The 55,209-nt window shown below is 72.5% G+C and carries 45 protein-coding genes, 1 tRNA gene and 1 other RNA gene; 18 read left to right on the forward strand and 29 right to left on the reverse strand.

The window, feature by feature from the left end; genetic code table 11:
- Positions 1–35: 35 nt before the first annotated feature.
- The 4 genes from H9641_RS16460 to H9641_RS16475 form a co-directional block, all read right to left on the reverse strand.
- Positions 36–875: an ABC transporter permease gene (locus H9641_RS16460; RefSeq protein ID WP_191805520.1), complete on the reverse strand. Its 840-nt coding sequence runs from the start codon at positions 873–875 to the stop codon at positions 36–38.
- On the reverse strand, positions 872–1,672 hold the full coding sequence (locus tag H9641_RS16465; RefSeq protein WP_191805521.1) for an ABC transporter ATP-binding protein: 801 nt from the start codon (positions 1,670–1,672) through the stop codon (positions 872–874). Before H9641_RS16465 ends, H9641_RS16460 begins: the two co-directional genes overlap by 4 nt.
- A gap of 81 nt (positions 1,673–1,753) precedes the next feature.
- The gene (locus tag H9641_RS16470) at positions 1,754–2,602 is read right to left on the reverse strand and encodes a DUF4097 family beta strand repeat-containing protein (protein WP_191805522.1); all 849 of its coding nucleotides are present in this window, start codon (positions 2,600–2,602) and stop codon (positions 1,754–1,756) included.
- 74 nt (positions 2,603–2,676) lie between these two features.
- A complete protein-coding gene (locus H9641_RS16475; RefSeq protein WP_191805523.1) occupies positions 2,677–3,189 on the reverse strand; it encodes a histidine kinase in 513 nt (170 codons plus the stop codon).
- A 313-nt stretch (positions 3,190–3,502) separates the two neighbouring features.
- Here H9641_RS16475 and H9641_RS16480 point away from each other — a divergent pair, with 313 nt between their 5' ends.
- Complete coding sequence (locus H9641_RS16480) at positions 3,503–5,893, forward strand: ATP-binding cassette domain-containing protein (RefSeq protein WP_191805524.1); 2,391 nt, start codon at positions 3,503–3,505, stop codon at positions 5,891–5,893.
- Between the two features lie 158 nt (positions 5,894–6,051).
- Here H9641_RS16480 and H9641_RS16485 read toward each other — a convergent pair whose 3' ends face one another.
- A complete protein-coding gene (locus tag H9641_RS16485) occupies positions 6,052–8,418 on the reverse strand; it encodes an arylsulfatase (protein WP_191805525.1) in 2,367 nt (788 codons plus the stop codon).
- Between the two features lie 206 nt (positions 8,419–8,624).
- On the opposite strand from H9641_RS16485, the gene H9641_RS16490 reads away from it, so the two are divergent.
- On the forward strand, positions 8,625–10,874 hold the full coding sequence (locus H9641_RS16490; RefSeq protein ID WP_318244650.1) for a helix-turn-helix transcriptional regulator: 2,250 nt from the start codon (positions 8,625–8,627) through the stop codon (positions 10,872–10,874).
- Between the two features lie 4 nt (positions 10,875–10,878).
- On the opposite strand, the gene H9641_RS16495 is transcribed toward H9641_RS16490, so the two are convergent.
- Positions 10,879–11,199: a carboxymuconolactone decarboxylase family protein gene (locus tag H9641_RS16495; RefSeq protein ID WP_191805527.1), complete on the reverse strand. Its 321-nt coding sequence runs from the start codon at positions 11,197–11,199 to the stop codon at positions 10,879–10,881.
- Positions 11,200–11,436: 237 nt separating this feature from the next.
- Here H9641_RS16495 and H9641_RS16500 point away from each other — a divergent pair, with 237 nt between their 5' ends.
- From H9641_RS16500 to H9641_RS16520, 5 genes are read left to right on the forward strand one after another with little or no spacing between them, the layout of a single operon-like run.
- Complete coding sequence (locus H9641_RS16500) at positions 11,437–11,886, forward strand: DUF6325 family protein (RefSeq protein WP_191805528.1); 450 nt, start codon at positions 11,437–11,439, stop codon at positions 11,884–11,886.
- A 25-nt stretch (positions 11,887–11,911) separates the two neighbouring features.
- Positions 11,912–12,208 carry an SHOCT domain-containing protein gene (locus H9641_RS16505; protein WP_191805529.1) on the forward strand — a complete coding sequence of 99 codons (297 nt, stop codon included), beginning with the start codon at positions 11,912–11,914 and terminating at the stop codon, positions 12,206–12,208.
- A 27-nt stretch (positions 12,209–12,235) separates the two neighbouring features.
- Entirely contained in the window at positions 12,236–12,619 is a 384-nt protein-coding gene (locus H9641_RS16510) for an SHOCT domain-containing protein (RefSeq protein WP_191805530.1), read from the forward strand.
- A 24-nt stretch (positions 12,620–12,643) separates the two neighbouring features.
- Positions 12,644–13,417: a hypothetical protein gene (locus H9641_RS16515; RefSeq protein WP_225220613.1), complete on the forward strand. Its 774-nt coding sequence runs from the start codon at positions 12,644–12,646 to the stop codon at positions 13,415–13,417.
- A gap of 4 nt (positions 13,418–13,421) precedes the next feature.
- Positions 13,422–14,246, forward strand: a complete 825-nt coding sequence (locus H9641_RS16520; protein WP_191805532.1) for a bestrophin-like domain — start codon at positions 13,422–13,424, stop codon at positions 14,244–14,246.
- Between the two features lie 78 nt (positions 14,247–14,324).
- On the opposite strand, the gene H9641_RS16525 is transcribed toward H9641_RS16520, so the two are convergent.
- Together H9641_RS16525 and H9641_RS16530 are read right to left on the reverse strand one after the other, a co-directional pair.
- Entirely contained in the window at positions 14,325–17,567 is a 3,243-nt protein-coding gene (locus H9641_RS16525) for a bifunctional [glutamine synthetase] adenylyltransferase/[glutamine synthetase]-adenylyl-L-tyrosine phosphorylase (protein WP_191805533.1), read from the reverse strand.
- 40 nt (positions 17,568–17,607) lie between these two features.
- Entirely contained in the window at positions 17,608–18,945 is a 1,338-nt protein-coding gene (locus H9641_RS16530) for a glutamine synthetase family protein (RefSeq protein WP_191805534.1), read from the reverse strand.
- Between the two features lie 138 nt (positions 18,946–19,083).
- Here H9641_RS16530 and H9641_RS16535 point away from each other — a divergent pair, with 138 nt between their 5' ends.
- Positions 19,084–20,817 (forward strand): NAD+ synthase, encoded by a 1,734-nt coding sequence (locus H9641_RS16535; protein WP_191805535.1) that lies wholly within the window; start codon positions 19,084–19,086, stop codon positions 20,815–20,817.
- Positions 20,818–20,912: 95 nt separating this feature from the next.
- Complete coding sequence (gene panB / locus H9641_RS16540; protein WP_191805536.1) at positions 20,913–21,755, forward strand: 3-methyl-2-oxobutanoate hydroxymethyltransferase; 843 nt, start codon at positions 20,913–20,915, stop codon at positions 21,753–21,755.
- A gap of 159 nt (positions 21,756–21,914) precedes the next feature.
- On the opposite strand, the gene H9641_RS16550 is transcribed toward panB, so the two are convergent.
- Entirely contained in the window at positions 21,915–22,646 is a 732-nt protein-coding gene (locus H9641_RS16550) for an N-acetylmuramoyl-L-alanine amidase (protein ID WP_191805538.1), read from the reverse strand.
- The gene (locus H9641_RS16555) at positions 22,643–22,864 is read right to left on the reverse strand and encodes an SPOR domain-containing protein (protein ID WP_191805539.1); all 222 of its coding nucleotides are present in this window, start codon (positions 22,862–22,864) and stop codon (positions 22,643–22,645) included. Before H9641_RS16555 ends, H9641_RS16550 begins: the two co-directional genes overlap by 4 nt.
- A 76-nt stretch (positions 22,865–22,940) precedes the next feature.
- On the opposite strand from H9641_RS16555, the gene map reads away from it, so the two are divergent.
- The gene (gene map, locus H9641_RS16560; RefSeq protein ID WP_191805540.1) at positions 22,941–23,822 is read left to right on the forward strand and encodes a type I methionyl aminopeptidase; all 882 of its coding nucleotides are present in this window, start codon (positions 22,941–22,943) and stop codon (positions 23,820–23,822) included.
- Entirely contained in the window at positions 23,819–24,598 is a 780-nt protein-coding gene (ppgK, locus tag H9641_RS16565; RefSeq protein WP_191805541.1) for a polyphosphate--glucose phosphotransferase, read from the forward strand. Before map ends, ppgK begins: the two co-directional genes overlap by 4 nt.
- A 109-nt stretch (positions 24,599–24,707) precedes the next feature.
- Here the strand turns inward: ppgK and H9641_RS16570 are convergent, their stop codons facing one another.
- A complete protein-coding gene (locus H9641_RS16570; protein WP_056651097.1) occupies positions 24,708–25,082 on the reverse strand; it encodes an STAS domain-containing protein in 375 nt (124 codons plus the stop codon).
- 272 nt (positions 25,083–25,354) lie between these two features.
- On the opposite strand from H9641_RS16570, the gene H9641_RS16575 reads away from it, so the two are divergent.
- Both H9641_RS16575 and H9641_RS16580 read left to right on the forward strand, forming a co-directional pair.
- Positions 25,355–25,624, forward strand: coding sequence for a DUF7218 family protein (locus H9641_RS16575; protein WP_191805542.1), 270 nt, complete (start codon positions 25,355–25,357; stop codon positions 25,622–25,624).
- Between the two features lie 44 nt (positions 25,625–25,668).
- Positions 25,669–26,226 (forward strand): DUF6328 family protein, encoded by a 558-nt coding sequence (locus H9641_RS16580; protein WP_318244651.1) that lies wholly within the window; start codon positions 25,669–25,671, stop codon positions 26,224–26,226.
- A 4-nt stretch (positions 26,227–26,230) separates the two neighbouring features.
- Here H9641_RS16580 and H9641_RS16585 read toward each other — a convergent pair whose 3' ends face one another.
- From H9641_RS16585 to H9641_RS16595, 3 genes are all read right to left on the reverse strand, one after another.
- Positions 26,231–26,692 carry a DUF1579 family protein gene (locus tag H9641_RS16585; protein ID WP_191805543.1) on the reverse strand — a complete coding sequence of 154 codons (462 nt, stop codon included), beginning with the start codon at positions 26,690–26,692 and terminating at the stop codon, positions 26,231–26,233.
- A 65-nt stretch (positions 26,693–26,757) separates the two neighbouring features.
- Positions 26,758–27,143, reverse strand: an RNA gene (gene rnpB, locus H9641_RS16590) — RNase P RNA component class A.
- A 14-nt stretch (positions 27,144–27,157) separates the two neighbouring features.
- Positions 27,158–27,544 carry a tautomerase family protein gene (locus H9641_RS16595; RefSeq protein WP_056651087.1) on the reverse strand — a complete coding sequence of 129 codons (387 nt, stop codon included), beginning with the start codon at positions 27,542–27,544 and terminating at the stop codon, positions 27,158–27,160.
- Positions 27,545–27,644: 100 nt separating this feature from the next.
- Between H9641_RS16595 and H9641_RS16600 the strand changes: the two genes are divergently transcribed.
- Positions 27,645–28,418 (forward strand): YaaA family protein, encoded by a 774-nt coding sequence (locus tag H9641_RS16600; protein ID WP_191805544.1) that lies wholly within the window; start codon positions 27,645–27,647, stop codon positions 28,416–28,418.
- Between the two features lie 304 nt (positions 28,419–28,722).
- Here the strand turns inward: H9641_RS16600 and H9641_RS16605 are convergent, their stop codons facing one another.
- From H9641_RS16605 to H9641_RS16625, 5 genes are all read right to left on the reverse strand, one after another.
- Positions 28,723–29,973 carry a bifunctional RNase H/acid phosphatase gene (locus H9641_RS16605; RefSeq protein WP_191805545.1) on the reverse strand — a complete coding sequence of 417 codons (1,251 nt, stop codon included), beginning with the start codon at positions 29,971–29,973 and terminating at the stop codon, positions 28,723–28,725.
- 216 nt (positions 29,974–30,189) lie between these two features.
- Positions 30,190–30,867 carry a hypothetical protein gene (locus H9641_RS16610; protein WP_191805546.1) on the reverse strand — a complete coding sequence of 226 codons (678 nt, stop codon included), beginning with the start codon at positions 30,865–30,867 and terminating at the stop codon, positions 30,190–30,192.
- 185 nt (positions 30,868–31,052) lie between these two features.
- Entirely contained in the window at positions 31,053–31,625 is a 573-nt protein-coding gene (locus H9641_RS16615; protein WP_191805547.1) for a DUF6318 family protein, read from the reverse strand.
- A gap of 709 nt (positions 31,626–32,334) precedes the next feature.
- On the reverse strand, positions 32,335–33,069 hold the full coding sequence (locus H9641_RS16620; RefSeq protein ID WP_191805548.1) for a zinc ribbon domain-containing protein: 735 nt from the start codon (positions 33,067–33,069) through the stop codon (positions 32,335–32,337).
- Between the two features lie 38 nt (positions 33,070–33,107).
- The gene (locus H9641_RS16625) at positions 33,108–33,983 is read right to left on the reverse strand and encodes a Nif3-like dinuclear metal center hexameric protein (RefSeq protein ID WP_318244652.1); all 876 of its coding nucleotides are present in this window, start codon (positions 33,981–33,983) and stop codon (positions 33,108–33,110) included.
- 286 nt (positions 33,984–34,269) lie between these two features.
- Here H9641_RS16625 and H9641_RS16630 point away from each other — a divergent pair, with 286 nt between their 5' ends.
- From H9641_RS16630 to H9641_RS16640, 3 genes are all read left to right on the forward strand, one after another.
- Positions 34,270–35,538 carry a ScyD/ScyE family protein gene (locus H9641_RS16630; protein WP_191805549.1) on the forward strand — a complete coding sequence of 423 codons (1,269 nt, stop codon included), beginning with the start codon at positions 34,270–34,272 and terminating at the stop codon, positions 35,536–35,538.
- A gap of 144 nt (positions 35,539–35,682) precedes the next feature.
- A complete protein-coding gene (locus H9641_RS16635) occupies positions 35,683–36,537 on the forward strand; it encodes an AraC family transcriptional regulator (protein WP_191805550.1) in 855 nt (284 codons plus the stop codon).
- Positions 36,538–36,541: 4 nt separating this feature from the next.
- Positions 36,542–36,973, forward strand: a complete 432-nt coding sequence (locus tag H9641_RS16640; RefSeq protein WP_191805551.1) for a VOC family protein — start codon at positions 36,542–36,544, stop codon at positions 36,971–36,973.
- Positions 36,974–37,017: 44 nt separating this feature from the next.
- On the opposite strand, the gene H9641_RS16645 is transcribed toward H9641_RS16640, so the two are convergent.
- From H9641_RS16645 to H9641_RS16690, 10 genes are all read right to left on the reverse strand, one after another.
- Positions 37,018–38,748, reverse strand: coding sequence for a bifunctional 3'-5' exonuclease/DNA polymerase (locus H9641_RS16645; RefSeq protein WP_191805552.1), 1,731 nt, complete (start codon positions 38,746–38,748; stop codon positions 37,018–37,020).
- A gap of 82 nt (positions 38,749–38,830) precedes the next feature.
- Positions 38,831–40,993: a hypothetical protein gene (locus H9641_RS16650; RefSeq protein WP_191805553.1), complete on the reverse strand. Its 2,163-nt coding sequence runs from the start codon at positions 40,991–40,993 to the stop codon at positions 38,831–38,833.
- On the reverse strand, positions 40,990–42,222 hold the full coding sequence (locus H9641_RS16655) for a VWA domain-containing protein (RefSeq protein ID WP_318244653.1): 1,233 nt from the start codon (positions 42,220–42,222) through the stop codon (positions 40,990–40,992). The genes H9641_RS16650 and H9641_RS16655 overlap by 4 nt, the downstream gene beginning before the upstream one ends.
- Entirely contained in the window at positions 42,219–44,891 is a 2,673-nt protein-coding gene (locus tag H9641_RS16660; RefSeq protein WP_191805554.1) for a DUF5682 family protein, read from the reverse strand. Before H9641_RS16660 ends, H9641_RS16655 begins: the two co-directional genes overlap by 4 nt.
- Entirely contained in the window at positions 44,882–46,033 is a 1,152-nt protein-coding gene (locus H9641_RS16665) for an ATP-binding protein (protein WP_191805555.1), read from the reverse strand. The genes H9641_RS16660 and H9641_RS16665 overlap by 10 nt, the downstream gene beginning before the upstream one ends.
- The gene (locus tag H9641_RS20810; protein WP_318244654.1) at positions 46,027–49,914 is read right to left on the reverse strand and encodes a DUF4132 domain-containing protein; all 3,888 of its coding nucleotides are present in this window, start codon (positions 49,912–49,914) and stop codon (positions 46,027–46,029) included. The genes H9641_RS16665 and H9641_RS20810 overlap by 7 nt, the downstream gene beginning before the upstream one ends.
- Before the next feature lie 146 nt (positions 49,915–50,060).
- Complete coding sequence (locus H9641_RS16675) at positions 50,061–50,609, reverse strand: putative immunity protein (protein WP_191805557.1); 549 nt, start codon at positions 50,607–50,609, stop codon at positions 50,061–50,063.
- An 80-nt stretch (positions 50,610–50,689) separates the two neighbouring features.
- A tRNA-Val gene (locus tag H9641_RS16680) sits at positions 50,690–50,766 on the reverse strand.
- A gap of 241 nt (positions 50,767–51,007) precedes the next feature.
- Positions 51,008–51,490 carry a peroxiredoxin gene (locus H9641_RS16685; RefSeq protein WP_318244655.1) on the reverse strand — a complete coding sequence of 161 codons (483 nt, stop codon included), beginning with the start codon at positions 51,488–51,490 and terminating at the stop codon, positions 51,008–51,010.
- The gene (locus H9641_RS16690; RefSeq protein WP_056651057.1) at positions 51,474–51,887 is read right to left on the reverse strand and encodes a DUF3052 domain-containing protein; all 414 of its coding nucleotides are present in this window, start codon (positions 51,885–51,887) and stop codon (positions 51,474–51,476) included. The genes H9641_RS16685 and H9641_RS16690 overlap by 17 nt, the downstream gene beginning before the upstream one ends.
- 507 nt (positions 51,888–52,394) lie before the next feature.
- Between H9641_RS16690 and aceE the strand changes: the two genes are divergently transcribed.
- On the forward strand, positions 52,395–55,142 hold the full coding sequence (aceE, locus tag H9641_RS16695) for a pyruvate dehydrogenase (acetyl-transferring), homodimeric type (protein WP_191805558.1): 2,748 nt from the start codon (positions 52,395–52,397) through the stop codon (positions 55,140–55,142).
- Positions 55,143–55,209 lie beyond the last annotated feature (67 nt).

Below are 55,209 nucleotides of genomic sequence, written 5' to 3' on the forward strand. Positions count from 1 at the left end.
CCCCCCCCCCCCGGGCCGTCGGAGGAGAGCGCCGCTCAGAGGCGACGCTCCCGACGGAACAGCGAGCGGGCCCACACGTAGCCGGCGACGCCGATCACGACGCACCACGCCACGGCCTGCACCGCGGTGGAGCCCTCGAGGCCCGCACCGCCCGCGAGCAGGCCGCGCACGGTGTCGATGATGGGCGTGAACGGCTGGTGCTCGGCGAACCAGCGCACGGCGGTCGGCATGGTCTCGACGGGCACGAACCCGCTGCCGAGGAACGGCAGGAGCAGCAGGATCATGGGGGTGTTGCTCGCGGTCTCGACGCTGCGCGCGTTGAGCCCCATGGCGACGCACAGCCAGTTGAGGGCGATCCCGAGCAGGACGAACAGGCCCAGCAGCGCGAGCCAGTCGAGCGCGTCGGCCTCGGGGCGGTAGCCCATCGCGACCGCGGCACCCAGCACGAGCACGAGCGCGATCAGGGCCTGGACGACGAACCCGAGCACGTGGCCGGACAGCACCGACCCGGGCGAGATCGCCATGGTCTTGAACCGGGCCATGATGCCGCTCGCAGCATCCATGGCGGCGCTCACGGCGACCGACGTCGCTCCTCCGACCACGGTGATGACGAGGAGCGTGGGCGTGATGTAGTCCAGGTAGGCGGCGCGTCCGTCGGCACCGGGCGTGACCCCGGGGGCGACGCCCGCGCCGAACGCCCCGCCGAACACGTACACGAACAGCAGGAGCATGACCAGGGGGCCGGCGACGATGAACATCGTCAGTCCCGGGTAGCGCACCGCGCGCAGCAGGCTGCGGCGCAGCATCGTCAGGACGTCGGCGAGCGGTCGAGGTCGCGCGACGGTGGTGGGGGCGGTGGTGGCGATGGCGGTCATCGGACGTTCTCCTTGTCCTGTGTCGTTCCGGTCTCTTCGTCGGTGGTCGGTTCGGTCAGCGCCAGGAACACCTCGTCGAGCGAGCCGGCGTCGTGCACGGCCTTGAGCTCGGCGGGCGTGCCCTCGGCGACGACGCGCCCGTCGTGCAGGACGGCGACCGAGTCGGCGAGCCGGTCGGCCTCCTCGAGGTACTGCGTGGTCAGCAGGATCGTGGTGCCGCCTGCGACGAGGGCCCGCACCTCGTCCCACAGGGTGATGCGGCTGCGCGGGTCGAGGCCCGTGGTCGGTTCGTCGAGGAACACGACCGACGGCGTCCCGACGAGCGTCATCGCGAGGTCGAGCTTGCGCTTCATGCCGCCCGAGTAGGTGGCCACGGGCTTGCCCGCGGCCTCGGCGAGTCCGAACTGCTCGAGCAGGTCGGCCGTCCGGCGGCGGCCGGCCGCCCGGCCCAGGTGGTTCAGGTCGGCCATGAGACGCAGGTTCTCGGTGCCGGTGAGGAGCTCGTCGACCGCGGTGATCTGACCGGTCACGCCGATCGAGGCGCGCACCGCGTCGGGCTCGCGAGCCACGTCGTGACCCGCGACCCGCACCGTGCCGGCATCCGCCGCCAGGAGGGTCGACAGGACGCCGACCGTGGTGGTCTTGCCGGACCCGTTCGGGCCGAGGAGCGCGGTCACGGTCCCGGCAGGGACCACGAGGTCGACCCCGTCGAGCACGAGCTGCTTGCCGGACTTCGACGCGTAGGACTTGCGCAGGCCGGCGACCTCGATCGCGGGCCCGCGGGCTGTGGTGGTCATGGGCTTCTCCTTCGATGGTGGTGGACGTGCGGGTGGAGCGACGATCAGATGGGGCACGGAGTGCGGAAGGCTGGGAGACGTTCAGGCGTGCGGCCGGCGGACGACGACGTCGCCGTAGCTCGTGCCGGCACGGACCTCGACGGTCAGGTCGCTCTCGTCGGGCCCGGCCGCGTCCTGCAGGAGGTTGCGGACGGCGCCGTGCTGCGACGTCGCGTCGAGCCATGCGGCGGTCCCCTCGGGGACCCCGACCTCGATCGAGCCGTACGAGCTCTCGAGCTGGACGCGACCGCTCGCTGCCTGCTCGACACGGATGTTCCCGTGCGCGCACCTCGCGACGGTGTCGCCGAGCGAGCGGTCGATCGCGATCTCCCCGTGGGCGCCGTTCACCTGCAGGCTCCCGGTGGTCTGCCCGATCTCGGTCGTGCCGTTCGGGACCTTGACGACCGCGTCGCCGTCGAGCGCGCGGGCGCGCAGTCCTCCCGCCGAGACCACGGCGTCGACGGCGCCGGAGACCCTGCCCACGGTGAGCGAGCCCGCCGAGACCTTGATGTCGAGGCGTTCGACGTCGTCGAGCCGGGCGTTGCCGCCGTTGAGGTTCAGGTCGACCACACCCAGCCTGCCCTCGGCGTACAGCGAGCCCGCCTTGCCGCGGAGGTTCGACCCGGCAGGGAGCTCGATGGTGACCTTGGCGCCGCCCGACGCGAACGGCAGGACGTACTGCTTCCACGAGCTGGGGTAGACGATCCTGATCGTGTCGCCGTCACGCTCGACGCGAGTCTCCTCGGCGGCTCGCACCGAACCGGACTTGGTCGGGTCGGCCGGCAGCACGGTCACGACGACGTCGTCGCGCTCGCCGGCGACCACGTACAGGTTGCCGAACGGGACGTCGATGACGACCGGGACGGGGGTGGGGGCAGCGAAAGTGGGCATGACGGATCCTCCAGAGGGCTGTTCTTGTCCGCCCCGTGGTGGCGGGGCGCCGGGATGTGGTGTCGGGTGGTGTGTCAGCGCACCCAGCCGGTCACACGACCGGAGGTGCTCGTGGCCCGGACGGGCGGGCGGGACGTGGCGGCAGGTGCGAGCGCCGAGGCGACCGCACGCACGAGCCACGTGTTGACGGACGTGCCCTCACGAGCGGCCGCTTCCTCGACCTGCGCCTTGAGCTGGTCGGGGAGTCGGAGGGTCGTGCGGGACGTGCTCACGTCGTCGGCGTCGAAGACCGCCGCGCGGGCGGGCTCCGCAGGTGGGGCGGCCGCTTCCTCGAAGCGCGCGCTCGGGGCCGGGGTCACGACGAACTCGGGGTCACGACCGCGCAGCCGCACGTCGACCGCGCCCGGGGCGAGCTCGGCCGTGATCTCGTCGGCCGCGGTCGAGAGCGCCTCGAGCAGGACGAGACGGACGGCTGCGTCGAGCGGGGCCGTCAGACGACCAGCCATCTCTCGTGCCTCGTCCCCGCCTGCGGCGGCCGCGGTGGCGAGCTGGTGCTGCAACTCGTCGACATATCTCGTCAGTTCCATGACGTCACTATGACACCATCAGTGGTGTCACGGCAAGAGATATGGCGTCACTTCTTTGACGGAGTGGTGTCATCGAGACGTCACGGTAACGTTTCTGCAGGTCAGGGCGCTGACACCTCCTACCCTGCCTGCCCAGCCCACCGAGCAGGAATCGAGAAGCCCGACGTGGGTGGCCCCGGCTAGCGTGTCTCACGGACCAGTCCGCGCGTCACCTCAGACCCTGCGTGCGGAGCAGGTCCGGCCGTCCGACGATGGACGGACCACGTCCGGCGCCACCGGCAGGGATCGCGACCTGCCCACCAGGAGGAGACAGATGAGCACCGCCACGAGCGCGGGCACTGCCGTGCCCGCACCCCACGTCGCCGACACCCACGACATGATCCGCGTGCAGGGCGCCCGGGAGAACAACCTCAAGGACATCAGCGTCGAGATCCCCAAGCGTCGGCTCACGGTCTTCACCGGGGTCTCCGGCTCGGGCAAGAGCTCGCTCGTCTTCAGCACCATCGCGGCCGAGTCCCAGCGCATGATCAACGAGACGTACAGCGCGTTCCTCCAGGGCTTCATGCCCTCGCTCGCGCGCCCTGACGTCGACCTGCTGGACGGGCTGACGACCGCGATCATCGTCGACCAGGAGCGCATGGGGGCCAACCCTCGGTCCACGGTGGGCACCGTGACCGACGCCAACGCGATGCTGCGCATCCTCTTCAGCCGGCTCGGGCAGCCGCACATCGGCTCGCCGCAGGCCTATTCGTTCAACGTCCCGTCGGTCTCGGGCAGCGGTGCCATCACGATCGAACGCGGCGGCAAGACGCAGGCGGAGAAGGCCTCGTTCCACCAGCTCGGCGGCATGTGCCCCCGCTGCGAGGGCAAGGGCAGCGTGACCGACTTCGACCTCACCGCCCTGTACGACGACAGCAAGTCGCTCAGCGAGGGCGCGCTGACGATCCCGGGCTACTCGATGGACGGCTGGTACGGGCGCATCTACCGGGGCAGCGGGTTCTTCGACGCCGACAAGCCGATCAGCAGGTTCACCAAGCGCGAGCTGCACGACCTCCTCTACAAGGAGCCGACCAAGATCAAGGTCGAGGGCATCAACCTCACGTACGAGGGCCTGATCCCCAAGATCCAGAAGTCCTTCCTGTCCAAGGACGTCGACGCGATGCAGCCGCACATCCGGGCGTTCGTCGAGAAGGCCGTGACGTTCCAGACCTGCCCCGAGTGCGACGGGACGCGGCTGAGCCCCGAGGCACGCTCGTCGAAGATCCGCGGCAAGAGCATCGCGGACGTCTGCACGATGCAGATCAGCGACCTCGCCGAGTGGGTCCGCGGTCTCGACGAGCCCTCGATGACGCCCCTCCTCAAGGGGCTCCAGCACCTGCTCGACTCGTTCGCCGAGATCGGCCTGGGGTACCTCTCGCTCGACCGCCCCTCGGGGACGCTGTCGGGTGGCGAGGCGCAGCGCACCAAGATGATCCGCCACCTGGGGTCCTCGCTCACCGACGTCACGTACGTGTTCGACGAGCCGACCATCGGGCTGCACCCGCACGACATCCAGCGCATGAACACGCTGCTGCTCCAGCTGCGGGACAAGGGCAACACGGTCCTCGTCGTGGAGCACAAGCCCGAGGCGATCACGATCGCGGACCACGTCGTCGACATCGGCCCGGGGGCCGGGCGGCACGGGGGCACCATCTGCTTCGAGGGCACGGTCGACGGGCTGCGCGCGAGCGACACCACGACGGGCCGCCACCTCGACGACCGCGCGAAGGTCAAGGCTGGCGTGCGTGCGCACCGGGGCGCGCTCGAGGTCCGGGGCGCGACCGAGCACAACCTGCAGGGGGTGGACGTCGACGTCCCGCTCGGGGTCCTGTGCGTCGTGACGGGCGTCGCCGGATCGGGCAAGAGCTCGCTGATCCACGGCTCGGTCGCGGGCCGTGAGGGGGTCGTCGTGATCGACCAGAGCGCGATCCGCGGCTCGCGACGGAGCAACCCGGCGACCTACACGGGCCTGCTCGAGCCGATCCGCAAGGCGTTCGCCAAGGCCAACGGGGTCAAGCCCGCCCTCTTCAGCGCCAACTCCGAGGGGGCGTGCCCCGTGTGCAACGGCGCAGGCGTCATCTACACCGACCTCGGTGTCATGGCCACGGTCGAGACCCCCTGCGAGGAGTGCGGCGGCAAGCGGTTCCAGGCCTCGGTGCTCGAGTACACGCTGGGCGGGAAGAACATCGCCGAGGTCCTCGCGATGTCCGTCACCGAGGCCGAGGAGTTCTTCGCCACGGGCGAGTCACGCATCCCGGCCGCCCACTCGATCCTCACGCGGCTCGTCGACGTCGGGCTGGGGTACCTGAGCCTCGGCCAGCCCCTCACGACGCTCTCGGGCGGTGAGCGCCAGCGGATCAAGCTCGCGACGCAGATGGGGGCCAAGGGCGACGTCTACGTGCTCGACGAGCCGACGACGGGCCTGCACCTGGCCGACGTCGAGCAGCTCCTCGGCCTGCTCGACCGGCTCGTCGAGTCGGGCCGGTCGGTCGTCGTGATCGAGCACCACCAGGCGGTCAAGGCGCACGCCGACTGGATCATCGACCTCGGCCCGGGCGCCGGGCACGACGGCGGCCGGGTCGTCTTCGAGGGCACGCCGGCCGACCTGGTGGCCGACCGCTCGACACTCACGGGCCAGCACCTCGCGGCGTACGTCGCCTCCTGACGGGAGCACTGCCCGGTACGGGACGTGCCCGTGCCCGACGGCGCCGCTCACCCGCGCGGTGAGCGGCGCCGTCGGGCACGGGCCGGCAGGGCAACGCGGCGCGCACCGCGGCACAGCGCCGCGGGCGACGCGGCCTCACCACTCCCCCGGTGCGCCCCTCACTGCCTTGCCATGGCGATGCGCAGGCGCTCGTCGGGGTCGATGAAGTGGTCGTGGTCGTCGGTCCCCAGGTCGATCTGCACCCAGTGGATCTTGCCCGTGAAGCGGCTCGACCGCGGCGAGTAGTCCGGGCTGACCGGTGTCCCCGACTCGTACCCGACGTCCGTCGTCTCGTCGGCGGAGAAGACCATGGCCTGGGTCGCGCCGACCCGGCCGGTGCCCACGGGGGTGCCGTCGTGGAAGAGCGTCACGTCGCCTCCCTTGGCGAGCCCTCCGCCGTCGTACGCGAACTCCATGCGGACCTGGTGCGTGCCCTCCGGGACCGTGGCCTGCGCCTCGGTCGCGAACTCCTGGATGCCCAGGACGTTGTAGACGAACTTCAGCCTGCCCTCCTTGGCGTACAGGCTCCAGCCGCCGAACCTCCCGCCCTGCGCGATGATCACACCGTCCGCACCGGAGGCCGGGACCTCGATCTCCGCGGTCACGGAGAACGACTTGTTCTTGATGTTCACGACACTGTTCTCCGAGAGCCGCCCCATCCCGGCGAACAGCAGCTGGCTGTTCCCGTGGACGAGGGTCGGGCGCCCGGCGGTCTCGGGGTTCAACCGGTCCGCGGTCCGGTCGTCGAGCGGGAGCACGTCGTACTTGACCGCCTCGATGAGCCACAGGCGCTGGAGGGAGTGCAGCCGTTCGGGCTGCTCGGCGGACAGGTCGTGCGCCTGGCTGTAGTCGGTGCTGCCGTCGTAGAGCTCCCAGACGTCGTCGTCGAACGCGACGGCTGACCCGCCGACCATGTCCCACGGCGTGCGGTGCTTGGTGACCGCGCTCCACCCCTTGTGGTAGATCCCCCGGTTGCCGAACATCTCGAAGTACTGGAGGTCGTGGCGCTCGGGCGCGTCTGCGTCGTCGAACGCGTAGAGCATGCTCGTGCCCTCCATGGGTGACTGGAGCACGCCGTTGACCTGGGTGGGCTCGGGCAGGCCCGCGGCCTCGAGGATCGTGGGGGCCACGTCGATGCAGTGCGTGAACTGCGAGCGCAGCCCGCCGGTGTCCGTGATGCGCCGGGGCCAGTGCACGACGGTCCCGTTGCGCGTCCCTCCCCAGTGCGAGGCGACCTGCTTGGTCCACTGGAAGGGGGTGTCCATGGCCCAGGCCCAACCCACGGCGTAGTGGTTGTACGACGACGGCGAGCCGAGCTCGGCCAGCTTGGACGCCATGAACTCGGGTGTCTCGAGCGCCGCCATGCCGTTGAAGTTGGCCATCTCGTTGAACGCGCCGTTGATCGTGCCCTCGGCCGAGGCGCCGTTGTCCCCGATCACGTAGTAGATGAGGGTGTCGTCGAGCACCCCCAGGTCCTCGATCGCGTCGACGACCCGGCCCACGTGGTGGTCGGCGTGCTCGAGGAAGCCCGCGTACACCTCCATCTCCCGCTCGAGCACGGGCCTGAGGTCGTCCGGCATGTCGTCCCACGCCGGGATCTCGGCGTGGCGCGGCGTGAGCTCGGCCTCGGGCGGGATCACACCGAGCTCCTTCTGACGCGCGAACGTGCGCTCGCGCTGGACGTCCCAGCCGTCCGCGAACCGGCCCGCGTACCGGTCGGCCCACTCCTGCGGGACGTGGTGCGGGGCGTGCGTCGCGCCCGGAGCGAAGTAGGCGAAGAAGGGCTTGTCCGGCATGAGCGCCTTCTGCGTCCGGATCCAGCTGATCGCCCGGTCGGCGAGGTCCTCGGTCAGGTGGTACCCCTCCTCGGCGGTCCTCGGGGGTTCGACGGGCGTCGTGCCCTCGTAGAGCGCCGGCTCCCACTGGTTGTTCTCGCCGCCGATGAAGCCGTAGAACGTCTCGAACCCTCCGCCGACGGACGGCCAGGCATCGAACGGCCCCATGGGCGAGGACTGCCAGACCGGGACCTCGTGGCACTTGCCGAACTGCGCCGTCGAGTAGCCGTTGAGCTTGAGCGTCATCGCGAGCGGCGCCTTGGTGTTGGGCTTGAGCGAGCTGTTCCCGGGCGCCGACGTCGCGGTCTCGGTGATGCTGCCCATGCCGACCGAGTGGTGGTTTCTCCCGCTGAGCATCGCGGCCCGGGTGGGGGCGCACAACGCCGTGGTGTGGAAGCGGTTGAACGTCAGCCCGCCGGCCGCCAGCCGCTCCGCGGTCGGAGTGTGGCACGGCCCCCCGAACGCGCTCGACGCACCGAAGCCCACGTCGTCGAGCAGGACGATCAGCACGTTCGGTGCGCCCTCGGGCGGGCGCAGCGGCTCGATCGGCGGGTAGGACGTGTCGGGGTCCTTGGCGTCGTACGTCGTCAGCCCGGGCCGAGGGCGGTCCGGGATGGGCAGCATGGTGCGGGCGTGCTGGTCGGGACGCATGAGAGCTCCGCTCGGTCGGGCACGAGGACATGGATACCTTTCACGGTAGGGACGGGTGCTCGTGCGCGCATCACCCAGTCCACGTGATCACCGGCGCCACGGGTGCTGTCCGCCCGCGCCCACGGGTCGGTTCCGTCGGAGATCCAGTCCGGAGGACACGCAACGGAAGACCAGCGCGGCGCGGGCCTGCGCCCTATGGTGTGAAGGTGAACGGCGAGCCGGGGACGGCACGGGGGACCGAGCAGATCGACGGACTGCTCCTCGAGGCCAAGTTCGCCGTGCCGAAGCGGCACGCCCCGGTCGTGAGCCGGGCCCACCTGATCGACGCGACCCGTGCGAGCGGTCGGCGCGTCGTGGGGGTCACGGCGCCGCCCGGCTACGGGAAGTCGACCCTGCTGGTCGAGTGGGCCGAGCGTGACCCCCGTCCCGTCGCGTGGATCACGCTCGACCGGCTCGACGACGACCCGGCGAGGCTGCTCGTCGTGCTCGCCTCGGCCTTCGCACGCCTGGGCGAGGGGCGCCCCGACCTCGTGGCGGACATGGTCGGACCTGACACGTCGCTCCTCGGGCGGGCAGCGCCCCGGCTGGCGTCGGCCCTGCGCTCGAGCCCCGAGCCGTTCGTCCTCGCGCTCGACGACCTGCACGAGGTGCGGTCGACGGCCTGCCACGACGTGCTGGGCGTGGTGCTCGAGGGCATCCCCGAGGGATCCCAGCTGGTCGCGGCGAGCAGGGACGAGCAACCCCACCTCGCGCGCCTGCGCGCGGCGGGCGAGTCGGTCGAGATCGTCGCGGAGGACCTCGCGCTCGACGTCTCGGGTACCGAGCAGGTCTTCGCCGCCTCGCAGGTCACGCTCACGCGGGACGTCGCGACGAGCGTGACCGAGCGGACCGAGGGCTGGCCCGTCGGCGTGTACCTCGCCTCGCTCGTGGCCGCGGACGACGGCTCGGGCCCCGAGACCGTGACCGGCACCGACCGTTACGTCGCGGACTACCTCCAGCGTGAGTCGTTCCGTCGGCTGTCCGCCGAGACCCGGCTGTTCCTGCGGCGCACCGCGGTGCTCGACGAGCTCGGCGCACCGTTGTGCGACGCACTGCTCGGGGTCCGCTCCTCGACCCGGATCCTGCGGGCGATCGAGACCTCGCACCTCTTCCTCGTCCCTGTCGACCGGCACCGGCAGTGGTTCCGCTACCACGCACTGTTCCGCGAGTTCCTCCTCGACGAGCTCCTCGTGACCGAGCCCGAGCTCGCCGACGCCCTTCGGACGCGGGCCGCCGACTGGTACGAGGAGAACGGCTCGCCCGAACGCGCGATCGAGATGCTGCTCGCGACCCCCGACGTCGAGCGGACCTCCCGGCTCGTCGCGCGCGTCGTGATGCCCCACGTCCAGGCAGGCCGGGTCACCACGATCGACCGCTGGCTGGCAGCGCTCGGGGACGAGGCCATCACGAAGTACCCGCCGCTCGCGGTGCTCGCGGGCCTGGTCGCGGTGCACGAGGGGCACGCGGCCACGGCCGAGCGGTGGGGAGCCGTGGTCGACGCGGCCTCGTTCGACGGCGAACCGGTCGACGGGACCGCCTCGTTCGCGTCGGCGCGCGCCATGTTCCGGGCGCTGCGCTGCCCCGACGGACCCCAGCAGATGCTCGACGACGTCGGCACCGCCCTGGACTGCGAGCCCGCGTGGAGCCCGTGGCGGGACACGGCGCTCGCCCTGAGCGGTGACGCCCTGCGTCTCGTCAGGGACGAGGACGCGGCGACCGACCAGCTCGAGCAGGCCGCTGCGGCGGCCGAGGAGCTCGACCACGCGAGCACGCTCGTGCTCGCCGAGGCCCAGCTCGCGCAGCTCGACATGGATCACGACCGGTGGGCGCGCGCGGGCGACCGGGTCCTCCGGCTCCTCGACGTGATCGATGCACGCCGGATGCACGACTACCCGACGAGCGCCCTCGGGTTCGCGCTGGCCGCGCGGTACCGCCACCATGCGGGCGACCTCGCGGGAACGCGCGCGCTGCTCACCCGGGCGATGCGTGCACGGACCTTCAGCACGTACGCGTTCCCGACGCTCGCGGTCCGCACCCGGCTCCAGCTCGCCCGGACGAGCTGGGCCACCGCTGACGCCTCGACCGTCAACCACCTCCTGCGGGAGATCGACGACGTGCTGCTACGTCGCCCGGCGCTCGGCGCGCTCGCGGACGAGGCGGTCGAGCTGCGCCGTGCGTTCGACGCAGCCTCGCGCGCAACGGCCCTGCCGACGTCGGGCACCCCCCTGACCCCCGCCGAGCTGCGCCTCCTGCCCTACCTGCAGACCCACCTGACGATCCGCGAGATCGGGGAGCGGCTCTTCGTGTCCCGGAACACGGCCAGCTCGGAGATCGGGTCCATCTACCGCAAGCTCGGGGTCTCGAGCCGGAGCGACGCCGTGCGCACCGCGATCGACCGAGGGCTGCTGGGCGCCTGAGCGCTCACCCGGGCTCCCGGGCGTCAAAGGGGTCGAACCCGAGGGCGAGGGCGAGCTTGGGGGCTGCGGCGACGACGCTCGGCAGGCCGACGATCGGGATGGTCGCCGACAGGACGTCGACGATCTCGGCCGTGGTCGCCCCGGCGTTGACGGCGTCGTCGACCTCGCTGCCCCAGGTCGGCTCGGCCCCTCCGACCGCGACGAGCGCCGCCAGGCGGACGAGGGCGAGGGTCTTGGGATCGAGGACCACCTCTTCGACCTCCAGGTCCTCCTCGAGCCGTGCGTCGTTGGCGGCGAAGCGCCGTAGTCGGTCGGTGTAGTCCACGTCGTCCCCTTCGGTCCGGTCACCGGGTCCTGTCCACCCATTGCCGCACGCGGGCCGACGGGCGCGCATCACCACGATCACATGATTCGCGCCGGCACCGGGTGCGTCCCACGACCCGAACTTCATGCGGTCTGCATGACGACGCGCGCCCACCGTCGGCGCACTCTGGTCCCAGACAGGGCGAAGCGCGCGGCTGTGGGCCGGTGCCCGCCCCCCGGAGGAAAGGACGACCGACCCATGACACAGGAGCCGACCGACCTGCAGGAGTCGGGACCCATCGACTACCTGATCGTCGAGTTCCCGTCGGAGGCAATGACGGGCGAGGCGTTCCCCCTGCTGGTCGACCTGGTCGACCGAGGGATCGTCAGGGTGCTCGACCTGCTCGTGCTCCGCAAGGAGGACGACGGGACCGTGACAGGGCTCGAGCTCGACGAGCTCGCCGACGGCACGACCGGGCTCGAGATCTTCGCGGGGGCCGTGTCCGGCCTCCTGGGGCACGAGGACCTGGTCGAGGCGGCGCAGGCCGTCGAGCCGGGCAGGACGGCAGCGGTGCTCGTCTACGAGAACGTCTGGGCCGCCCCCTTCGCGACGGCCCTGCGCCGAGGCGGCGCACAGCTCGTCGCGGGAGGCCGCATCCCCGTGCAGGCCGTGCTCGCCGCGCTCGAGGCCGACGAGACCACCGACTGACCCGGACCGACCGAGGAGGCTCACCATGCCAGGACTCATCCGAGGAGTCGCACGCACCGCCGTCGTGGCCGGGACGGCGACCGCCGTATCCAACCGTGTCTCGCGGCGTCAGGCGGGACGCTGGGCCGCCCAGGAGGCCCCGCCACCGCAGCAGCAAGCGCCCCAACCGACGTACGCACCCGCGCCGCCGGCCCCCGCACCGGCACCGGTCGACATGGACGCCCGGATCGCCCGGCTCACCCAGCTCGCCGCGCTGCGCGACCAGGGCGTCCTGAGCCCCGCAGAGTTCGAGGCCCAGAAGTCTCAGATCCTTGCCGGTTGACCGGCACCCGTACGAGGAGGACGTCAGATGGACAGCTTCATGGACTGGTTCTGGTTGATGATCTGGTGGTTCTTCTTCTTCATGTACCTCATGATCCTGTTCCGGATCCTGGCAGACCTCTTCCGCGACCACGAGCTCAGCGGCTGGTGGAAGGCGTTGTGGATCATCGCGCTCGTGCTGGTCCCGTTCCTCACCGCGCTGGTCTACGTGATCGCGAGGGGCCGTGGCATGGCCGAACGGCAGATGCAGGACGTCTCCCAGGCCAAGGCCCAGACCGACGCGTACATCCGCGACGTCGCCGGTGCGGACGCCTCGGCGGCGTCCCAGATCAGCCAGGCCAAGACCCTGCTCGACTCGGGGGCGATCACCGAGGACGAGTTCGCCACGCTCAAGGCCAAGGCGCTCGCCTGAGGTCCCAGGGAACGCGGGACCGACGTGGCCGACCACGGGAGCCCCGGGCCCCGTGGTCCGGCCGCGCCCGGGGCCGCGACTCCCCCGGCCGGGCCCGTGCCGGGAGCCTCTGGCATCCCGACCGCTCCGGGCGGCACCGTTGCTGCGGTCCACCGGCACCTCGAGCTGGTGGCCGCGATCCTGCTCGGGGTCGCCACCGTCATGACGGCCTGGTCGGCGTTCCAGAGCGCACGGTGGGGCGGTGAGATGGCCACGTCGTACAGCGCGGCGGGAGCTGCACGGACCGAGAGCAACCGTGCCTCGACGCTCGCCGGGCAGCAGACCATCATCGACGTCCAGCTGTTCACCGACTGGTTGAGCGCGCTCGACGCGGAGCAGGGACGCGTCGGGCCGTCGTCGGGCTACGTCCCCGACCCGGCGACCTACTCGGGCTTCCTCTACGCGCGGTTCCGCGAGGAGTTCCGGCCCGCCGTGGACGCCTGGGTCGCCCAGGACCCCTCGGAGAACCCCGACGCCCCGCCCAGCCCGTTCGCGATGGACGAGTACGTCCTGGCCGCGACCCAGGAGTCGCAGCGGCTCGAGGAGAAGGCCGACGCGGCCGTCACCCTGGCTCACCGGGCCAACGCCGTCAAGGACGACTACGTGCTCGCCACGGTGCTGTGCGCGTCGGTGCTGTTCTTCGGGGGGATCGGCGCCAAGCTCTCCTCGCCGCGTCTGCGCCTCACGCTGGTCGGGATCGGCGGGGTCGTCCTGCTCGCGACCCTCGGCGTCCTGATCTCCTACCCGGTCCAGGTGTAGCCCCATGAACATCGTGCTCGCAGCACTCGTCACGATCGGGGCGACCGCGGTCACGATCACGGCCATGCTCCTCGTGCGCGCCCGGGCGCCCGAGGGCAGCCGCTTCCACGACGGAGACCGCGCGTCGGGCGTGTTCGGTGTCCTCGCGACGGGCTTCTCGGTGCTGCTGGGCTTCATCATCTTCCTCGCCTTCGAGTCCTACGACGAGGCGCGGAGCGGGGCCGAGGACGAGGCGCAGATCGTCGCCCAGCAGCTCCAGACCGCGCAGTTCCTGCCGCAGGACGTGGCGTTCACGTTGTCCGGCCAGCTCGTCTGCTACGCCCGCTCGGTCTCGACGACCGAGTGGGAGGCCCTGGCCGACGGCCGGCTCGGCGAGGCCGTCAACCCGTGGGGGGTCGAGATGTTCCGCACGATCAAGGGCGTGGAACCGGTGTCCGACACCGAGCAGTCGGCCTACGACCGGTGGATGGACCAGACGGCCGACCGCGAGCAGGCGCGCCAGGCCCGGGTCCACGGCGCCGAGGGACTGATCCCCCTGCCGCTCTGGCTCGTGCTGTTCGTCATCTCGGCGACCATCTTCGTCTTCATGCTCTTCTTCGCCGACTCGGCCGAGGGCGCCGTCACGCAGTCGGTCCTCATGGGCAGCGTCACGCTCGTCATCTCGCTCATGCTCTGCCTGCTCGTCTTCTTCGACCATCCGCACGGGCACCAGGTCGGCAAGCTGCAACCGGTCGCGATGCAGCGCACGTTGGTCCTCATCGACACCCAGCTCGGTGCGGCGGGCCTCTCCGTGACACCACCGTGCGACGAGGACGGCCGCGCGACGTGACCCACCCCGGGACGCGCGGCGCCGCACGGTGCCCCGTGCTCGGGCCCGGACCGCGGGCCCCGGCGAGCGAGAGAGAGCTCAGTCCTCGCCGTAGAACACGCGCTCCATGACGGCGCGGGCGCGCCGGGCCGTGCGCAGGTACCGCTCCTCGAGCTCGGCCCCCGACTCCTCACCGATCACCCGGGCCAGTCCGGCGAGCGCACGGACCTCGTGCGGCAGGACGTCGGCCGTGGGTCCCCCGGTGCGCCCGGACCAGAGCACGAGCGCGCTGCGCAACCGCGACGCGAGGTGCCAGGCCTCGCCCAGGGTCGCTGCGTCGTCGGGCGTGACGATGCCCGCGTGCGAGGCCGCCTCGAGCGCGTCGATCGTGGACGTCGTCCGCAGGCCGACCACCTCGTGCGCGTGCTGGAGCTGGAGGAGCTGGACGGTCCACTCGACGTCGGAGACCCCGCCACGTCCCAGCTTGAGGTGGCGTGAAGGGTCGACACCGCGGGGCAGCCGCTCGGCCTCGACGCGGGCCTTGATGCGCCGGACCTCGCGCTCGGTCGCGGGCTCGACCCCGCCCGCCGGGTAGCGCATCGGGTCGACGAGCGCGACGAAGCGCTCGCCGAGACCCGGGTCTCCTGCGACGGGCCGCGCGCGCAGCAGGGCCTGGCTCTCCCACGCGGACGACCACCGGTCGTAGTACTCGGCGTACGACTCGAACGAGCGCACGAGCGGGCCGTTGCGTCCCTCGGGCCGCAGGTCGGCGTCGACCGGCAGGCCCGGCTCGGGGCCCATGTCCCCGAGCAGCGAACGCAGGCGCGTCGCGACCAGGAGCGCGAACGCCTGGGCGTCGCGGTCCGCCGCGCCTTCGACGGGCTCGTGGACGAAGAGCACGTCGGCGTCCGAGCCGTAGCCCATCTCCCGGCCACCGAGGCGCCCCATGGCGACGACCTGCAGCCGCGCCGGGTCGTCGGCCGGGCGCGCGATCCCGAGCTCCTGGCGCGCCACGAACTGCGCGACCCGCAGCCCGCCCACGAGCACCAGGTCCGCGGCGTCGGAGATCGCGCGCGCCGCGTCGACCGCGTCCACGACGCCCAGGATCTCCGCGGCCCCCGTCCGGGCGAGCTCGCGACGCCGCACCGCCCGCAGCGCCTTGGCCGCGGGCCCCGCGACGTCGGCTCGCGTGAGGATCGCGTCGGCCTCGACCGCGAGCCGAGCCGCTCCGCGCGGGGCCAGCTCGGCGTCGTCCGCGAGCCAGGCCACGGACTCGGGCGAGCGCGACAGCGCGTCGGCCATGTAGCGCGAGCTCGACAGGAGCGTCGCGAGCCGGTGCGCGGCCGAGCCCGAGTCGCGCAGCAGCTTGAGGTACCAGTGGGTCGAGCCCAGCTCCTCGGACAGCGTGCGGAAGTTCAGGAGACCCGCGTCCGGGTCCGCGCCCTCGGCGAACCAGCCGAGCATCACGGGCAGGAGCTGGCGCTGGATCGCGGCACGCCGGCTCACGCCCTCGGTCAGCGCGACGACGTGGCGCATCGCGCCCGCGGGGTCGCGGTAGCCGATCGCCTGGAAGCGGGCCTTGGCCGCCTCCGGCGCGAGGCTCGCCTCCTCGGTCGAGAGCTGCGCGGTCGCCGGGAGCAGCGGCCGGTAGAACAGTTCCTCGTGCAGCGCGCGCACCTCGCGGCGCGTCGCGCGCCACCGTTCCATGAGCCCCTCGGCGCCCTCGGAGCGCATGCCCACCGACCGTGCCAGACGGCGCAGGTCGTCCTCCCCGGTGGGGATGAGGTGGGTGCGGCGCAGGCGGAAAAGCTGGATGCGGTGCTCGAGCGATCGCAGGAACCGGTAGCAGGCGGCCAGGCGCGCGGCGTGCTCGCGACCGACGTAGCCACCCGCTGCCAGCGCGGCGAGCGCCGTGAGGGTGCTGGGGCTGCGGATCGAGTCGTCGGCCCGGCCGTGCACAAGCTGCAGGAGCTGGACCGTGAACTCGACGTCCCGCAGTCCCCCCTTGCCGAGCTTGAGCTGGCGGTCCGCCTCTGCGGCGGGCACGTGGTCCTCGACCCGGCGGCGCATGGCCTGGGAGTCCTCGACGAAGTTCTCCCGTGCCACGGCCGTCCACACGAACGGGTTGATCGCGTCGTGGTAGGCCGCCGCGAGCTCGGCGTCCCCCGCGACCAGCCGCGCCTTGAGCAGCGCCTGGAACTCCCACGTCTTGGCCCAGCGCTCGTAGTACGCGAGGTGGCTCGCGAGGCTCCGGACGAGCGGCCCGTTCTTGCCCTCGGGGCGCAGCGCGGCGTCGACGGGCCACAGCGGCGGTTCCGACGACGTGCCCGAACAGACCCGGGCGAGCCCCGTCGCGAGGCGCGCCCCGACGCTCGTGGCGTAGGACTCGTCGTACCCGTCGGCGGGCTCGGCGACGTAGATCACGTCGACGTCGGACACGTAGTTGAGCTCGCGCCCACCGCACTTGCCCATGCCCATCACAGCGAGCCGGACGCCCGCGCCGTGGTCGTCGAGCTCGGAGCGGGCGACCGCGAGCGCGGCCTCGAGCGCGGCGGCAGCCAGGTCCGCGAGCGCCGCGGCCACGGCCGGCATCGCGGCCAGAGGGTCCGGCGCCGTGAGGTCGGTCGCGGCGATCCGCAGGATGCGCGCCCGGTAGGCCCGGCGCATCGCGTCGGTGGCCACGGCCGCAGGGAGCGCCGCGACGGGCTGCCCTGCGTCGGGGTCCGCGTCCACGGCACGCAGCAGCTCGGCGCGCACGGTCTGCGCGGGAACCCCGGTCCCGGGGGCGGGGTCGGCCACGACGTGCAGCAGCTCGGGGTGGGAGACCAGGTCGTCGCCGAGCGCGACCGAGGCGCCGAGCACGGCCAGGAGCCGGTCACGACCGGTCGGGGCGGGGCCGTGCGACGCCGCGTCTTCCGCGGTGTCGTCCGAGCCTGGGCGTGAGTCGGTCGCCGCGGCGCCCGCACCCGCAGCCTTGCCGGCAGTGTCGGCTGTGTCGGCCGGCAGCTCGCCGGCGTCCCCTGCGTCAGCGACCGCCGCCACCCCCGAGAGCACGTCCCTGAACACGGCGCACGACGCCTCGTCCCCGGCCACCGCGCTCGACAGTCGCGCGAGCTGGAGCAGAGCGAGGTCCGGGTCGGCCGTCGCCCCGACGGCGGCGAGCAGCTCCTCGGGCAACGGTCCGAGGACCCCCACGAGGTCCTTGTCGTCGAGCAGCGACACCGAACGGGTGACGTCGGCGAACCCGAGCCTGCGCAGCCGGGAGGTCGGGGTGGTCCGCCGCGACCCTCCGGGCGCGCCGAGGCTGCTGAGGTGAGCGCCGCCGTCGGGCCCCGGGGTCATCGCGACCACCACGGCCCGACGGGCTCGCACGAGAACGGGCTCACAGGACCTGCAGGAACCGCTTCAGCTCGAACGGCGTGACCTGCGAGCGGTACGCGTCCCACTCCTGGCGCTTGTTGCGCAGCACGAAGTCGAACACGTGCTCGCCCAGGGTCTCGGCGACGAGCTCGGACGTCTCCATGATCTGGATCGCGGCGTCGAGCGACTGCGGCAGCGGCTTGATCCCGAGCGCACGACGCTCGGAGTCGGTGAGCTCCCACACGTCGTCCTCGGTCTCCTCGGGGAGCTCGTAGCCCTCCTCGATGCCCTTGAGGCCCGCCGCGAGGATGACCGCGTACGCGAGGTACGGGTTGGTCGCGGAGTCCAGGGCGCGGTACTCGATGCGGCTCGAGTTGCCCTTGCCCGGCTTGTACATGGGCACGCGCACGAGAGCCGAGCGGTTGTTGTGACCCCAGCAGACGTAGCTCGGGGCCTCGGCCCCGCCCCACAGGCGCTTGTAGGAGTTCACGTACTGGTTCGTGATCGCGGTGATCTCCGCGGCGTGGACCAGCAGGCCCGCGATGAACGAGCGGGCCGTCTTGGACAGCTCGAACTGCGCACCGGGCTCGTGGAACGCGTTGCGGTCGCCCTCGAACAGCGACAGGTGCGTGTGCATGCCCGAGCCCGGCTGGTCGGCCATGGGCTTGGGCATGAACGACGCGAAGACCCCCTGCTCGAGCGCGACCTCCTTGACGACCGTGCGGAACGTCATGAGGTTGTCGGCCGTGGTCAGGGCGTCGGCGTAGCGCAGGTCGATCTCGTTCTGGCCGGGACCGGCCTCGTGGTGGGAGAACTCCACCGAGATGCCCATCGACTCGAGCATCGTGATCGCCGCGCGACGGAAGTCGTGCGTCGATCCGCGGGCCAGGTGGTCGAAGTACCCGCCCTGGTCGACCGGGACGAGCGGCGACGAGGCGTCCGCCGGGTGGTTGAAGAGGTAGAACTCGACCTCGGGGTGCGTGTAGAACGTGAAGCCCTTGTCGCTCGCCTTGGCCAGCGCGCGCTTGAGCACGTTGCGCGAGTCCGCGAGGGAGGGCTCGCCGTCGGGGGTGAGGATGTCGCAGAACATCCTGGCCGTCCCGTGACGGTCGCCGCGCCACGGCAGCACCTGGAACGTCGTCGGGTCGGGGCGCGCGATCATGTCCGCCTCGTACACGCGCGTGAGGCCCTCGATCGAGCTGCCGTCGAAGCCGATGCCCTCCGAGAAGGCCGACTCGAGCTCCGCGGGCGCGATCGCGACCGACTTGAGCATCCCCAGCACGTCGGTGAACCAGAGACGGATGAAGCGGATGTCGCGCTCCTCGACCGTGCGGAGCACGAACTCCTGCTGCCTGTCCATGGCTACATCCTGCCTGATGAGTGTGTCGAGCGGGTTACGGCGCGTCCGGACGGTGCGACGTGTCGCCAGCGTGCCACGGCCGCGCGCCGAACGGTACCGATGGGCACCTGACCGGCGGATTCGCATAGGCTGACGAGCATGGCAGAACTGCGCATCGCCCTCGCACAGATCGACACGTGCGTCGGCGCGATCGACCAGAACACGGCGAAGATCCTCGAGTGGACCCGGCGCGCGGCGGGTGAGGGCGCCCAGCTCGTCGCGTTCCCCGAGATGACGCTCACGGGCTACCCGATCGAGGACCTGGCGCTGCGGGCGTCCTTCCGTCGCGCCGCGTGGGCCGCAGCAGCCGACGTCGCCGCGCAGCTCGAGCGCGAGGGCCTGGGCCACGTCACGGTCGTCCTGGGCACCGTGGGGACCGCTGAGACGCCGGACTCGGCAGAGCGCGCGGCCTCCGGGGCTCCCGCCGACCTGCCGACCAACCGCGCGGTCGTCATCCAGCACGGCGAGGTCCTCGCCGCCTACGACAAGCACCACCTGCCGAACTACGGCGTGTTCGACGAGTTCCGCATCTTCGCGCCCGGCACCGAGCCGCTCGTCGTCGAGATCGAGGGCCGCGCGGTCGGCATCGTCATCTGCGAGGACATCTGGCAGGACGGCGGGCCGATCACCACGCTGGGCGGGCTGGACGAGGCCGGGCACGGGATCGACCTGCTGCTCGTGCTCAACGGCTCTCCCTACGAGGAGGGCAAGGGGCACGTCCGCACCGACCTCGCCGCGCGCCGCGCAGCCGAGGTCGACGCCCCCGTCGCGTACGTCAACATGGTCGGCGGGCAGGACGACCTGGTGTTCGACGGCGGGTCGTTCGTCGTGGGCCCCGACGGCTCGGTCCTCACGTCCTCACCGCAGTTCGTCGAGGACCTGCTGGTCTGGGACCTGCCCGCGCGGACGTCCTCCGCCGACCTGACGGGCACCGCGCCGGCGACCGTCTACCCCACGGGCCGCATCGCTCCCCCGCTGCACCCCGACGAGGAGGTGTACCGGGCCTGCGTCACGGGCCTGGCCGGGTACGTCCGCAAGAACGGCTTCCGGTCGATCGTCCTGGGCCTGTCCGGCGGGATCGACTCGGCGCTCTCCGCGACCCTCGCGGCCGACGCGATCGGCGGGCAGAACGTCGTGGGCGTCTCGATGCCCTCCTCGTACTCGTCCGAGCACAGCAAGGACGACGCCGCCGACCTCGCCAAGCGCCTCGGCGCCGACTACCGGGTGCAGCCCATCGCGCCCATGGTCGAGGCGTTCCAGGGCGAGCTCGCGCTCGAGGGCGTCGCCGAGGAGAACCTCCAGGCGCGCGTGCGCGGCGTGGTCCTCATGGCGATCTCGAACCGCGAGGGCCACCTCGTCATCGCGCCGGGCAACAAGTCCGAGCTCGCGGTCGGGTACGCGACCATCTACGACGCGGGCAGCATCGGCGGCTACGCACCGCTCAAGGACGTCGACAAGTCGCGCGTGTGGGCGCTCGCCCGCTGGCGCAACGACGCCGCGCTCGACGCGGGCGAGATCCCCCCGATCCCCGAGTCCTCGATCACCAAGCCGCCGTCGGCCGAGCTACGGCCCGGCCAGACCGACCAGGACTCCCTGCCGCCCTACGACCTGCTCGACGAGGTCCTCGACGCGTACATCGAGCACGCCGAGGGACGCGCCGAGCTGCTCGCGCGCGGGTTCGACCCCGAGGTCGTGGACAAGGTCGTGACCCTCGTGGACCGCGCCGAGTGGAAGCGCCGCCAGTACCCGCTCGGCCCCAAGGTCACGTCGCTGGCCTTCGGCCGCGACCGCCGCCTGCCCGTCACGTCCCGCTGGCGCGAGCCCGTCGAGTAGCACGGCCGCCACACGAGCCCCAGCCGCCAGTCACCTATCCCGAACGACCGGCCCACCGACCACCGGCGGGCCGTACGACCTGGAGAGACGAGAGCATGTCCGCACACACCCAGCCCGGCCAGACCCCGGCCACGCCCGCCAAGCGCTTCCGCGTCCACCACCTCGCGGAGGCCAAGGCACGGCACGAGAAGCTCACGATGCTCACCGCGTACGACGCGGTGACGGCCCGCATCTTCGACGAGGCCGGCATCGACATGCTCCTCGTCGGCGACTCGATCGGGAACACCATGCACGGGCACCGGACCACGCTGCCCGTCACGGTCGACGACATGATCCCCGCCGCACGTGGCGTCGCGCGCGCCGCGCAGCGCGCGCTCGTGATCGTCGACCTGCCGTTCGGCTCGTACGAGGCCGGGGCCGAGCAGGCCCTCGGGACCGGCGTGCGGATCATGAAGGAGACCGGGGCCCACGCGGTCAAGCTCGAGGGAGGGCGCCGCTCGGCGGCGCAGATCCGTGCGCTGACCGACGCGGGCATCCCCGTCGTCGCGCACCTTGGCTTCACGCCCCAGTCGGAGAACATCCTGGGCGGGCCGCGCGTGCAGGGACGCGGGGACGACGCCGCCGAGCGCCTGTGCGAGGACGCCGTCGCGGTGACCGACGCGGGCGCGGTCGCCGTGGTCCTCGAGATGGTCCCGGTCGAGGTCGCGGCGCGCGTCACGGAGATCGTGCGCATCCCGACCATCGGCATCGGCGCAGGACCCGAGTGCGACGGCCAGGTCCTCGTCTGGACGGACCTCGCCGGCATGACGGAGTGGTCGCCGCGCTTCGCCAAGCGGTTCGCGGAGATCGGCGCGGCCCTGGGCCGGGCCGCGCAGGACTACGCGGAAGAGGTCAAGGGCGGCACGTTCCCGGACGCGGCGCACAGCTTCGAGAAGTAGGGCCCTGCCCGACGGCGTCGCTCCCCCGGGTGCAGCGGTGCACCCGGGGTGCGTGGCGTCGTCGGGCGTCGCTGTGCCTGAGAGCCGGCTACCCCGCCCAGGCGACCACGCCCACGGCGATCGCGTCCGCGTAGCGCTGGCGCCCCTCCTCGGAGGACATCAGCGCAGCCTCGTCGAGGTTGCGCATCTCGCCCAGCTCGAGAAGCACCGCGGGGCGCTCGGCGAAATTGACGCGTTCTCGGCGCGCAGCCCCTCGTCGATCTCGACGGCCGGCGGCGGGTCCGCCACGATGACGAAGAACCCCCGCGCGGCCTTGTCGTCGCTGCCGTTGGCGTGGACCGAGACGAGCACGTCCGCGCCCGCGTCCTGGGCGGACCGCCCCCTGACGTCGACGCACGGTCCGACGCCCTGGTCGTCGGACCGGGTCAGCACGACCTGTGCGCCGAGCGCCTCGAGCGCGGCGCCCGCCCGGGACGCGACGTCCCAGGTGAACGCGTGCTCCGGGTAGCCCGCGTCGGTGGACGTGCCGACCGTGTTGCACGCCTTGGAGCCCCCGCGACCGTCCGGCACGGGGGCACCGACCTGGTCCGGGTGCTGGGCGTTCGCGCCGTTGTGGCCCGGGTCGAGCGCGACCGTCAGCCCGGTCAGCGGGAGCGACGCAGGGTCCGGTGGGGACGACCTGCCGGAGCCGGCGACGCCTGCGAGGCCGGGCACGTCGTCGGCGTCGGACGCACCCGAGGTGCGCTCCGTCGTCGGGCTCGGGGAGGGCGCCGGACGCCCGTCGTCGCCGCTGCCGAACGCGAGCCAGGACACCAGCCCCACCGCGAGGCCCGCGAGGAGCACGGCCAGTGCGACCGTCCACCGCCGCCCCGGACCGGACGGATCCGTCACTTCTCGCGCTCGCGCTCCCGTTCCTCCTCGTCCCAGGCCTCGGAGCGGGCCCGGGCCAGCTCGAGCGCCTGGGCCGCGGCCTCACGCGTCGGGTACGGGCCCATGCGCGAGGACCACGCCGACTGCGGGCCCTTCGAGACCTCCCCCGTGCGCGTGTCGAAGTAGTACTGGTCCTCGGAGACCGGGTCGCCGTCGTCGGAGAATCGTTCCTTCGTCATAGGACGATCCTGCCTCACCCGCGCGCACGGCGTCGGCCGTACGCACCGGGCCACGGGCACTCCGTAGACTGGCCGCATGCCCGATTCCTCCGTCCTGACCGCCCCACGCGGACCGTTGGTCCCGGGGTCGGTCTCTCCCCTGCGCGTCGTGCCACGCTCGATCGCGCGGCCCGAGTACGTGGGGCAGCCCGGCCCGCAGCCCTTCACGGGCGACGACGTCGTGGCCCCCGAGACGCTCGACCGGATCCGGGTCGCGAGCCGCATCGCGGCCCAGGCGCTCGCCGAGGTCGGGATGCACGTCGCCCCCGGAGTGAGCACCGACGAGCTCGACCGGATCGGGCACGAGTTCCTCCTGGATCACGGCGCCTACCCGTCGACGCTCGGCTACCGCGGCTTCCCCAAGTCGCTGTGCACGTCGCTCAACGAGGTCGTGTGCCACGGGATCCCCGACTCGACCGTCATGGTCGAGGGCGACATCGTCAACGTCGACATCACGGCGTTCATCGGCGGGGTCCACGGCGACAACAACGCCACGTTCGCGGTCGGGGAGATCAGCGAGGAGGCCGCGCTGCTCGTGCAGCGCACGCGCGAGTCGCTCGACCGGGCCATCAAGGCCGTGCGCCCCGGGCGCGAGGTCAACGTCCTGGGCCGCGTGATCGAGAAGTACGCGCACCGGTTCGGCTACGGCGTGGTGCGCGAGTACACGGGCCACGGCGTGGGCGAGTCGTTCCACTCGGGGCTCGTGATCCCCCACTACGACGCGGCCCCCGACCACGACACCGTGATGGAGCCGGGCATGGTCTTCACGATCGAGCCCATGCTGACGCTCGGCAGCCCCGAGTGGCGCACGTGGGACGACGGGTGGACCGTAGTCACCGCGGACAGGTCGCTGACCGCCCAGTTCGAGCACACCCTGGTCGTCACCGAAGACGGAGCGGAGATCCTGACCCTGCCATGAGCAAGCACTCACACCACCACCACGGGCTGGCCTTCGGGATCGACGTCGGCGGCAGCGGCATCAAGGGCGCACCCGTCGACCTCGCGACGGGCGAGTTCGCCCAGGAACGCCACCGCATCCCGACGCCGCAGCCCTCCACGCCCGAGGCCGTCGCCAAGGTCATCGCCGAGCTGGTCGACGAGTACGACCTGCCGCACGACGTCCCGATCGGCGTGGCCTTCCCCGGCCCCATCCACCACGGCGTGATCGGGTTCATCGCGAACCTCGACAAGTCCTGGAAGGGCGTCGACCTGCCCGCTCTCCTCAAGAAGGAGACCGGGCGCCACGTCGTCGCGGTCAACGACGCCGACGCCGCGGGGATCGGCGAGGTCCGCTACGGCGCGGCCAAGGACACCAAGGGCGTGGTCCTGCTCGCGACGCTGGGCACGGGCATCGGCAGCGCCCTGGTCGTCGACGGGATCCTCGTGCCCAACACCGAGCTGGGCCACCTCGAGATCGACGGGTTCGACGCCGAGTCACGGGCCGCGGAGTCGGCACGCGGACGCGAGGACCTCTCGTGGGAGGAGTGGGCCGCTCGGCTCCAGCGCTACTTCGAGGTCGTCGAGATGCTGTTCTCGCCCGACCTGATCGTGGTCGGCGGCGGGATCTCCAAGCACCACGAGAACTTCCTGCCGCTGCTGCACCTCAAGGCGCCCATCATCCCGGCCGAGCTGCGCAACGCCGCGGGCATCGTGGGCGCTGCCGCACTGGCAGCCGAAGGAGCCGGGCTGGCCTGACCGCCTGCGCGCCCTGACCTGGTCCTGCTGTGCCCTCGGCCGGAAGGATCAGGTCAGGTGCTCGCCGGACGCCGCCCACCGCGCGTGGTCCGGCCCGCCGCGAGGCGGGTCAGACCGCGCTCTGGTGCTGTGGTTCGTCGTGCTCGACGTGGTGCGTCGGCAGCCCCGGGAAGATGTCGATCACGCCCAGCATCTCCAGGACGTCCGTGACGACCGTCGGAGGGTTGCGCAGGCTGACCTGCAGGCCCTCCTCGCTGCCGATCGTGTAGAACTGCACGAGGAACGCGATGCCCGTGGAGTCCATGAACGTCACCTTCGAGGTGTCGATCACGACAGGCACGTCCCGGTCCAGTGCGTTCGCCAGTGCGGCACTCGCCTCGCTGCGCAGCGCCACGTCGATCTCGCCCCACATGTCCACGACACTCGAATCCGGCTGCTCGAGGAGAGTGATACCGCCGGTGGTCGTCGTCTTGCTCGGAGTCATGAGTCCAGAGCCCCCGCTCGTCGTGTTCTCGGCACCCGACGTCTAGAGCGCCGTCAACAGAGCCAGGGTACCCCCAAGTGGCACCGGCATGACAGCATTCTGGGGAGCGCTTTACCTGGGATGCCCTCGGCGTGCGTTTTTGGGCGAATCCTCCTCCTGGCCGTCTTCGCCGCTCTTGACCTGCTCTGGCCCGGTGCCACGTGCCGAGCAAGTGCTGCGGGGTCGTCGTACGGTCGAGAGACCTGTTCATCGAGACCTCGAGAGGTGATCCTGTGCCCAGGCGAGACCCCGGTCCTTCGGTCAAGGACAAGGAGCTGTACGAGACCCTGCGCGACGAGGGGAGCTCCAAGGAGAAGTCCGCGCGCATCGCCAACGCCGCGGCGGCGTCGTCCCGCAGCACGGTCGGGAAGAAGGGTGGGTCGTCCCCTGCCTACGAGGAGTGGACCGTGGCCGAGCTGCGCGCGAGGGCTCGCGAGATCGGGATCGAGGGCCGCTCGACCATGCGCAAGAGCGAGCTCGTGTCGGCTCTCCGGAACCACTGAGCGGGGCCGGCGTGGACACGGGCGGTGGGGGTGGCCGGGAGCCCGTGGGCGATCGGGCTGGCGGCTCGGGGGCCGGCGGCTCGGGGCCCCGGCACTCGCGGTCTTCCGGGGACGACGAGGCGGGCAGCGCCGACTCGCGCCACGAGTCGGCCGAGGAGCGCGCCGACCGCAACTGGGCCGAGCTCCTGCAGGAGCTGCGCGTCACGCAGATGGGCGTGCAGATCCTCACGGGCTTCCTGCTGACCCTGCCGTTCCAGCAGCGGTTCGGCGAACTCGACGACACCCAGCGCACCATCTACCTGTGCCTCGTGGTGCTCTCGGTGCTTGCGACGGGCCTGCTCGTGGCTCCCGTGTCGCTGCACCGCCTGCTGTTCCGCAAGCACCTCAAGGCCCGGCTCGTGACGTCGGCCGACCGGTTGGCGCGCGTGGGGCTCGTGGTGCTCGCTCTCGTCGTGGCGGGGACGGTGCTGCTCATCTTCGACGTGGTCGTCGGGCCGACGGCCGCGGTGATCGCGGCAGGCGGTGCGCTCGTGCTGTTCGCGCTGCTCTGGGTGGTGCTTCCGGTCGCGCTGATGCGGCGAGCGGGGGCCGCAGACCGGTGACGGCTCAGACGCGGTGGTCGTAGACCGCTTCGACCGCCTCGTAGGGCGCCTCGCCGGGCACCAGGTTGAGCATGGTCATGCGCCCGCCACCGCCCTCGACCGGAGCGACGAAGATCTGCCAGGCCCAGTCCGGCCCTTCCGGTGCGGCATAGCTCCCGGTCAGCCGGACGACGCCGTCCTCACCGACCGTCCCGTCGAACAGCATCCAGGCGGGCGACGAGTGCCACGAGTCGAGCCAGACCGCGGAGACCCCCTCCGGTCCGGAGCCGCCGCTCAGGAGGAGCAGCCCCTCCTGGGGAGCGTCGCCGTCGGACCACGTGTAGGCGAGCGAGACGAACTCGCGGGCCGTGACCGTCACCGACGCCGTGGCGTCCGACGCCACGAACTCGTCCGTGGGCAGGAGCCGTTGACGGTGGACGCCCTGCCACTGCCCCAGCACCGGGGCCAAGCACTCGACGATCCTCATCCAGCCAGCCTACGCAGGGGGCGGTGCGGGCGACAGAGGAGGCGGGGTCGCCGGACGGGTGAGGGCGGATGAGTCGGTCGGTACGCCGGGTTCTGTCCCCGCGCGCGGTTGCCCCCGCACGGGTGACGGCCATCCATCTACGACGTACGTTGCCGCACGCCTCCAGCGGTCTACCCGGAAGCTCGGGCGAGCAGCCCTCGAACGCTTCCTGTCTGACCTTGCTCCAGGTGGGGTTTACCTAGCCGGACCAGTCACCTGGCCCGCTGGTGGTCTCTTACACCACCGTTTCACCCTTACCGCCCACGGCCGAGGCCGTGGGAGGCGGTCTGTTCTCTGTGGCACTGTCCCGCGGGTCACCCCGGGTGGGCGTTACCCACCACCTTGCCCTGTGGAGCCCGGACGTTCCTCGGCGGTGCCACGAGGGCACCGACGCGGCCGTCTGACCGACTCATCCGCTCCCGCAGCCTACACGTCCACGCGGTAGCCCAGCGCGAGCTCGTCGCCGCTCCTGCCGCGGATCCCCCAGCTCTCGGGCGGGCTCTCGAGGATGACGACCTCGAGGTCGTCCGCCGCCAGCCCCAGGAAGGGCGCGACGTCGTCGAACATCGCGGCGATGAGCGCCCGCTTGGCCTCTCGCGAGCGGCCCGTGAAGCACACGACCTCGATGACGAGGTACGCGTCGCTGCGCTGCGGCGCGATCAGGTCGCCGTCCTCCATGAGCAGGAAGCGGTGGAACCGCTTCTCCTCGGGCAGCCCCCAGGCGCCGACGACCGCCCGGTGGATCGCGTCGGAGATGTCCTCGCGCTTCATCTCCCAGACCGTGCGGGTGCCGTAGACCTTGACCTGAACCATGCGGCACAACCTAGTGCCGGGGCTCGCGGTCCGCCACGGGTGACCATCGCCACGCCCCGCCGCGGTCCGTGGCCGTGCGCGACCGCCCTAGAGTGGCGGTGTGCTTCTGCTCCTGCCGCCCTCCGAGGGAAAGTCCGTGCCCGACGACGGAGCTCCCGTCGATCTCTCGGCCCTCAGCTCGCCGTCGCTCACCCGGCACCGCAAGGCCGTGCTCCGCGCGCTCGTCGCCGCGAGCAGGCGGCGCGACGCGCTCGACGTGCTGGGCGTGAGCAGCGGGTTGGCCGACGAGGTCGCGCGCAACGTGTCGCTGCCCACCGCGCCCGCGGCTCGGGCCGCACGGGTGTACAGCGGCGTCCTGTACGCCGCGGCCGGCCTGGCCGACCTGCCGCCCGCCGCGGCGGCGCGGGCCGAGGAGTCGGTACGGATCGTCTCGGCGCTGTGGGGTGTGGTCTCCCCCACCGACCGCATCCCCGCCTACCGGTTGTCGATGGGGACCTGGCTTCCCCCCCTCGGCGCGCTGGCCCCGTCGTGGCGCCCGCACCTCGCCGCGGCGCTCGACGCGCGGGCTGCGGGAGACGTCGTGATCGACTGCCGGTCGGCGCCGTACGCGGCTGCGTGGAAGGTGCCCGCGGACGCCGAGCACGTCGCCGTCCGGGTGCTGCGCGAGCTCGACGGCCGGCGCAGCGTCGTCTCGCACAACGCCAAGCACACGCGCGGCGTCCTCACGGGGCACCTGCTGACCCGTGCCGAGCCCGTGCACTCGGGCGAGGAGCTGCTCAAGGCCGCGTACGAGCTGGTCGGGACCGAGCTGCTCGACGCGACCCTGCTACCCGGGGCGCGCGGCGCCTCGACGCTGGAGCTCGTCGTCTCCTGATCCCCTCGGGGTGGCGTGCGGTGGGGGGCGTGGATCGGCGGGCGTGGCCTGAGCGTCAGGACCGTGCCCCTCTGCGGCTGCTCGGCCCCCCTGCGACTGCGCGATCTTCTGCCTGCGCGGACCTTCTGCTCCTGCTCGACCGATCCGGGCGCCTGGGCGTGAGGTCGGTCGCCGAGAACGAGGTTCCGTACGGTCGAGCACGAGGTTCCGTGCGGTCGAGCACGAGGTTGCGAACGCTGAGGACCTCAGAACGATCACAACCTCGTGCTCGGCACCGTACGGGGGCTGGCCGCTGCGGGCGGGCCTACGGCTCGCTCGGGCATCCGACGACGGTCAGCTCGGTCGCGCCGTCGGCCCACAGCCGCAGGATGCTGACCGATCCCGGTGGCACCCGGAAGCCTGCCCACCGCGAGGGCGGCGCCTCGATCGCCCGACCGACCGCGGCACGCACCTGCACCGCGTGCCCCACCACGACCACGGTCCGGCCCATGCCACGGGCCAGCAGGTCCTGCAGCCCGGCCCAGACCCGGTCGCCGACGTCTGCCATGGACTCCCCGCCCGGCGCGACCTCGGTGCCCGACGCGAGCCACCTCTCCGGATGCCCGTCCCACCGCTCCGCGATCTGCGGGGCGGTCAGGCCCTCCCACTCGCCGAAGTGGACCTCGGCGAAGCGGTCGTCGGTCCCGACGTGCAGGCCCAGACGGCGGCCCACCGCCCGTGCTGTCTCCTGAGCACGCACCATGGGGGACGCGACGATCGCGGACGGGCGCGGCAGGTCGGTCCAGCGGTCGCGACCGATGCGGTAGACCAGGTCGGCGGCCTGCGCGGCCTGCACCCGACCTCGCGCGGTCAGCGACGGGCCCGGGACCGAGGAGCCCGAGTAGGCGCCGGCCACCGTGAGCGGGGTCTGACCGTGGCGGACCAGGACGACCGTGAACGGCTCGGCGCCGTCGAACCGCGCACGGGCCCCGGAAGGGCGTGACGGCGTGTCGAACGCCGCGGCGTCGTCGGTGGCCGGACGGTCGAAGCTGTCGTCCGCACCCGAGGTCTCTTCGGCGCGTCCTCCCTGGTCCTCGCCCCTGGTCTGGACGTCCTGACCGTCGTGCGCTTCGCCGACAGCGGGGTCCGGGTAGTCGCGCGCAATCTGGCCGCCCGTGTCCATGGCCTCGTTGGCAAGCTTGTCGGCTGCGGAGTTGTCGGCGCGCGGAACCCACTCGTACGAGACCTGGGACGGCGGGAGGACGAGTGCGGCCTCGGCAGCGAGGCGTCGCATGTCGTCGTGCTTGATCTTCCAGCGACCCGACATCTGCTCGACGACGAGCTTGGAGTCCATGCGCACGAGCACGCGGGCCTCGGGGTCGATGCCCCGCGCTGCCTCGAGCCCCGCGACGAGTCCCGAGTACTCGGCGACGTTGTTCGAGACGACGCCGAGGTAGCGCGCACGCTCGGCCAGCACTGTTCCCGTCGTGGCGTCCCGGACGAGCGCGCCGTAGCCCGCCGGTCCGGGGTTCCCGCGCGACCCGCCGTCGGCCTCGACGATCAACGACCTACCCATGCTGTTCCTCCACGTCTCGCCTCGTCCATCCGACCCCGGGTTGCTCGGCCGCCTCTGCGTGCTCGGGTGCCTCTGTCGGCGATGGCCCGGGCTTCACGCGCCCGGAGCCGTAGCCCGACCGTGTACCCATGCCAAGGTGCGCCGCCCGGCCACCTCAGTGTTCCTGGTGCTGGTCGTGGCGTCGAACAGGGGCGATGCGGGCGTGTCTCGTCGAGGTCAGTCGAGCGGGTCGGTGACCAGGCGCGAGCGTGCCTCGTAGATGGTCAGGGGTGGGGCCGTGGCGGTCGTGAGCGCGGTACCCGTGATGGGGGTCCAGCTCGAGGTACCGGTGATCTGGAAGCGTCCTTCCCAGGTGGTGCCGAGCGTGATGGTGGCGGTGCCCTCGTCCGAGTAGGTGTGGAAGACGCTCTGGTCGGGGTACGGGGCGCCGGGGTCGGTGGTCTGAGTCGGGGTGGTGCCGTCGTCGTAGTCCCAGGTGTACGTCGCGGGCGTGGCCTCGATCGTGACCGGGATGCCGAGCAGCGTCGTGGCGAACGTCTGCGGGGTGGGGCTGGTGTAGGTGATGGTCTCGATGTTGACCAGCGTCCAGCCGTCCGGAGGCTGGACCGTGACGGGCGACGGGGCGATCGTCAGGCGTTGGAACTCGACCTCGGCCAACGGTGCGAGGTCGACCGCGGTCAGGCAGTCGCCGTCGTTGAGCAGGGTCCAGCCGGTCAGACCACTGATGGTTCCGTCCGGGTTGTTGGTCCAGGTCTGCACGAAGACGGGTTCCAGGGCGATCTCACCCTCGGGACACGAGACCTGGAACTCTCCCTCGACCTCACCGTCGGCACAGGTCCCGATCTGCCCCTTGGTCGTGGTGAAGTCCGCGTTGTGGCACAAAGCGGCGGGCATCCGCCGGTACTCGGAGGACGCGGGGGTTCCGTCGAAGTTCTTCGGACGATGGGCGGAGCCGTCTGCGGAGACGTCGGTGGCGACGATGTCAACCGAATCGTTCTTTGCCTTACCGTCGAAGTCGATCGATCCCGTTGACACCATCGCGGCCAGCGCCCCCAGCACAGCAGCGCTCGCTAGCACAGTCACGAGACCGGCATGTCTGAAGAGACCGTAAGAACACGCCAGAGCGTGCCGTCGTGAAGGACTTCGACGCGATATGGCTTGGACTGCGAAGCTTGACGATCCACCTCGAGGCCAGAACTGTTGATAAGCACCGCATCGCTGATGGCGACATTGACGTCCAGCGGATAGCCACCGACAAGGTCGTCCAGCGGGTAGCCCTTGATAACTACGGCATCAATTTCTCCGCCTCGGTACGTATCACCATCATTAGCGATCTCCTGAGCCTGATCTCGGACCGATGTGCAGAATCCACACAGTTCCGCGAACGTCATCGCGTCCCACTCCTCAAGGTCACCCGTCGCCATCACGTACGGGTAGAGCTCCAGGAAGTAGGTCGCCGCAGCCGCCGCACCCACCTCGTCGGTCCGGTCCATGTCCGCCGGTCGCTCGGGCTTGACCGGACCCGTCGGAACAGGCGTGGGCGTGGGCGTGGGGCTCGGAGCCTCGCTCACGACCGACGGTGTCTTCTCCACCTCCGGCGCAGGCGTCGAGCAGCCGCCCAGGACCACGCCGATCCCGACCACCAGCGCCACCGCGCCCAACGACCACGACCGCCCCCAGTCGCCGCGCTCGTGTCGACGCCCAGCGCCCGACACGCCTCTGCGCGCATGCGCGGCAGCCCTGTGCAACCCCTGCGAACCCATCCCTGCCCCCTCGGTAGGTACCGGCACAGGGCCACACCGCCCCCTACCTCCCCAGGAACCTAACGGGTCAAACCGCCGCACCACCACCCCCCGTCCCAGGCTGTGGACAACCAGGCTCCACGGGCCTCGGGCAGCACCGGAGCCGACGACCGCTGCCACCGCGGGCCGGCCGCCAATGTCCCAGGCCACCGCCCGCGCATCCCGCACGACACCCACCACCGCGACCATGCGGTTGACGTCCCACGAGCATGCGGTTGCCGTCGCTCTCAGCCCGATTCACGACGCCAACCGCATGTTCGGCACCACGAGCGACGTCAACCCACCGAACACGACGTTGCGCGCATGCGAGCACGAGGTTGCGGTCGTGGAATCCGTCAGAACGACCGCAACCTCGTGCTCGGCACCGGAACCCCCCGGACACAGCACGACCCCGCCCCACGAGGGACGGGGTCGTGTCGACCGTTCCGACCGCAAGACCGGCCAGCAGGTCCGGTCAGCAGAACCAGCAGAACCAGCAGGTCCCGTGAGCAGAACCAGCAGCACCGGCAGGTCCCGTCAGCTCCAGCTAGCGGACAGTCCCAGCAGTATCAGCAGCCCCTCAGGCGTCGAGCCGCACCAGGATGCGCGAGCACTCCTCGCAGCGCGCGACCTGGTCGGGGCTCTTGGCCTTGATGATCTCGACGTCGGAGGGGTTGAGCTCGAGGCGGCACCCCCCGCAGCGGCGACCGCTGAGCACGGCAGCGCCCAGACCGCCGAGCTGTGCACGGAGCCGGTCGTAGAGCGTCACGAGGCCCGCGTCGAGCCCTTCGACGGCCTTGGCGCGCGCGGCCGTCACGGTCGCGACCTCGGCGTCGAGCTGCGCGAGCTCGGCGTCACGCTCGGCCACGACGGCGGCCTTCGCGGCGAGCAGCTCGTCGTTCGCGGCGTCGAGCTTGGCGAGCGCGTCCTCGTGCGCCTCGAGGCGCTCCATGACGCCGAGCTCGACCTCCTCGAGGACCTCCTGGCGGCGGGCGAGCGACGCGAGCTCCCCCACGAGCGCCTGGGCGTCCTTGGCACCGACCTGGCCCGAGTCGAGGCGGGTCTGGTCGCGGGCAGCACGGGTGCGGACCTGCTCCACGTCCCCCTCGGCCTTGGTGAGCTCGCGCTTGAGGTCGCTCACGGCCGTGCGGGAGGCGACGAGCGAGGTGCTCAGGTCGGAGATCTGCGCGTCGAGCTCCGCGATGCGGGCGATCGAGGGCAGCGTGGTGCGCTTGTGCGCGAGCTGCTGCAGGCGGGTGTCGAGCGCCTGGACCTCCAGCAGTCGTCGCTGGTCCTCGGGGGGTGCAGTGGTCACAGGGGGCGTTCCTTTCGATGCAGTTGTGGGGCGCCGTCTCAGGCGCGGGGCGCGGAGCCGATCCGGGCGGTCCAGGGGTCGGTCCGTCGGACGCTCACGCGGGTCTCCACCGTACCCGCATCTGCGAGCCGTTCCGTCAGGTCGGCGGCCGCGTAGCGCAGCCAGGGCCACTCGCTCGCGAAGTGCGCGACGTCCACGAGGAACGGACCGCCCGCCACGCCGCCCTCGAACTCGGCCCGCTCGCGCAGCTCGGAGGCCGGGTGGTGGCGCAGGTCCGCGGTCACGTACACGTCGGCCCCGGCGCTGCGGACGGCGTCGAACAGCGAGTCGCCCGAGCCCCCGACGACGGCCACGGTGCTCACGGTCGCGTCCAGGTCGCCCGCGACGCGTACGCCCTGCTCGGTCGCGGGCAGCGCGGCGGCGACGCGCTGCGCGAAGGCGCGCAACGTCGTCGGCTCCCCGAGGCGTCCCACGCGACCGATGCCGGTCTCGACGGGGCGCGTGCCGTCGTCGGGCCCCGAGGGGACGAGCGGCGTCCGGTCCACCAGACCGATCGCGTCCGCGAGCGCGTCCGCGACCCCGCGCGGCGCGGCGTCGGCGTTGGTGTGGGCGACGTACAGCCCGACGCCGGCCCGCACCAGACGGTGCACGAGCGAGCCCTTGAACGTGGTCGCCGCGATCGAGTGCACGGGCCGCAGGAAGAGCGGGTGATGGGTCACGATCAGGTCGGCGCCCCACTCGATCGCCTCGTCGGCGACCGTCGCGACCGGGTCCACTGCGAAGAGGATCTTGCGGACCGGCTGGGCCGGGTCGCCCGTCACGAGCCCGACGGCGTCCCACCCCTCCGCTGTCGACGGCGGGTAGAGCGACTCGAGGGTCCGGACGACGTCGGCGAGCGTGGGGTGTGCGGTCACGGGCACCAGGCTATCCGCCGCGCGCGGTCCGGTGGATGTCACGAACGGTCCTGGGAGCGCTCCCTACGTGTGTCCGGCAGGGGAGCCGGACCTCGCGACGACGCCCAGGCGTCCACCGGCACGGTCAGGCCAGTGCCCACGGTGCGCAACGCACCGCACATCACCGCACTCCACTCACCGGCGAGCGCCGGGCGCACCGGGCCGTCCACGACGGACGGTCGTGCCCGCAGCGCGGCCCAGACCACGGGCGCCCGACGTCGACGTCCCGCGCCCGAGGAGAGAATCGATGATCACGAAGACCAAGAGCATCAGACGGCCGCGCACCACGCGCGGCCCGCAGCGGACCGGCACGATCGGGATCGCGCTCGCCCTCGTCGGGGCTCTCGCGCTCGGCGCGGCTCCCGCCCAGGCGCACGACGACAGGCACGGCGGAGGCGGAGGTGGCCTGCCGACCCCCGGTGCCCCCCAGACCCTCGCGACCGGGCTGCTCGGCCCGCTCTCGTCGGGGCTCGGCGACGACGGCTCGCTGTACGTCTCCCAGAACTTCGGCGGGTTCGTCACCGAGGTGAACCGCCGCGGGCAGCAGAACGTCTACGCGGCTGCGGTCCCCGGCTCGGAGATCAGCGCGGTCTCGACCGACGGGCGACGCGTCCTGTTCACCGAGGGCACCCCCGACGGCGCGAGCGTGCTCCTCAAGGAGCGCGACAAGCGCGGGAAGATCCGCACGGTCGCCGACATCGGGGCCCACGAGCAGGCCACCAACCCCGACGGCGGCGTGATCTACGGCTTCCGCGACCTCACGCCGGACTGCGCGGCCCAGGTGCCGCCCGAGGTCGGCGGCGCGAGCCACCCGGGCGAGGTCTTCTCGCACCCGTACGCCTCCACGACGATCGACGGCACGACGTACGTCGCCGACGCCGGGGCGAACGCCATCTGGTCGGTCGACCGGCGCGGGAAGGTGCGCACGGTCGCCGTCCTGCCCGCCCAGCCGCTGGCCGTGACCGCCGAGGTCGCTGCGGCGACCGGGATGCCCGAGTGCACGATCGGTCACACGTACTACAACGAGCCCGTCCCGACCGACGTCGAGCGCGGCCCCGACGGGCGCCTGTTCGTCTCGCTCCTGCCCGGCGGGCCCGAGGACCCCTCGCTCGGAGCCCGCGGAGCGGTCTACACCGTGAGCCAGCGGGGCACGGTCTCCTTCTACGCGGGCGGCCTGCTCACGGCGACCAACCTCGCGGTCTCCCCGCGGGGGGACGTGTACGTCGCCGAGCTCTTCGCGAGCCGCATCTCGGTGATCCGCAAGGGCACCACGACGCCCGTACCGTTCGCCGAGGTCGTCATGCCCGGCGCGCTCGAGTGGACATCGTCCGCGCTGTACGTGACCTCCGACGTGCTCGCGGGGCTGCCGACCGGACCCGAGGAGCCGGGTGAACCGGGTGGGACGGCCCTGCTCTCGCCGACCGACTCCGCGAGGCACCACCCCACGCCCACGCCGACCCCCGAGCCGGTCCCGGGCGGGACGCTCGTCAAGATCCCGCTCAAGGGCGGGCGGTAGCACCAGAGCGACGCGACGGGCGTCGGGCGCAGGGATCCCCTGCGACCGGCGCCCCTCGCCATGTCGCCTCCTCCCCGGGCCGGTCAGCCACCAGCCGGGGCACGGACCGCGGCGCCACCTTCCAGGACGTCCTACGGTGGAGGGATGAGCCAGCACTACGTGCGCTCCTCGCCGACCGGTCCCCTGGCGTCCGCGGTCGGTTCGATGCTGGGCTACGAGATCGCCGACGACGCCCCGTCGGTCCACCGCGGGCTGCCCTCCCCCTGGCTGACCGTCGTCATCAGCGTCGACGGGCCGGTCCCGACGGCGACCGGCCCCGGCGAGGACGCACCGCTGCACCGCTACGAGTCGCTCGTGGGCGGCCTGCACACCACCCCCGCCTACATCCATCAGCCCGCGCACCAGGCCGGCGTCCAGCTCGCGCTCGACCCGCTCGCCGCCCGCACGCTGCTCGGCGTGCCCGCCGGAGAGCTCGGCATCGTCTCGGACGCCGACGACGTGCTCGGGGATGCCTCGCGCGCGCTCCGGGAACGGCTCGGCGAGGCCGGCTCGTGGGCCGAGCGGCTGGTCCTCGTGGAGGACGCCCTGCGGCGCGCGGCGGACTCCCGGCGTCCCGCGCTCGGCCCGGTGCGGGCCGAGATCGCCGAGGCCTGGCAGCTCGTGGTGCGTCGGGGCGGGCGGGTCCGGGTGCCCGACGTCGCCGCGCACGTGTGGCTCAGCACCCGCCAGCTCTCGTCGCTCTTCACGGCCGAGCTCGGCCTGAGCCCGGGAGCCGCCTGCCGCCTGGTCCGCTTCGACGCGGCCCGGGACGCCGTCCGCGCGAGGTCCCTGGCGCAGTCGGGCCCGAACCTCACGGCGATCGCCGTGCGCACCGGTTACGCCGACCACTCCCACCTGGTGCGGGACTTCCACGCCTTCGCGGGCCTGAGCCCCACCGCCTGGCTGGTCGAGGAACGCGCAAACATCCAAGCCGGGGGCGGTGCCCCGCGCGCAGGCTGAAGGCATGGACACCGACAGAACACCTCAGGCACAGGTCTGGCCCACGCTCCAGGCCCATGACGCGCCCGCGCTGATCGACTTCCTCGTCGACGTCGTGGGCTTCCGGCGCAACACCGTCATGACCGAAGAGGACGGTCGGGTCGCGCACGCGCAGCTCGACTGGCCGCCCGGCGGGGGGATCATGCTGGGGTCTCACAAGCCCGATGGCGAGTGGTCCCGTCAGCCCGGCACGTTCGGGGGGTACGTGGTCGCCGGGGGCTCCGGGAGCGGCGTCGGGGTCGAGGAGATCGAGGACCGGGCGACGCGCGCCGGGGCCACGATCGTCGCCCCGCTGCGTGAGACCGACTACGGGAGCCGCGAGCTGGTCCTCGCCGACCCCGAGGGCAACCTCTGGTCCATCGGGACGTACCGCGGCGAACCGCGCGCCGATCTCTGACCAGTCGTCCGCCAGGTCCTGGGACGTCCGTGAGCGCCCGTCGCCTACTTGGCCCGCGAGTAGTCGTCGACGATCGCGACCGTGAGCGGGAAGTCGACCGGGAAGTCCCCGAAGAGCAGCTTCCCGGCCTCGGTGCCCGCGGCCCGGATCTCGTCCGCGACGTGCTCGGCGAGCTCGGCGGGGGCGTGCACGATGATCTCGTCGTGCAGGAAGAACACCATGTGCGGCTGCTCGGTGAAGGGCGCGGGAGCCCGGCCGGGGACCTGGGCCTGCGGCATCGCGGCGAGCCGTCCCCGCAGCGAGGCCATCCAGCACAGCGCCCACTCCGCGGCGGTTCCCTGCACGACGAAGTTCCGGGTGAAGCGGCCCCACGCGCGGGTCTGGCTGCGGGCGCGGGACTGGGCGTCGCTCGACGCGGACTCGTCGTACGCGCTGCCCTGCGTCTCCTCCCAGCCCGACCCGGGCGGGGGTGAGCTCCGCCCCAGTCGCGTGGTCACGATCTCGCCGCGCTCGCCCGCGCGGGCGGCCTGCTCGACGAGCTCCAGGGCCCGGGGGAACGCCTTGGCCAGGCGCGGCAGCATGAGCCCGCTCTCGCCCGTGGTGCCGCCGTACATGGCGCCGAGCATCCCGATCTTGGCCTGGGCGCGCGTCTCGACCGCGCCCGCGTCGACGATGCCCTGGTACATGTCGCCGCCGCGGCCGGCCTCGGCCATGACGAGGTCTCCCGAGAGCCCCGCGAGGACGCGGGGCTCGAGCTGAGCCGCGTCGGCCACGACGAGCTTCCATCCCGGGTCCGCGACCACGGCCGACCTGACCTGGTGCGGGAGCTGGAGCGCTCCCCCGCCGTTGGCGGCCCAGCGCCCCGTGACGACTCCCCCGACGACGTACTCGGGCCGGAACCTCCCGCCGCGCACCCAGGTGTCGAGCCAGTTCCAGCCGTTGGCCGTCAGGAGGCGGCTGAGCTTCTTGTACTCGAGCAGGGGCGCGACGACCGGGTGGTCCACCCGTTCGAGGTCCCACTTGCGGGTCGACTTCACGCCGACCCCGGCGTACTCGAGGACCTTGAGCAGCTCGGGGGCCGAGTCGGGGTTGAGGGCGGGGGCGTCGAGCGCGGTCCGGACCTGCTCGGCCAGCGCCTCGAGGCGGGCCGGCCGCAGGCCGAGGGGTGGCCGGGGGCCCAGGACCCCGGAGAGCATCGCGTCGTGGAGGTCCTCGCGCCACGGCAGCCCGGCGTGGCTCATCTCGGCAGCCACCAGGGCGCCCGCGGACTCCGCGGCGAGCAGCAGGCGCAGCCGCCCCGGGCCCGACGACGTAGCGACGGCCTCGAGCTGCCTGCGCAGCTCCGCGCCCGGGTCGGGTGGGGAGACGGCACGCCGGTCGCCGAGGTCGAAGAGCGCGTCGGGGCGCTCGAGCCCCGGGACGGGTGCGGTCGGTACCGGGACCATCTCGTCCCACGCGTCGCGCGGTGCCTGCGCGAGGGCCGTGCCTGCGGTCAGCGTCGAGTGCCGCAGGATCGCGCGGGACAGCCGGAGGTCGTGGCCACGCTCGACGCGCCGACCTGCGGCGAGGGCCGCGGGGTACCAGAGGTTGGTGTCGTCCCAGACCCAGCGGGTCGTGGGTGCTGGCGGTCCGGGCGGGGCCGGAACGGGCCCGAGGACCGCGTCGGGCCAGCGGGTCCGTCGCGGGGTGGCGAGGGGCTCGCCGCGGGTGTCGAGGTCCTGGACGTCGACGAGGCCCGGGTCGGCGGGCGACGTGCGGAGCGGGACCGAGTACACGACGCAGAGTCTGCCCTGCGGGTCTGACACTCCTCGGCCACCGCCCCGGCCCGCTGCCCGGGTGCCTTCCTCCTGCCCCGACCTACCGTCCGGTGAGCGCGAGCGCCCGACCGAGCACGAACCTCGCCCGCAGCACGTTCTCCGTCGTGGGGTCGGAGAGCAGGTCCGCGACGGATCGTTCGACGGTCGCCATCCCGAGGTCCCCGGCGAGGCGCTGGCGCGTGGTGAGCGCCTCGTGCTGCCATCCCGTGAGGCGGCGGCGGCCCGTCGCCCCGAGGGAGTCGACGACCTCGAGCGCGGGCTCGCAGACCCGCACGACGGGCCCTCGGTCGACGGGCTCGGCGACGTGCGTGGTCGTCGACGCCTTGCGCAGCGCGGCGATCCGCGCCGTGAGGCGACGCATCGCGGTCCAGCCCGGCGCCGTGCGGTACACGGGCGACATCGAGGGCGAATAGAGCTCGAGCCCTCCCGTGCCGTCGCGCAGGAAGATGCCCACGGGCTCGTCCGCTCCCCCGCCCGGCTCGCGCTCGACGAGGACCGCGACCACGGGTCGGCGCGACGCGACGACCGACAGCAGCGCCTCGACGCTCCGTTCCTGGTCGACCGCGACGCGCAGGACGTGCGTCGCGCCGTCGGCCGCGATGACGGGCCAGGTGACCTCACGCCGCACCTCCTCGACCCCGACGGCCCCCGTCTCGCGCACCATGACCAGACGCACCCGGCGGGCCGCTCGACCGAAGCCGACCACCCCGGTGGTCGCGGTGTCCTGGAGCCGCCCGGCGATGGTGCGCAGCTCCTCGACGTCGAATCTCTCACCCCCCACGCGACGCGTGCGCGCGGTGACGCTGAGGGACCCGTCGGGGCGGATCTCAGGGGCCTCGAGCGTGAACGGTCCCGCACAGACGCTCGCGACCGAGGCCCCCCACAGCATCGGCAGGTCCACGTCGCGACGGAACGCCGGGTCGGCTCCCGACGGGCGCGCGGCCGTGGCCGTGCGCACCACGCCGTGCTCCTGGTCCCAGGCCGTGAGGGTCATGCCGCGCGCCCCGCTCGCGGCGCGCCACCACCGCACCCCGAGCGGCACGAGGCGTCCGGGACGTTCGTCCTCCACGTCGGCCGTGGTGCCGCGCCCTCGCCGGGCCGGAGCGCCGACCAGGTCCGGCAGTGCCCCGGCAGGCGCGTCCCGGAGCGCGGCCGCGAGCGCCCACGCCTCGGCGAGCGCGCCCAGCGCGTCGGCCTCGGTCACGTCGTCGTCGCGCGACGCGAGCCCGTCGACGAGCCCTGCGGCGACGAGCAGGAGCCGGTGGAGCAGCAGGAGGCCCACGAGGCGGGCCCGTCCGGCGGCTCCTCGGAGCGTGTCGGCGGCGTCGGCACCGAGGTGGGACAGCCCGGCATCGACCACGTGCCCGACGACGGCGCTCGCCTCCTCGAGCCCAGCCCGCTGGGCGGTGGTCAGCTCGCCCGAGCGCTCGACCTCGATCTCGTGGGGCCACGACCACGCGCGGCCCTCGCGCGCGAAGACACGGACGACCGCTTCGAGGCGTGCGGCGGCCTGGTCGGCGGCGGTCGACCTCCCCGCGACGACCATGCCGCCGTACCCCGCGGGGGCGACGAATACGACGCTGGTCGACGGACCGCCGCTCGGCCACGAGATCGTGAGCCGTGCGCCGTCGATCGCGAGCTCGCACGCGTCCGTGATGCCGTTACCCTCCTCCGTGACTCCCGCGAGGAGCACGCTCGGCAGACGCTCGACGACCCGCCGCACGGCCACCTTGCCCGCGGCCCGGCACACTGCGGCCGGGGTCAGGTCGAGGAGCGCGGCGAGAGGGTCGGCAGCCTCGCCGGTCTCGGCAGGTCCGGGACCGGGGCCCGCGGGGGCGCCGCGTCCGCCGCCTCCGTCGACCGTTCCACCGTCCGCCGCCACAGCCCCACGGCTGCCGTCGTCCGCGACGGGTTCGGGCGACGAGCCGTCCGGGCGCTCGCGGGCCCAGAGGCACGCGGCCACGACGTGCTGGCACACGCCCGCCGTCGGGCACGAGCACGACGCGGCGACCGGACCCTTCGGTCCGAGCCGGACCACCGCTGACCCGCAGGCGACCACGACCTCGTCCGGGGACTCCGACGCGAGCGACACCTCTCCCCCGGCGAGGTCCTTGCGGGCGCGCCGCAGCAGGCCCGCGTTGCCGAGCGCGACGAGCGCGGCGTCGTCGTACCCCGCGAACACGGCCAACCAGGCGGGCGTCATGCGAGCACCTCCCCGAGCCACTCGGCGAACCGCTCGGGCGTGAGCGCGGCGACGTGCATGCCGCTCTCGGCCAGGCGACGCGCCGTGCCCTGGTCGTAGACGGGCTCGGCGGACTCGTCGAGCGCCGCGAGGCCGAGCAGCCGGACGCCCGACTCCGCGAGCCGCCGGACGGACGCGAGGAGCTGGGCCACCGACCCGCCCTCCTCGAAGTCGCTCACGAGCACCACGACCGTGCGGCTCGGGTTCGTCACCTGCTGCTCGGCGTAGCGCATGGCCTTGGCGATGTCGGTGCCTCCCCCGAGCTGGGCCGTGAGGAGGACCGCGACCGGGTCGTGCGCGAGGTGCGACAGGTCGACCACGTTGGTGTCGAACACCGCGAGCCGCACCGTGATCCCTGGCAGGGCCGACATGATGCCCGCGCAGACCGCGCTGTACAGGAGCGAGGCCGCCATGGACCCCGACTGGTCGACGAGGAGCACGACCTCCCAGGTGAGCGTGCGACGCGCCCGGGACACGAACCGCACGTCCTGGACGATCAGCCGGCCCGACTCGGGGTCGTAGCGCGAGAGGTTGGCCTGGAGCGTGCGCTTGCCGTCGAAGTTCTGGCTGACCTTGTGCATCGAGCGCCGCGACCGGTCCTTGCGTCCGCTCAGTGCGGTCGCGAACTGCGGGCGCAGCCGCCGCACGATGTCCTCGACCACGCGCGCGATGACGGACCGCAGCCCGGCCGCGGCACGCTCGTCGAGCCGGCCGCGGACCTGCAGCAGCGCGGTCGCGAGCTCGCGGCTGGGCTCGAGGGCCTCGGCTGCGTCCGGGTCGGCGAGCAGCTCGGTGAGCCGGTAGCGGCTCACCGCGTCGACCTGCATGCGCTCGAAGGTCTCGCGCGGGAAGAGCGTGCGCGCCTGGCCGAGCCAGTCGAGCGCCTTGAGCGCCGAGGGATCGAGGCTCCCTCCGCCGCCCCGAGCGCCCGGCTGCTTGCCCAGACGGTGGCCGCGCTCGACGTACTCGCGGTCGTAGAGGTACTGCAGCGCTCGTTCGATCCCTGCGTCGCCCTGCCCCTGCTGGAGCTCCTGGGCCGCGTAGCGCCCCAGGACGAGCCGCCAGCGGCGAGCGGCCTCCTGGTCGGTCACCTGGCTGGTCGCAGGGCCGACCGCGAGGCCGGTCACGGGGACGGCGGCGCCACCACCGGGGCGGCGGGCGCTGTCGCGGTCGGTGTGCGGGGCGGTCACGAATGGTTCTCCTGGAGGTCGTGGTCGGCCTGGTCGTCGAGCGTCCGGTCGGCGGCCGGGCCCGTGGAGCCGGCGTGCGCGTGACGCGTCCCGCCGCCCCAGGCACCGAGGCCGTCGCGGTCGAGCATCGCAGCGAGCTCGCGCTCGAGCGCGAGGCCCGCCTCGAGGTCCTGCTCGGTCGCCGCCAGGTGCACGTCGATCCGCTCGGCGCGGGTCCCCGTGCGTTCGGCGACCTGCTGCGCGAGCCGGTGCGTCTCGGCGGGCTTGAGCCACGTGAAGGCGCGGCGCAGGTCCGGCAGGACGGCCAGGAACGCGGCCTCGTCGAGGTCTCGCAGCCCGGCGTGGACCGCGTCGAACAGCTCGGGGGTGTGCAGCAGGAGGTCGGGGGCCACCCGCAGCAGCCCCCCGAGGAAGCGGACCGCCGCGACCGGGTCCGCGCCGGGGCTGAGCTGGGCGCGCACCTCGGCGACCAGCACGTCGTCGTCGAGGGCGTCGTCGACCGCGGTAAGCCCCACGAGGGCTCCCCGGACTCCTGGGGCCGTGCCGCGGTCCTCGCGCAGACGGTCCAGCTCGCGGCGCACGGGCTCGACGCCTCGTGCGCTGCGGCCGGGTGCTCCGCCCGTACCGGGCGCGTCCGCGAGAGCCCGCGCGCCGTCGTCGGGCACGCGGGGACGATCGCCCGCGCGGTGCACCTCGCGCAGGAGGTCTCGCAGCGAGACGAGCGTCACCACGGCCGCGGGCTCCGCGTCCGCGTCGACCTTCCCCAGGCCGGGAACCAGGTAGGCGGCGGTCGCCAGGCCGTGGTCGACCAGGTCGAGCAGCTCGGTGGCGTGCTCGTCCAGGCCGAGCTCGACGCGCGCGTCCCACAGGTCGACCAGGCGGTGCAGCCCGCCCACGACCGACTCGAGCGACGGGTCGACGTCGAGCGTTGACCGCAGGAGAGCGACGAGCCGGTCGAGATGGTCGGTGAGCCCGAGGACGACGGCCTGCGCGACGAGTCGCGCGACCCCGAGCGCCGAGCGGCCCGTCGTCGCGAGCTCGTGCTCGAGCCGGTGCAGGCGGTGCACCGCGACGGCCTCGAGCGTCGCCCCCTGGTGCGAGAGCTCGACCAGGGAGGCCTCGACGAGCGGCGTCCAGGCGTACTCCCACTCCTCGACCAGCAGCCCGAGACCGCGGCCCGACACGTGGTCAGGACCCGAGACCTGGTGCGCGAACCCGCTCCCCACGAAGTCCATGAGCGCGAGGAAGGCCCGGCGCTCCCGGTGCCGGGGCGTGCGCCGGGCGTCGAGGCGCGTGCGGCGCGGCGTCGAGTCGGTCACGACGAGCCGCAGCGCCTCGGCCTGTTCCCGGGCGCGCTGGACGAGCGGTGGCGACGCGAGCCCCGGCGGGACCTCACCCAGTGCCCGGCCTCCGAACACCTCGGCGACGGCCTGCCCGAGGGGACGTCCCAGGCCCAGGTCGAGCCCGCCGTCGTCCTTGACGAAGCACGAGGTGAGGGCGTCGAGCAGGTCGGTACGCCCCGGCCACGGCCGCTCGCGCAGGTCCGCGAGACGACGAGCCTGCTCGGCCGCCGACGCCACCTCGGCAAAGCTCACCTGCGCGCCACGGGTCGTGGCGGCGGCCGCGACGTCGACGAGGAGCGCGGTGCTGAGCGCCGAGGGCCCGGCGGGGTCGTGGTGCGCGGCCCAGAGACGCTCGTAGTACCCGGGCGAGGGCATGCCCGCGCCGTATCCGCGCAGGCCGTCGAGCCGCTCGTGGTCGTAACGGATCAGCCAGGCGTCGGCGGCGGCCGGGTCGCCGTAGCCGCCTGCCGGACGGCGGCCCACGACCGCCTCACCCTCGGGCGCCCCGGTGAGCGCCTCGACGAGCGCGAGCGTGTGGAACGCGCCCGTCACGACGACCACGGGCCCCTCGACCCGAGCCCTGTGCTCGGCGACCCGGGCGGACATGAGGGCCTCCCGTGCGAGCGACCCGTCGGCGTCGAGCACCTCCTCCTCGTAGTCCAGGCGCGCGAGCGCCGCCCATGCGAAGACGTCGTCGAAGAGCTCGCGCCAGTCCGTGAGCTGCTCGCGCGTGCGTGCCTCGAACAGGTGGTCCCACACCTCGTCGTGGTCGCGGCACCCGAGACGCTCCGCGATGGCCGCGACGGTCCGCGAGTGCGCGAGGTTGCGCTCGGACTGCAGGGTCCGGGCGAACGCGTCGTCCTCGTCCTCGCCCGGTGCGTCGGGTGCGTCGGGCGCGTCTGACGCACCCGGCGCGGCGGCCTCCTCCCGCGCAGCCCAGGACCGGTCGACGAACGCGACCTGCGCTCCCAGCCGGTCGGCCGCGCGCAGCGCGACCCACTCGGGCGAGAACTCGGCGAGGGGGTAGAACCCCGCCCCCTTGCCGTCGGTCCCGAGGCTCAGCACGGCGACGGGAGGGCGCGTGCGGGGGTCGAGCAGCGCGGGCAGGAGCCGGCCGTACTCCTCGGGCCCTTCGATGAGCACGACGGCGGGACGGACCTCCTCGAGGAGCGCCTCGACAGCGAGCGCGCACGCCGGGCTGTGGTGCCGGACGGGGGCGAGGTAGACGCCCTCGTCCCGCAGCGCCTCGACGCCCGCGACTGCCCGCCGCATCCTCTCGGGAGCGAGCCCCCAGGCCGCCCGCACCGGCACGGGTGCTACTGCCACAGGGACTCCGCCGCCGAGAGGAAGGACTTCCAGCGCGGGTCGCGCCGTGCACGCTCGCGCACCACGTTGTCGACGTAGTGCCGGAGCCGACGGGCGTCCTCCTCGTCCCCCTTGGAGGCCACGCCCGCGAGCTGGCGCGCGACCTCGGCGGGGGTCACCGTCCCGTCGCCGAGGTAGCGCGCCTCGAGCGAGGCCGCGACCGCGACGTTGACGGCCTCGGCCGTCGACATCACGGTCTCGGGTCGCTTGACGGGCGCCCCGTTGCTCGTGGCCCCGGTCCGCAGGTCCTGGAACGCCGTGACGAGCACGTCCAGGACGTCGCGCGAGAGCGGGGGGCGGTCGGCGGGCGCACCGAGCTCGGCGGTCAGCTGCGCCTCGATGAGGTCGATCTCGAACTGGCGGTCCGTCAGCGGCTTGATGGTCTCGAAGTTGAACCGCCGCTTGAGCGCGGCCGACATCTCGTGCACGCCACGGTCCTTGAGGTTTGCGGTCGCGAGCACGTTGAACCCCGGCCGGGCCGAGACCCGCGCCTCGCTCCCGAGCTCGGGGATCATGAGCTGCTTCTCCGACAGGATCGAGACCAGGGTGTCCTGGATCTCGGGGGCGCAGCGCGTGATCTCCTCGAACCGCACGATCTTCCCGGCGCTCATGGCCTGCTGGACGGCCGACGGCACGAGCGAGCGCTCGCTGGGCCCCTCGGCGATGAGCAGCGCGTAGTTCCACGAGTACCGGATGTGGTCCTCGGTGGTGCCGGCCGTGCCCTGGACGGTGAGGTTCGACGTGCCGCTCACCGCGGCCGCGAGCAGCTCGGAGAGCCTCGACTTCGCGGTGCCGGGCTCGCCCACGAGCATGAGGCCCTGACGTCCCAGCAGGGAGACGACGGCACGGTCCACGAGCGGGTCGTCGCCGTAGAACTTCCGGCGCACCCCGAGCTCCGCGTCGCCCACGACGAAGGCACGGACGGCCCGCGGGCTGAGCCGCCAGCCGGGCGGGAGCTCTGCTCCCCTGGCCCGGTCGGCCGCCTCGAGAGCGGCGAGCTCGTGCGCGAACCGCACCTCGGCGGGCGGGCGGATCTCCTGCGCCGCCTCGCGGTCGAGGACCGGGGGCGTGCTGCTCGGTGCGGCGGTCGGTGTGGTCACCATGCGCTCTTCTTCTCCCACTCGGCGTCGAAGCTGCCACCGGCAGCGACGGTCAGGTAGTCGCGGTAGGACTCCGCGACCAGGACGGGCGGCAGGTCCGCGAGGCGTGCCTCGGCGCTCTGCCCGTAGGCCCGCGTGGTGCGGCGGAAGACCAGCTGGGTGAGGGCCGCGGGGATGTTCTCCTCGGGCAGGAACGCGCCCGTGAACTCGATGATCGCGGTGATCCCCACGCTCGGGTACGCCTTCTCGTAGCCCGAGAACCACCCGCCGTCCTCCGCCTGGCTGCGCGAGTAGCCGAGCTTGGTCGCGCGGCCGCGCACCGTGAAGCTGTCGGTGAGCCAGCCCTGGCGGTCCGCGATCGACGTCGCCTTCTGGTCCGTGACGGGCACCGCGACCTCGAGCTGGTCGAACAGCGGCTTGATCTCGTAGTCGGCGAGGTGCTCGCGCCAGCGGTCGGTCTGGTCCGCGCCGAGCAGCACCCCGTGCGCGACCGCCACGGTCGCCCCGTCGGCGAGGGTCACGTCCTCGTCGTCGACGTCGATCAGCGCTCCCCCGTCGCCCGGGCGGAACGCCCGCTGGTCCGGACCGGGGTTCTCGAGCCAGACGAGGCCGGCGGCGAGCCGCGACATGATCGGGTGGCCGGCCACGAACTCCTGCCAGTCGGCCGCGGGCCACTCGCGCCCGGTGCACATGGCCTCGTACAGGCGCTGCGTCTGCAGCGCGACGACGGCCTTGAGCTCCTTCCTGCTCGCCGAGAGCTGCGACTTGGCAGCCTTGACCTGCTCGGCGTCGTCGTCCACCCGGGCCGCGGGCAACGCCTTGACGACCTTGCCCGCCTCGTTGGTGAGCTCGAGCGTGAACGTGGGCGTGATGCGCCCCGTGAACTCGCGTGCGCCGAGGTGCAGGTGCAGGATCCCGTCGTCCTCAAAGCCCGCGGTCTGCACCGTGCGGTCCGCGAGCTCCTCGGCGGACCAGCCCCGGCGATCGGCCAGGTCCTGGGCGAGGGCCTGAGCGGTCGCCTGCACCGTGGCCTGCCGGTGGCGGCGCGCGACCGACAGCAGGAGCTGGATGGCTGCCGGGTCGCCGTTGGCCGCGAGCGCCCGGACGAGTGCCTCGATCTGCGCGCGTCGGGTGATGTGCGTCTTGAGGTACTGCTGGGCGGCACGGGACAGGTCCGTACCCGGCATGCCGACGGTCAGGGCGAGCAGCCCCTTGTCGTTGATGGCCGACCCGAGGTAGTTGGCCTGGTGCTCGCGGAAAGCGTCCTGGTGGTGCTGGTCGACCGTCCGGGAGGCCTCTGCCTCGTAGTACTGGGGGTGCTGCTTGTACCAGTGCTGGTAGCGGTCGTAGCGCTGCTGGGCCTCGCGGTCGGCATAGGCGCGGCTCTCCTCGGCGGAAGGGCCACGCGTGTCCTGACCGATCCACGCGTCGAGCACGAACCGGCCGAGCGCCGCGCGGCTCTGCTCGTCGAGCAGCGAGACGTAGCGGGCGACCAGGCCGAGCCCGCTGGGGTCCTTGAGCTTGACGGAGAGCACGACCCACCACCGCACGACCTCGGCCGGCACGGGCTTCCCGTCCGCGGCCCACCGGAGCTGGGGCAGCCCGTCGACGGGGAACCAGGCCATGCTCGCGGGGGCCTTGCCCTTGAGGCCCTTGGTCGCCTCGGCGAGCAGGGTCACGGGGGCGATCTCCGTGGAGATGTCGTCACCGAGCGCCTCGAGCGCTCCGAGGAGCGCCGCGCGGGCCACCTCGCGGCGTTCCTTGGTGAGCGCCGCACGCAGCGCCGGGATCGCGGCCGGGTCTCCCAGGCGCTGGAGCCAGACGGCGGCCGTGACCCGGATCTCGGTCTTGCCGTCGCGCAGCCCCTGCTCGGCCAGGTCGCGGGCACCGGCGTGCGACTCGAGCACCTTCTGCGCGGCGACGCGGTGCGTCTTGCCCTCCCCGAGCGCGAGCTCGGCCAGGCGCGGGAGGTAGCGGTTCGGGATCGTGGGGAAACCACCGAGGATCGTGAGCGCGACCTCGAGCCGCTCGGAGCGGCTGTAGCTGTCGACCTTGGTCGGGGGGCGTAGACCGAGGTGGGTCTCGAGCGCGGCAGGGTGCTCGGCGTAGTAGGGCCACAGGTGCTCGGGCGCGAACGTCTCCCGGGCGAACCAGGAGTCGAACACGAGCTCCGCGACGGCCGACTCGGCGTCCTGGACGCCCGCGCGCTCGACGCCGTCGGCCAGGATCCGCACGTCCATCGCGAGGTCGGACGTGGCGTTGAGCTGGTACCAGGGGTACCGCTGCCGGCCCCCGCCGTGCGAGCGCGCGAAGCGGATGTCGTGGAGCATGGTCAGGCCCTCGAGGCGATTGCGGATCGCGGGTGCCTGGAGCTCGACGAGCACCTTGTGCGGCGGCACCTTGGTGAGTGCGCCGGAGAGGTACTGGCCGACCTGACGGAGGTGGTCGTCGGTGATCGCCGAGAGGTCCTTGACCGTTCCCCGTGCGTGCGAGAGCCGCCAGCTCTGAGCCTCGGCCTTGGGCAGCGCCTCGAGGTCCTCGAGCTCCTTGCGGGCCGCGGCGAGGCGGCGGTCGACCGCGTCGCGCGCCGAGCGGACGAACGGCTCGCCGAGCTCGGCGTCGGGCAGCGGGGTGAAGGGCGGGAGGTCGAGAGGCTCGTCGACCACGACCGTCTCGACGTCGAGGGCGGTGGCGCGCTCGAGCGCGTTCGAGAGCAGCGTGCCGCGAGCACCGCGGCCGTCGGCGGCGTGCGCGCGTCGCAGCGCGTCGAGCCCGCCCTCGACACCCACGAGGTGGGTCACGAGCCCACCGAGACGGCTCGCGGGCATGGTGGCGAGCAGGGGTTCGAGAAGCTCGACCTGGCGCGCGGCGGGCAACGCCGCGAGGTTGCCCGCGGCCTGCTCGCGCACCGACTTGGCGCTGTCCGTCGCGAGCTGCGCCACGACCCCGACGAACGCGTCACGCGCCGCGGGCTGGGCGCGCAGGAACTGGAGCAGCTCGACCTTGCCGGTCGCGCGCAGCAGCGAGGCGACGGCCACGACCTCGTCGCGATGGGCGACCAGGTAGTCCTCGACGCCGGCCTGCGCCGCGAACACCGCGAGGGGGTCGCCGTAGTAGTCCGCCGTGACGGGACGGTCGAAGATCGCCGCCACGACGGCGGCCGGGATGCTCTCCTCGGCCACGCCGCCGTCGCGCAGGATCACGACCAGCAGCTCGGGCGTCCACCGGTCGCGGATGCCGGGCTTGTCACCCTTGCCCCGGGTGCGGCGGTCGCCGCACGTCTTCGCGACGTCCGTCAGCAGGGCCGCGAACCAGGCAGGAAGCCGGTCCGAGGCGCGCGAGACGTCGGGCGAGACGGCTGCGAAGAGCCGTCCGAGACGGACGAGCGCCTCGACCTCGACGGGTTCGGTGAGCGTGTAGAGGTTGCTGCGGGCCGTCGCGCTCTTGTCCACGTTCCAGCCGGGCACGCGCTCCTTGATGGCCTTGTCCTGGGCCTGGCTCGTGTAGGTCCACACGCCGAGCGTCGCGGGTCGGTTGAGCAGGCGGTCCGTCGAGTCGTCGCCGCGCTGCGAGAGCTCGGTCACGAGCTCGGGGCCCTCTCCGGTGTGGACGTAGGCGACCGCCCGCGCCGCGAGACCCGGGGTGTCCGCGTCCAGGATCTTCAGCCCGTCGACCAGCCTGCCGGACGGTGCGCCGCGCCGCGCCTTCTCGATCCCGAGCGGCGCCCCGCCGCCCTCGACCGCACCGTCGTCGCCTCCCTGGAGCCAACCCTTGATCTTCTCGAACACGTGCTTCCCGCCGTCTCGTCCGGGCCGTCGGACCGGGGTCCGAGGGCGACCGCGCTCCGTCGGCGCGGCGTCGGACGTCACAGTAGGAGAAGCCACCGACACGCATCGTTGCTGTCAGTGGAGGACTGTCGCGGCAGCCCGTTCGTCCGCCGTCCAGCCCGGTGGGAGCCCGTCGACGCCGGGTGCACCGCCCGACCGCGGGGCCCCGACGACGCTGCGGCAGAGGGTGGAAGGCGCGACGGTCAGTCGGCCGACGGCTCGCGCACCAGCTCGGCCTGGATCTCGCGGATGGTCGTGGCGAGCACCCCCGACGCCAGCAACCCCGCCCCCAGGGGACCGGAGGAGTCCTCGCCGAGCAGCGGCAGGTGTGCGAGAGCGGTGCGGACGCCCGCGGACATGTGCGCGACCTGCCAGCGGACCTCCGCACGACGGCCGGCTTCCTGGTCGGTGCCGGCGAGCGCGGCGGCCTTCGCCGCGTAGGCGGCCGCTCCGAGGGCGTGCGCACCCATGTGCGCGACGCCTGAGGCCTGCCCGGCTGCCCGTGCGGCGGCGACGGCCGCGGGCGTCGTCGCCGACTGCGCTGCCCGGCCCGCGACGAACCGGCGGCGGATCTCCCCGGCGGTGTCGAGCTCACCGCGCCCGAACGACCGTGCGCGCTCGACCCCGTCGCGCGCGCGTCCGTCGTCCGGAGCCTCGGCCTCGAACAGGGGAAGGACCCGCTCCGCGCAGTCCGCGGCCCACAGTGCGACCAGGCGACGGTCGGCCTCGTCGAGGGTCTGCCGAGATGCCATGCGCCCACTCTGGCACAGGCGAGGCGGGCCTCGTCGGCAGGACGTCGTCCCGGTGCCAGGAGCACTGCCGACGTCTGTGATGGTGGGCCCGGAGGGACTCGAACCCCCGACATCCACGGTGTAAGCGTGGCGCTCTAACCAACTGAGCTACAGGCCCCAGAACAGCGGTGCACAGCCTACCGGGTCACCGGCCGTGCCTCGCACATCAGCCGCAGATCGGGCATCGCCCGCCCGACGACGCACGGACCGCACCGGCGGACCACGCCGGGGCGCCCGTCGAACGCCGGTCCGTGGGACCGGTCGTCGTTCGTCCCACGACCACGCGGTTCACCGGTCTATCGACGCACGAGCGGGCGCACCACGACTCAGAGCCGCGGCACGCCCGCCGAGGAGGTGCGTCAGAGCTCCGCGAGCGCCGCCTTGTACCCCGCGAGGTCCCGGCGCTGCCCGCGCGGGTTCACGACGGACCACCGGACGACGCCGTCCGCGTCGATCAGGAAGCTGCCGCGGATCGCGAGGCCGCGTTCGTCGTCGAACACCCCGTACTGGCGCGAGACCTCGCCGTGCGGCCAGAAGTCGGACAGGAGCTCGAACGTGTAGCCCTCCTGCGCGGCCCAGGCCTTGAGCGAGAACACGGGGTCGCACGAGATCGCGAAGAGCGTGACGCCCGCGGTCTCGAAGTCCTCGATGTTGTCGCGGAGCTCGCACAGCTCGCTCGTGCACGTCCCCGAGAAGGCGAACGGCACGAACACGAGCAGGACGGGGCCACCGCGCAGGTCCGAGAGCCGGACCGGGGTGCCGTGCGTGTCGGTCAGCGTGAAGTCCGGGGCGACGTCGCCGGGCCGGACCACGAGCTCGGGCGCCTCAGCGCCCACGGCCACGCGTCCCGAGCTTGGTCGCGGACCAGTCCGGCGCGATCGCGAACGTGCTGGTCGCGTGCAGGCCGGCCGTCGTCGCGGCCTCCTGGAGGTCGTTGTGGCCCACGTGGCCGTCGCGGCCCGCCTTGGGCGTGAAGATCCAGATGAGACCACCGTCGTCGAGCACGGTCTGGACGTCCACGAGCATGTCGGCCAGGTCGCCGTCGTCCTCGCGCCACCAGACGACGACGCCGTCGGTCACGTCGCCGTAGTCCTCGTCCACCAGCTCGGAGCCGACGAGCTCCTCGATCTCGGCGCGCAGGTCGTCGTCGACGTCCTCGCCCCAACCGAACTCCTGCACCACATGGCCAGAGAGGAACCCCAGGCGTCCTGCACCCTGGGGGTCCGTCGTCGCTCCCACTTGTGTCTCTTTCCCTTCTTCGTACTGCTTGATGATCAGTGCCCTGCTTGGCAAAGGTAGCCCACGGCACTCCCGCATGCCTCAGCAGGACGGGCGTTTCGTGCGGCGTTTCCACCAGCGCAGAAGCCCAGTGTTGCGGGGAACCGCACTCGGCACAACGTCAGAGCCCGCGCGAAGGTGCCCCCACGGCCTGACGGGGGCTCCGTCGTCGGGCCTGCGGCGAGCCCGCACCCACCCTCGCCGGACCTCGCACGACCACCACCTTCACCCCCTGCTCACCCGACCCACACCCTCTTGTGTCATGAGGATCACGCTCCCTTGACCCCCTTGTGGTGTGACTTCCTGGCTGCGGGGTAACAGAATGGTTCGACCACCCGAGAGTGTGGAGGGCACAGTCGCCACCAGCGACTGCTCTCGCTGCGCAGGAGTGGCTGGAGGAGAGCGGGCACGGTGTACCGCGCCGTGATTCAATCCGAATACCGCTCCGAACGAGATATGAGGTTGCTGGTGGCTTCGTTTGACGAGACAGGACCGCTGATCAACGGTCTGCTCAGCCAAGTACCGGACATCGACCCCGCTGAGACGAGCGAGTGGGTCGAGTCCCTGGACGGACTGATCGACGACCGTGGCGGCCCTCGTGCGCGCTACGTCCTGCTCAACATGCTCAAGCGAGCACGCGAGCGCAACGTCGCGATCCCCACGTCCATCAACACGCCCTACGTCAACACCATCGGTGTGCACGAGGAGCCGTACTTCCCCGGCGACGAGGCCATGGAGCGTCGTTACCGCAGCTGGAACCGCTGGAACGCCGCCGTCATGGTCACGCGCGCCCAGCGTCCCGGGATCGGGGTCGGTGGACACATCTCGTCCTACGCGTCGGTCGCGACGCTGTACGAGGTGGGCCTGAACCACTTCTTCCGCGGCAAGGACCACCCGGGCGGCGGTGACCAGGTCTACTTCCAGGGTCACGCGAGCCCCGGCGTCTACGCCCGCGCGTTCCTCGAGGGTCGCCTCTCGGCGGACCAGCTCGACGGGTTCCGCCAGGAGAAGTCGCACGCGGGCGGCGGCCTGCCGTCCTACCCGCACCCGCGCCTCATGCCGGACTTCTGGGAGTTCCCCACGGTCTCCATGGGCCTCGGCCCGGCCTCGGCCATCTACCAGGCGTGGACCAACCGCTACCTGCACAACCGCGGCATCAAGGACACGAGCCAGCAGAACGTCTGGGCCTTCCTCGGTGACGGCGAGATGGACGAGCCGGAGAGCCGCGGCATGCTGCAGCTCGCCGCGCAGCAGGGCCTGGACAACCTGAACTTCGTGGTCAACTGCAACCTGCAGCGCCTCGACGGCCCGGTCCGTGGCAACGGCAAGATCATCCAGGAGCTCGAGGCGCAGTTCCGCGGCGCGGGCTGGAACGTCATCAAGGTCATCTGGGGCCGCGAGTGGGACACCCTGCTCAACGCCGACAAGGACCGTGCGCTCGTCAACCTGATGAACGTCACGCCCGACGGCGACTACCAGACCTACCGGGCCGAGAGCGGCGCGTTCATCCGCGAGCACTTCTTCGGTCGCGACCCGCGCACCAAGCAGCTCGTCGAGAACATGTCGGACGACGACATCTGGGCCCTCAAGCGCGGCGGCCACGACTACCGCAAGCTCTACGCGGCGTACGCGGCGGCCACGGCCCACACGGGCCAGCCCACGGTCATCCTGGCCCACACGGTCAAGGGCTACGGCCTGGGCTCGGGCTTCGCGGGGCGCAACTCGACGCACCAGATGAAGAAGGTCGGCCTGGCCGACCTCAAGACGCTGCGCGACTCGCTGCGCATCCCGATCACGGACGAGGAGCTCGACGCCAACCCGTACGAGCCCCCGTACTACCACCCGGGTGCCGACGCGCCGGAGATCCAGTACATGCAGGAGCGTCGCCGTCAGCTCGGCGGCTACGTGCCGGAGCGCCGCTCCGCACCGGCCCCCGTCACGCTGCCGGGCGACAAGACGTACGAGATCCTCAAGAAGGGCTCGGGCAACCAGGAGATCGCCTCCACCATGGCGTTCGTCCGGCTGCTCAAGGACCTCATCAAGGACAAGGAGATCGGCAAGCGCATCGTGCCGATCATCCCGGACGAGGCCCGGACCTTCGGTCTGGACTCGATCTTCCCGTCCGCGAAGATCTTCAACACGCAGGGCCAGAACTACCTCGCCGTGGACCGCGAGCTCATGCTGAGCTACAAGGAGTCCGAGGCCGGGCAGATCATGCACACCGGCATCAACGAGGCCGGTTCCGCGGCCGCGTTCCAGTCGGTCGGCACCTCGTACGCCACGCAGGGCGAGGTGATGATCCCGTTCTACATCTTCTACTCGATGTTCGGGTTCCAGCGCACGGGCGACCAGTTCTGGGCCGCGGGCGACCAGCTGACCCGCGGGTTCATCATCGGCGCGACGGCCGGGCGCACGACGCTCACCGGTGAGGGCCTCCAGCACGCGGACGGCCACTCGCCGCTGCTGGCCGGCACCAACTCGGCGATCGTCCAGTACGACCCGGTCTACGGCTACGAGATCCGCCACATCGTGCGCGACGGCATCGAGCGCATGTACGGCGACGGCTCGGACGGGCGCGACCAGAACGTCATGTACTACGTGACGGTCTACAACGAGCCCATGCAGCAGCCGGTCGAGCCGGAGGACGTCGACGTCGAGGGCATCCTGCGCGGCATCCACCGCATCAAGGTCTCCGAGGCGTCGGGACCCAAGGCGCAGATCCTCGCCTCGGGCGTGGGCGTGCCGTGGGCTCTCGAGGCGCAGGAGCTCCTCGAGAAGGACTGGGGCGTCTCCGCGGACGTCTGGAGCGTCACGAGCTGGAACGAGCTGCGCCGCGACGGCCTGGCCGCCGAGCAGGACGCGTTCCTCAACCCGGCCGCGACGCCGCGCGTGCCGTACCTGACGGCCAAGCTCCAGGGCGCCGAGGGTCCGTTCGTCGCGACGAGCGACTACGACCACCTGGTCCCCGACCAGGTCCGCCAGTGGGTCCCGGGCGACTACGCGGTGCTCGGTGCGGACGGCTTCGGCTTCTCCGACACGCGTGCCGCGGCCCGTCGTCACTTCAAGATCGACGGTCCCTCGGTCGTGGTGCGCGTGCTCCAGCAGCTCGCGAAGCAGGGCAAGGTCCCGGCCGAGGCCTCGGCCCAGGCCATCGAGAAGTACCGTCTGATGGACGTCACGGCCGGCACGTCCGGCAACGCGGGCGGCGACTCCTGATCGCTCCCGCCTCGCGCCTGGCGCCGGTCTGACCGGCGCCAGGACCGCAGTGCCCGACGGGGCGCGC

Origin of the sequence: Oerskovia merdavium (genome assembly GCF_014836755.1) — a bacterium.
GTDB classification, from domain to species: Bacteria; Actinomycetota; Actinomycetes; order Actinomycetales; family Cellulomonadaceae; genus Oerskovia; species Oerskovia merdavium.

Bases quoted from the DNA above. Each gene is read 5' to 3' on its own strand.
- H9641_RS16460 (WP_191805520.1), bottom strand. From the start codon at position 875: ATGACCGCCATCGCCACCACCGCCCCCACCACCGTCGCGCGACCTCGA.
- H9641_RS16465 (WP_191805521.1), bottom strand. From the start codon at position 1,672: ATGACCACCACAGCCCGCGGGCCCGCGATCGAGGTCGCCGGCCTGCGC.
- H9641_RS16470 (WP_191805522.1), bottom strand. From the start codon at position 2,602: ATGCCCACTTTCGCTGCCCCCACCCCCGTCCCGGTCGTCATCGACGTC.
- H9641_RS16475 (WP_191805523.1), bottom strand. From the start codon at position 3,189: ATGGAACTGACGAGATATGTCGACGAGTTGCAGCACCAGCTCGCCACC.
- H9641_RS16480 (WP_191805524.1), top strand. From the start codon at position 3,503: ATGAGCACCGCCACGAGCGCGGGCACTGCCGTGCCCGCACCCCACGTC.
- H9641_RS16485 (WP_191805525.1), bottom strand. From the start codon at position 8,418: ATGCGTCCCGACCAGCACGCCCGCACCATGCTGCCCATCCCGGACCGC.
- H9641_RS16500 (WP_191805528.1), top strand. From the start codon at position 11,437: ATGACACAGGAGCCGACCGACCTGCAGGAGTCGGGACCCATCGACTAC.
- H9641_RS16505 (WP_191805529.1), top strand. From the start codon at position 11,912: ATGCCAGGACTCATCCGAGGAGTCGCACGCACCGCCGTCGTGGCCGGG.
- H9641_RS16510 (WP_191805530.1), top strand. From the start codon at position 12,236: ATGGACAGCTTCATGGACTGGTTCTGGTTGATGATCTGGTGGTTCTTC.
- H9641_RS16520 (WP_191805532.1), top strand. From the start codon at position 13,422: ATGAACATCGTGCTCGCAGCACTCGTCACGATCGGGGCGACCGCGGTC.
- H9641_RS16525 (WP_191805533.1), bottom strand. From the start codon at position 17,567: ATGACCCCGGGGCCCGACGGCGGCGCTCACCTCAGCAGCCTCGGCGCG.
- H9641_RS16530 (WP_191805534.1), bottom strand. From the start codon at position 18,945: ATGGACAGGCAGCAGGAGTTCGTGCTCCGCACGGTCGAGGAGCGCGAC.
- H9641_RS16535 (WP_191805535.1), top strand. From the start codon at position 19,084: ATGGCAGAACTGCGCATCGCCCTCGCACAGATCGACACGTGCGTCGGC.
- panB (WP_191805536.1), top strand. From the start codon at position 20,913: ATGTCCGCACACACCCAGCCCGGCCAGACCCCGGCCACGCCCGCCAAG.
- H9641_RS16555 (WP_191805539.1), bottom strand. From the start codon at position 22,864: ATGACGAAGGAACGATTCTCCGACGACGGCGACCCGGTCTCCGAGGAC.
- map (WP_191805540.1), top strand. From the start codon at position 22,941: ATGCCCGATTCCTCCGTCCTGACCGCCCCACGCGGACCGTTGGTCCCG.
- ppgK (WP_191805541.1), top strand. From the start codon at position 23,819: ATGAGCAAGCACTCACACCACCACCACGGGCTGGCCTTCGGGATCGAC.
- H9641_RS16570 (WP_056651097.1), bottom strand. From the start codon at position 25,082: ATGACTCCGAGCAAGACGACGACCACCGGCGGTATCACTCTCCTCGAG.
- H9641_RS16585 (WP_191805543.1), bottom strand. From the start codon at position 26,692: ATGAGGATCGTCGAGTGCTTGGCCCCGGTGCTGGGGCAGTGGCAGGGC.
- H9641_RS16595 (WP_056651087.1), bottom strand. From the start codon at position 27,544: ATGGTTCAGGTCAAGGTCTACGGCACCCGCACGGTCTGGGAGATGAAG.
- H9641_RS16605 (WP_191805545.1), bottom strand. From the start codon at position 29,973: ATGGGTAGGTCGTTGATCGTCGAGGCCGACGGCGGGTCGCGCGGGAAC.
- H9641_RS16610 (WP_191805546.1), bottom strand. From the start codon at position 30,867: ATGCCCGCCGCTTTGTGCCACAACGCGGACTTCACCACGACCAAGGGG.
- H9641_RS16630 (WP_191805549.1), top strand. From the start codon at position 34,270: ATGATCACGAAGACCAAGAGCATCAGACGGCCGCGCACCACGCGCGGC.
- H9641_RS16635 (WP_191805550.1), top strand. From the start codon at position 35,683: ATGAGCCAGCACTACGTGCGCTCCTCGCCGACCGGTCCCCTGGCGTCC.
- H9641_RS16640 (WP_191805551.1), top strand. From the start codon at position 36,542: ATGGACACCGACAGAACACCTCAGGCACAGGTCTGGCCCACGCTCCAG.
- H9641_RS16650 (WP_191805553.1), bottom strand. From the start codon at position 40,993: ATGACGCCCGCCTGGTTGGCCGTGTTCGCGGGGTACGACGACGCCGCG.
- H9641_RS16665 (WP_191805555.1), bottom strand. From the start codon at position 46,033: ATGGTGACCACACCGACCGCCGCACCGAGCAGCACGCCCCCGGTCCTC.
- H9641_RS16675 (WP_191805557.1), bottom strand. From the start codon at position 50,609: ATGGCATCTCGGCAGACCCTCGACGAGGCCGACCGTCGCCTGGTCGCA.